56 protein-coding genes (2 of these 56 only partly in view) are annotated in these 57,671 nt (G+C 63.5%); 40 read left to right on the top strand and 16 right to left on the bottom strand.

Annotated features, from left to right (window positions below; translation table 11 throughout):
* The 9 genes from G4D79_RS16570 to holA form a co-directional block, all read left to right on the top strand.
* Window positions 1–30, top strand: partial view of a VWA domain-containing protein gene (locus G4D79_RS16570; RefSeq protein ID WP_064689238.1) — the final stretch only. Its footprint begins 1,434 nt before the window's first position; 30 of the gene's 1,464 nt are visible here — the last part of the coding sequence; the start codon falls outside the window, past its left edge; it ends in the stop codon at window positions 28–30.
* An 18-nt stretch (window positions 31–48) separates the two neighbouring features.
* A complete protein-coding gene (gene nadD, locus G4D79_RS16575) occupies window positions 49–765 on the top strand; it encodes a nicotinate-nucleotide adenylyltransferase (RefSeq protein ID WP_003944462.1) in 717 nt (238 codons plus the stop codon).
* Window positions 766–811: 46 nt separating this feature from the next.
* Window positions 812–1,258 carry a ribosome silencing factor gene (rsfS, locus tag G4D79_RS16580; protein WP_003944502.1) on the top strand — a complete coding sequence of 149 codons (447 nt, stop codon included), beginning with the start codon at window positions 812–814 and terminating at the stop codon, window positions 1,256–1,258.
* On the top strand, window positions 1,255–1,929 hold the full coding sequence (locus tag G4D79_RS16585; protein ID WP_058039398.1) for a histidine phosphatase family protein: 675 nt from the start codon (window positions 1,255–1,257) through the stop codon (window positions 1,927–1,929). Before rsfS ends, G4D79_RS16585 begins: the two co-directional genes overlap by 4 nt.
* Entirely contained in the window at window positions 1,916–2,698 is a 783-nt protein-coding gene (octT, locus tag G4D79_RS16590; RefSeq protein WP_214514248.1) for a diglucosylglycerate octanoyltransferase, read from the top strand. Before G4D79_RS16585 ends, octT begins: the two co-directional genes overlap by 14 nt.
* A gap of 4 nt (window positions 2,699–2,702) precedes the next feature.
* Window positions 2,703–3,545, top strand: coding sequence for a DegV family protein (locus G4D79_RS16595; RefSeq protein ID WP_054826980.1), 843 nt, complete (start codon window positions 2,703–2,705; stop codon window positions 3,543–3,545).
* A gap of 81 nt (window positions 3,546–3,626) precedes the next feature.
* A complete protein-coding gene (locus tag G4D79_RS16600) occupies window positions 3,627–4,508 on the top strand; it encodes a ComEA family DNA-binding protein (protein ID WP_116056537.1) in 882 nt (293 codons plus the stop codon).
* On the top strand, window positions 4,505–6,865 hold the full coding sequence (locus G4D79_RS16605) for a ComEC/Rec2 family competence protein (RefSeq protein ID WP_214514249.1): 2,361 nt from the start codon (window positions 4,505–4,507) through the stop codon (window positions 6,863–6,865). Before G4D79_RS16600 ends, G4D79_RS16605 begins: the two co-directional genes overlap by 4 nt.
* Window positions 6,862–7,839 (top strand): DNA polymerase III subunit delta, encoded by a 978-nt coding sequence (holA, locus tag G4D79_RS16610; RefSeq protein WP_003944476.1) that lies wholly within the window; start codon window positions 6,862–6,864, stop codon window positions 7,837–7,839. Before G4D79_RS16605 ends, holA begins: the two co-directional genes overlap by 4 nt.
* Window positions 7,840–8,511: 672 nt before the next feature.
* Here holA and rpsT read toward each other — a convergent pair.
* Window positions 8,512–8,772, bottom strand: coding sequence for a 30S ribosomal protein S20 (gene rpsT, locus G4D79_RS16615; RefSeq protein WP_003944567.1), 261 nt, complete (start codon window positions 8,770–8,772; stop codon window positions 8,512–8,514).
* Window positions 8,773–8,969: 197 nt separating this feature from the next.
* On the opposite strand from rpsT, the gene G4D79_RS16620 reads away from it, so the two are divergent.
* The 4 genes from G4D79_RS16620 to G4D79_RS16635 are packed head-to-tail and all read left to right on the top strand — an operon-like array spanning window position 8,970 to window position 13,295.
* Complete coding sequence (locus tag G4D79_RS16620; protein WP_003944471.1) at window positions 8,970–10,595, top strand: circularly permuted type 2 ATP-grasp protein; 1,626 nt, start codon at window positions 8,970–8,972, stop codon at window positions 10,593–10,595.
* 56 nt (window positions 10,596–10,651) lie between these two features.
* The gene (locus tag G4D79_RS16625) at window positions 10,652–11,623 is read left to right on the top strand and encodes an alpha-E domain-containing protein (RefSeq protein WP_003944483.1); all 972 of its coding nucleotides are present in this window, start codon (window positions 10,652–10,654) and stop codon (window positions 11,621–11,623) included.
* Window positions 11,624–11,631: 8 nt separating this feature from the next.
* On the top strand, window positions 11,632–12,462 hold the full coding sequence (locus G4D79_RS16630; RefSeq protein WP_007731033.1) for a transglutaminase family protein: 831 nt from the start codon (window positions 11,632–11,634) through the stop codon (window positions 12,460–12,462).
* A gap of 59 nt (window positions 12,463–12,521) precedes the next feature.
* Complete coding sequence (locus G4D79_RS16635; protein WP_003944482.1) at window positions 12,522–13,295, top strand: aquaporin; 774 nt, start codon at window positions 12,522–12,524, stop codon at window positions 13,293–13,295.
* Window positions 13,296–13,325: 30 nt separating this feature from the next.
* Here G4D79_RS16635 and G4D79_RS16640 read toward each other — a convergent pair whose 3' ends face one another.
* Window positions 13,326–13,859 (bottom strand): type II toxin-antitoxin system PemK/MazF family toxin, encoded by a 534-nt coding sequence (locus tag G4D79_RS16640; RefSeq protein WP_007731034.1) that lies wholly within the window; start codon window positions 13,857–13,859, stop codon window positions 13,326–13,328.
* A 72-nt stretch (window positions 13,860–13,931) separates the two neighbouring features.
* On the opposite strand from G4D79_RS16640, the gene lepA reads away from it, so the two are divergent.
* The 3 genes from lepA (at window position 13,932) to G4D79_RS16655 (ending at window position 17,821) form a co-directional block, all read left to right on the top strand.
* Entirely contained in the window at window positions 13,932–15,824 is a 1,893-nt protein-coding gene (lepA, locus tag G4D79_RS16645) for a translation elongation factor 4 (RefSeq protein WP_003944564.1), read from the top strand.
* A 6-nt stretch (window positions 15,825–15,830) separates the two neighbouring features.
* On the top strand, window positions 15,831–16,760 hold the full coding sequence (locus tag G4D79_RS16650) for a nitronate monooxygenase family protein (protein ID WP_030536619.1): 930 nt from the start codon (window positions 15,831–15,833) through the stop codon (window positions 16,758–16,760).
* An 80-nt stretch (window positions 16,761–16,840) separates the two neighbouring features.
* Window positions 16,841–17,821 (top strand): ABC transporter substrate-binding protein, encoded by a 981-nt coding sequence (locus G4D79_RS16655; protein ID WP_250887851.1) that lies wholly within the window; start codon window positions 16,841–16,843, stop codon window positions 17,819–17,821.
* Between the two features lie 57 nt (window positions 17,822–17,878).
* On the opposite strand, the gene G4D79_RS16660 is transcribed toward G4D79_RS16655, so the two are convergent.
* Window positions 17,879–19,837: a glycoside hydrolase family 15 protein gene (locus G4D79_RS16660; protein WP_003944557.1), complete on the bottom strand. Its 1,959-nt coding sequence runs from the start codon at window positions 19,835–19,837 to the stop codon at window positions 17,879–17,881.
* An 82-nt stretch (window positions 19,838–19,919) separates the two neighbouring features.
* Between G4D79_RS16660 and G4D79_RS16665 the strand changes: the two genes are divergently transcribed.
* From G4D79_RS16665 to G4D79_RS16685, 6 genes are all read left to right on the top strand, one after another.
* On the top strand, window positions 19,920–20,126 hold the full coding sequence (locus tag G4D79_RS16665; protein WP_003944489.1) for a hypothetical protein: 207 nt from the start codon (window positions 19,920–19,922) through the stop codon (window positions 20,124–20,126).
* 123 nt (window positions 20,127–20,249) lie between these two features.
* Window positions 20,250–20,339 (top strand): Ms4533A family Cys-rich leader peptide, encoded by a 90-nt coding sequence (locus G4D79_RS35405; protein ID WP_309599318.1) that lies wholly within the window; start codon window positions 20,250–20,252, stop codon window positions 20,337–20,339.
* 196 nt (window positions 20,340–20,535) lie between these two features.
* Entirely contained in the window at window positions 20,536–21,567 is a 1,032-nt protein-coding gene (locus tag G4D79_RS16670; RefSeq protein WP_214514250.1) for a sulfate ABC transporter substrate-binding protein, read from the top strand.
* Between the two features lie 7 nt (window positions 21,568–21,574).
* Window positions 21,575–22,423 (top strand): sulfate ABC transporter permease subunit CysT, encoded by an 849-nt coding sequence (gene cysT / locus G4D79_RS16675; RefSeq protein WP_030536617.1) that lies wholly within the window; start codon window positions 21,575–21,577, stop codon window positions 22,421–22,423.
* Window positions 22,420–23,226 (top strand): sulfate ABC transporter permease subunit CysW, encoded by an 807-nt coding sequence (gene cysW, locus G4D79_RS16680; RefSeq protein ID WP_003944503.1) that lies wholly within the window; start codon window positions 22,420–22,422, stop codon window positions 23,224–23,226. Before cysT ends, cysW begins: the two co-directional genes overlap by 4 nt.
* Window positions 23,223–24,272 carry a sulfate/molybdate ABC transporter ATP-binding protein gene (locus G4D79_RS16685; protein ID WP_007731046.1) on the top strand — a complete coding sequence of 350 codons (1,050 nt, stop codon included), beginning with the start codon at window positions 23,223–23,225 and terminating at the stop codon, window positions 24,270–24,272. Before cysW ends, G4D79_RS16685 begins: the two co-directional genes overlap by 4 nt.
* Window positions 24,273–24,397: 125 nt before the next feature.
* Here G4D79_RS16685 and G4D79_RS16690 read toward each other — a convergent pair whose 3' ends face one another.
* The 7 genes from G4D79_RS16690 to G4D79_RS16720 form a co-directional block, all read right to left on the bottom strand.
* Complete coding sequence (locus G4D79_RS16690; RefSeq protein ID WP_003944544.1) at window positions 24,398–25,294, bottom strand: universal stress protein; 897 nt, start codon at window positions 25,292–25,294, stop codon at window positions 24,398–24,400.
* Between the two features lie 55 nt (window positions 25,295–25,349).
* Window positions 25,350–26,126 (bottom strand): DUF998 domain-containing protein, encoded by a 777-nt coding sequence (locus G4D79_RS16695; protein WP_054801921.1) that lies wholly within the window; start codon window positions 26,124–26,126, stop codon window positions 25,350–25,352.
* 94 nt (window positions 26,127–26,220) lie between these two features.
* The gene (locus G4D79_RS16700; protein ID WP_081558035.1) at window positions 26,221–26,976 is read right to left on the bottom strand and encodes a sirohydrochlorin chelatase; all 756 of its coding nucleotides are present in this window, start codon (window positions 26,974–26,976) and stop codon (window positions 26,221–26,223) included.
* A gap of 4 nt (window positions 26,977–26,980) precedes the next feature.
* Window positions 26,981–28,267 carry a sulfate adenylyltransferase subunit 1 gene (locus G4D79_RS16705; protein ID WP_020969973.1) on the bottom strand — a complete coding sequence of 429 codons (1,287 nt, stop codon included), beginning with the start codon at window positions 28,265–28,267 and terminating at the stop codon, window positions 26,981–26,983.
* Complete coding sequence (gene cysD, locus G4D79_RS16710; RefSeq protein ID WP_007731054.1) at window positions 28,267–29,202, bottom strand: sulfate adenylyltransferase subunit CysD; 936 nt, start codon at window positions 29,200–29,202, stop codon at window positions 28,267–28,269. Before cysD ends, G4D79_RS16705 begins: the two co-directional genes overlap by 1 nt.
* Entirely contained in the window at window positions 29,199–29,942 is a 744-nt protein-coding gene (locus G4D79_RS16715) for a phosphoadenylyl-sulfate reductase (RefSeq protein ID WP_214514251.1), read from the bottom strand. Before G4D79_RS16715 ends, cysD begins: the two co-directional genes overlap by 4 nt.
* Window positions 29,939–31,669: a nitrite/sulfite reductase gene (locus tag G4D79_RS16720; RefSeq protein ID WP_042450188.1), complete on the bottom strand. Its 1,731-nt coding sequence runs from the start codon at window positions 31,667–31,669 to the stop codon at window positions 29,939–29,941. The genes G4D79_RS16715 and G4D79_RS16720 overlap by 4 nt, the downstream gene beginning before the upstream one ends.
* Before the next feature lie 502 nt (window positions 31,670–32,171).
* On the opposite strand from G4D79_RS16720, the gene hemW reads away from it, so the two are divergent.
* The gene (hemW, locus tag G4D79_RS16725) at window positions 32,172–33,398 is read left to right on the top strand and encodes a radical SAM family heme chaperone HemW (RefSeq protein WP_007731057.1); all 1,227 of its coding nucleotides are present in this window, start codon (window positions 32,172–32,174) and stop codon (window positions 33,396–33,398) included.
* A gap of 35 nt (window positions 33,399–33,433) precedes the next feature.
* Entirely contained in the window at window positions 33,434–34,054 is a 621-nt protein-coding gene (locus G4D79_RS16730; protein ID WP_065456327.1) for a hypothetical protein, read from the top strand.
* Between the two features lie 3 nt (window positions 34,055–34,057).
* On the opposite strand, the gene G4D79_RS16735 is transcribed toward G4D79_RS16730, so the two are convergent.
* Window positions 34,058–34,381, bottom strand: coding sequence for a type II toxin-antitoxin system VapB family antitoxin (locus G4D79_RS16735; protein ID WP_003944521.1), 324 nt, complete (start codon window positions 34,379–34,381; stop codon window positions 34,058–34,060).
* 157 nt (window positions 34,382–34,538) lie between these two features.
* On the opposite strand from G4D79_RS16735, the gene hrcA reads away from it, so the two are divergent.
* From hrcA to G4D79_RS16760, 5 genes are all read left to right on the top strand, one after another.
* Window positions 34,539–35,582, top strand: a complete 1,044-nt coding sequence (gene hrcA / locus G4D79_RS16740; RefSeq protein WP_003944583.1) for a heat-inducible transcriptional repressor HrcA — start codon at window positions 34,539–34,541, stop codon at window positions 35,580–35,582.
* A gap of 80 nt (window positions 35,583–35,662) precedes the next feature.
* Window positions 35,663–36,814 (top strand): molecular chaperone DnaJ, encoded by a 1,152-nt coding sequence (gene dnaJ, locus G4D79_RS16745; RefSeq protein WP_003944460.1) that lies wholly within the window; start codon window positions 35,663–35,665, stop codon window positions 36,812–36,814.
* A gap of 2 nt (window positions 36,815–36,816) precedes the next feature.
* Window positions 36,817–37,578, top strand: a complete 762-nt coding sequence (locus G4D79_RS16750) for a 16S rRNA (uracil(1498)-N(3))-methyltransferase (protein WP_003944495.1) — start codon at window positions 36,817–36,819, stop codon at window positions 37,576–37,578.
* A gap of 123 nt (window positions 37,579–37,701) precedes the next feature.
* Complete coding sequence (locus tag G4D79_RS16755; RefSeq protein ID WP_003944568.1) at window positions 37,702–38,940, top strand: Ig-like domain-containing protein; 1,239 nt, start codon at window positions 37,702–37,704, stop codon at window positions 38,938–38,940.
* A gap of 14 nt (window positions 38,941–38,954) precedes the next feature.
* On the top strand, window positions 38,955–39,731 hold the full coding sequence (locus tag G4D79_RS16760; RefSeq protein ID WP_070161082.1) for a S9 family peptidase: 777 nt from the start codon (window positions 38,955–38,957) through the stop codon (window positions 39,729–39,731).
* Here G4D79_RS16760 and G4D79_RS16765 read toward each other — a convergent pair.
* Complete coding sequence (locus G4D79_RS16765; RefSeq protein ID WP_007731066.1) at window positions 39,723–41,327, bottom strand: MFS transporter; 1,605 nt, start codon at window positions 41,325–41,327, stop codon at window positions 39,723–39,725. The two genes, G4D79_RS16760 and G4D79_RS16765, sit on opposite strands and share 9 nt — an antisense overlap.
* Window positions 41,328–41,455: 128 nt before the next feature.
* Between G4D79_RS16765 and G4D79_RS16770 the strand changes: the two genes are divergently transcribed.
* The 5 genes from G4D79_RS16770 (at window position 41,456) to era (ending at window position 46,211) form a co-directional block, all read left to right on the top strand.
* Complete coding sequence (locus G4D79_RS16770; protein ID WP_007731067.1) at window positions 41,456–42,151, top strand: TetR/AcrR family transcriptional regulator; 696 nt, start codon at window positions 41,456–41,458, stop codon at window positions 42,149–42,151.
* A 112-nt stretch (window positions 42,152–42,263) separates the two neighbouring features.
* The gene (locus G4D79_RS16775; protein WP_003944580.1) at window positions 42,264–43,352 is read left to right on the top strand and encodes a PhoH family protein; all 1,089 of its coding nucleotides are present in this window, start codon (window positions 42,264–42,266) and stop codon (window positions 43,350–43,352) included.
* A gap of 48 nt (window positions 43,353–43,400) precedes the next feature.
* On the top strand, window positions 43,401–43,943 hold the full coding sequence (ybeY, locus tag G4D79_RS16780) for an rRNA maturation RNase YbeY (protein ID WP_003944525.1): 543 nt from the start codon (window positions 43,401–43,403) through the stop codon (window positions 43,941–43,943).
* 21 nt (window positions 43,944–43,964) lie between these two features.
* Entirely contained in the window at window positions 43,965–45,269 is a 1,305-nt protein-coding gene (locus tag G4D79_RS16785; RefSeq protein WP_003944509.1) for a hemolysin family protein, read from the top strand.
* A gap of 24 nt (window positions 45,270–45,293) precedes the next feature.
* On the top strand, window positions 45,294–46,211 hold the full coding sequence (gene era / locus G4D79_RS16790; protein WP_003944451.1) for a GTPase Era: 918 nt from the start codon (window positions 45,294–45,296) through the stop codon (window positions 46,209–46,211).
* Window positions 46,212–46,260: 49 nt separating this feature from the next.
* Here the strand turns inward: era and G4D79_RS16795 are convergent, their stop codons facing one another.
* Both G4D79_RS16795 and G4D79_RS16800 read right to left on the bottom strand, forming a co-directional pair.
* Complete coding sequence (locus G4D79_RS16795) at window positions 46,261–46,815, bottom strand: TetR/AcrR family transcriptional regulator (protein ID WP_019749017.1); 555 nt, start codon at window positions 46,813–46,815, stop codon at window positions 46,261–46,263.
* Between the two features lie 4 nt (window positions 46,816–46,819).
* On the bottom strand, window positions 46,820–48,238 hold the full coding sequence (locus tag G4D79_RS16800) for an amidase (RefSeq protein ID WP_162113805.1): 1,419 nt from the start codon (window positions 48,236–48,238) through the stop codon (window positions 46,820–46,822).
* Between the two features lie 329 nt (window positions 48,239–48,567).
* On the opposite strand from G4D79_RS16800, the gene kdpF reads away from it, so the two are divergent.
* The 6 genes from kdpF to G4D79_RS16830 are packed head-to-tail and all read left to right on the top strand — an operon-like array spanning window position 48,568 to window position 56,335.
* Window positions 48,568–48,666: a K(+)-transporting ATPase subunit F gene (gene kdpF / locus G4D79_RS16805; protein WP_007731078.1), complete on the top strand. Its 99-nt coding sequence runs from the start codon at window positions 48,568–48,570 to the stop codon at window positions 48,664–48,666.
* Window positions 48,666–50,351 carry a potassium-transporting ATPase subunit KdpA gene (kdpA, locus tag G4D79_RS16810; protein ID WP_214514252.1) on the top strand — a complete coding sequence of 562 codons (1,686 nt, stop codon included), beginning with the start codon at window positions 48,666–48,668 and terminating at the stop codon, window positions 50,349–50,351. Before kdpF ends, kdpA begins: the two co-directional genes overlap by 1 nt.
* Window positions 50,348–52,453: a potassium-transporting ATPase subunit KdpB gene (gene kdpB, locus G4D79_RS16815; RefSeq protein ID WP_214514253.1), complete on the top strand. Its 2,106-nt coding sequence runs from the start codon at window positions 50,348–50,350 to the stop codon at window positions 52,451–52,453. The genes kdpA and kdpB overlap by 4 nt, the downstream gene beginning before the upstream one ends.
* A 6-nt stretch (window positions 52,454–52,459) precedes the next feature.
* Window positions 52,460–53,110 (top strand): potassium-transporting ATPase subunit C, encoded by a 651-nt coding sequence (locus G4D79_RS16820; RefSeq protein WP_007731080.1) that lies wholly within the window; start codon window positions 52,460–52,462, stop codon window positions 53,108–53,110.
* A gap of 7 nt (window positions 53,111–53,117) precedes the next feature.
* Window positions 53,118–55,658, top strand: coding sequence for a sensor histidine kinase KdpD (locus G4D79_RS16825; protein WP_003944466.1), 2,541 nt, complete (start codon window positions 53,118–53,120; stop codon window positions 55,656–55,658).
* Entirely contained in the window at window positions 55,655–56,335 is a 681-nt protein-coding gene (locus G4D79_RS16830) for a response regulator (RefSeq protein ID WP_003944545.1), read from the top strand. Before G4D79_RS16825 ends, G4D79_RS16830 begins: the two co-directional genes overlap by 4 nt.
* Before the next feature lie 9 nt (window positions 56,336–56,344).
* Here the strand turns inward: G4D79_RS16830 and G4D79_RS16835 are convergent, their stop codons facing one another.
* Entirely contained in the window at window positions 56,345–57,325 is a 981-nt protein-coding gene (locus G4D79_RS16835) for a zinc-binding alcohol dehydrogenase family protein (protein ID WP_030536604.1), read from the bottom strand.
* On the bottom strand, window positions 57,322–57,671 hold the 3' portion of the coding sequence (locus G4D79_RS16840) for a MarR family transcriptional regulator (RefSeq protein ID WP_214514254.1). It continues 112 nt past the right edge of the window; the window shows 350 of its 462 coding nt (coding positions 113–462); its start codon lies off the right edge, out of view; it ends in the stop codon at window positions 57,322–57,324. The genes G4D79_RS16835 and G4D79_RS16840 overlap by 4 nt, the downstream gene beginning before the upstream one ends.

Consider the following 57,671-nt stretch of genomic DNA (forward strand, 5'->3'; position numbering starts at 1 on the left):
GACGTCGTGTCCCGTCTGCTGCCGGTCTGACCCGTAAGCTCGACACTCGTGCAGAAGGGACTATCGGTGGAACGTGCTCGACGCCTAGGAGTGATGGGTGGCACCTTCGACCCCATTCACCATGGCCACCTCGTTGCGGCCAGTGAGGTCGCCGACCGGTTCGGACTCGACGAAGTGATCTTCGTCCCCACCGGGCGGCCCTGGCAGAAGCAGGGGAAGGGCGTCAGTCCTGCCGAGGACCGGTACCTCATGACGGTCATCGCCACCGCCTCCAACCCGCGGTTTTCCGTCTCTCGGGTCGACGTCGACCGTGAAAAAGTGACGTACACCGTGGACACGCTGCGAGACCTCCGGGCCTACCACCCTGACGCCGAACTCTTCTTCATCACCGGTGCCGATGCGCTGGCCAGCATCCTTTCCTGGCAAGATTGGGAAGAGTTGTTCGCATTGGCGAAGTTCGTCGGGGTATCGCGACCGGGTTTCGATCTCAATGCAGAGCACCTGGCCGGTCACCTCGACACCATGCCCGCCGACGCGGTCACGTTGATAGAGATTCCGGCACTTGCCATTTCGTCGACCGAATGTCGGCGTCGGGCAAGTGAAGACCGCCCCGTCTGGTACCTGGTGCCGGACGGAGTGGTGCAGTACATCTCGAAGCGGAACCTGTATCGACCTGTCGACGCGGAGCGCCGCGACGGAGCTACAACGATGTCGGAGCCCGCACCGGGGAAGTCGGAAGCCGTCCCGGGCGCCGAATCGAGCTAGCCGAGCACAACAAGTACTTTCTGAAGACGAAACTGGAGAACATCGAGTGAGCGCAAACACCGAAGCCATCGACATGGCACGCATCGCGGCCTTGGCAGCCGACGAGAAGCTGGCCACCGAAGTGGTGGTGCTCGATGTGTCCGAACAGCTGGTCATCACGGACTGCTTCGTCATCGCATCTGCGACGAACGAGCGTCAGGTCAACTCGATTGTCGAGAACATCGAAGACCGTCTCCGCGAAGCGGGACACAAGCCGGTCCGCCGTGAAGGCACCCGCGAGGGCCGCTGGGCACTGCTCGACTACGCCGACATCGTCGTCCACGTCCAGCATGACGAGGAGCGCAACTTCTACGCTCTCGATCGTCTGTGGAAGGACTGCCCGACGGTCGAGGTCGAAGGCCTCGGACAGAACCGTCCCGGCCCCGCCGACGCCAACACGGTGTTCGAGACCGACACGGTTTCCGAGCCGGACGCGCAGGATCCCTCGCTGTGACTTCGTCGGCGCCCAGTGCGGCGTCGAACCCTGTCCGCCGGCTCATCCTGCTGCGTCACGGACAGACCGAATACAACGCCGACTCTCGGATGCAGGGGCAACTCGACACCGACCTGTCGGAGTTGGGACGCACGCAGGCCAAGAGTGCAGGTCCGGTGATCGCCGATCGCAGGCCGTTGACGATCGTGTCCTCGGATCTGCGTCGGGCGTACTTCACGGCCGTCGCAGTCGGTGATGCCGCCGGACTTCCGGTCCTCACCGACACGCGTCTGCGTGAGACACACCTGGGGGAATGGCAGGGCCTGACTCATCATGACGTCGACGAGCGCACTCCCGGTGTGCGATCTGCGTGGCGAGCGGATGCCACGTTGGCGCCGCCCGGCGGCGAAAGCCGAATCGACGTCGCGAATCGCAGCCTCCCCGTAGTTCACGAATTGCTCGACACGCACCCGGACTGGGCCGAGCGGCCCGTGGTTCTGGTGGCGCACGGAGGCTTGATCGCGGCACTGACAGCGGCATTGCTCGACCTACCCATCGATCGCTGGGCCGTCCTCGGCGGATTGGGAAACACCAGTTGGGTGCAACTCAGTGGACATGGTGACGTCAAGTCGATCGAGTGGCGACTCGACGTATGGAATGCTTCTGCGAGTGTCGCAAATGACGTCCTTTGAAAGTGCCGACGGGCAGCGCCCCGTCCTCCTCGTACTCGCGGATTCGCTGTCGTATTTCGGCCCCAAAGGCGGCCTCGCGGCAGATCATCCACGCATCTGGCCCAACATCGTGGCCGACGAACTCGGCTGGGACGTCGAGTTGGTCGCCCGTATCGGATGGACGTGTCGCGACGCGTGGTGGGCACTGACTCAGGATCCTCGTGTGTGGGCGGCGGTGCCGCGGGCCGGCGCCGTCGTGTTCGCGGTCGGCGGGATGGACTCGCTGCCGTCCCCATTGCCTACCGCGCTCCGCGAGACCATCCGCTACGTTCGGCCACCCGCGCTTCGACGCGTGGTGCGCGAGGGTTATCAGTGGCTGCAGCCGCGGCTTGCACCTCTGGGCCGCCCGGTCGCACTTCCGCCCAAGCTGAGCGTCGAGTATCTGGAAAGCTCGCGAAATGCGTTGGAGTACATGCGGCCGGAACTGCCGATGATCGCGACCTTGCCGTCGGTGCACCGCAGTGATGCCTACGCCAGCGTGCATGCCGGACGACCTGCCGCGGTGTCCGCGATCACCGAGTGGGCTACGGAGAAAGACGTTCCCGTAGTCGATCTCGCGGATGCAGTGCGTGACAACGTCTTTTCCGAGAACGGCAACCCCGACGGTATTCACTGGGGTTGGGACGGTCATGTCGGTGTAGCCCGCGCGATGATCGCTGCGATTCGCGGGGTGGAGTCGCAGAAAGTGGTTTCGCCGGAACTGGTATCACCGCCGAGCGAAGTCGGGTAGCAGAATGCCGGTCGTCGTCGTCACGGATTCCTCCGCCTGCATCCCGCAGGAGTCGGCCGACGCATGTGGCATTCAGGTTGTTCCGCTCCACGTGCTCCGTGACGGCTGCGACTTGCGAGAGGGCGTCGACGCAATGCCGAGCGACCTGTCGGGAGTGACAACGGCCGGAGCGTCGCCCGCCGAGTTGTCCGAAGCGTATGCACGCGCCCTGGACATGAGCGACGGTGACGGCGTTCTCGCCGTTCACATTTCACGCCAACTGTCGGGAACGTGGGAAGCCGGACGAGTCGCGGCCCAGGAGTTCGGTGGCGCCGTCCGCATCGTCGATTCACAGTCCGCCGGTATGGGTTTGGGATATCCCGTCCTCGAAGCTGCACGCTTGGCCGAGAAGGGCGCTTCACTCGAAGAGGCGTACGGCCGGGCGGTCGACGTAGCGAGCCGTGGGCGCTGCTACATCGTCGTCGACAAACTTGATCAATTGCGTAGGGGAGGACGAATCGGAACCGCGGCCGCACTGCTGGGCACTGCATTGGCGATGAAGCCGATCCTGCATCTGGTGGACGGCAAGCTCGTGCTCGGCGAGAAGACACGTACCACCACCAAAGCTCTTGCACGGTTGGTGGATTCGGCAGTCGAACGCGCCGGTCTCGGTCGTGTGGCGATAGCCGTGCATCACATGCGCGCGCGAGAGCGTGCGGACGGGATAGCAGAACAGTTGGCCGAGCGCATTCCCGACGTAGCGGAATCCGTCGTCACCGACTTCAGTGCGGTTATCGGAGCGCACGTCGGTGTCGGCGCGATCGGTGTTGTGGTGTGCCCGTTGCCGGAGATCGACACGAGCGCCTGATCGTTTCTCCACAATCCGCGAGTTCTCCACAGATACAAATTGTTCGTCGTTGGCGGCGAGGTCTCTCGTTAGCGTCCAGTCATGAGGATCAGCGAGGAGCGCGAGCGGGCGCGTGATCGCCTCGCGGCGATGGACGGCAACTACCGGCGGCGACACGAGGACGTCGACGAATTCGAGGATTCAGGGTCTTTCGAGAGGTCCCCCGAGTGGCTTCGGGACTTCGACGAGGACGACTACGACGCTCAGCCCGACTCGTCACGGTTCGACCGATTGCCCGAACACTGGCGCGGTACACGTTGGCGCCCGAGTCGGTCGGCGACCTGGGTGTTGGCGATCGTTGCAGTTCTGGCCACGGGAATCGGCTTGTTCGCCGTGTGGTGGGATTCTCCGAGCATGCAGGCGGTCCCACCGTTGCCCTCGCCCCAGAATGTCACGGCGAAGAATGTGACTGCCGGCGATGGTGAATCAGCCAGTCCTGTACCGACCGGCGTCGTGGCAGAGCAGCCGCCCGAGGCTGTGGTGGTCAGTGTCGTCGGGCTCGTGCGCACGCCTGGGCTTGTCAATCTTCATTCGGGCTCGCGCATCGCCGACGCTCTTGCTGCGGCAGGTGGCGTGCTCGACGGTGCGGAGACGGTGGGCCTGAATCTGGCTCAGAAACTTGTCGACGGCGATCAGATCGTGGTTGGTGCGGCCGATCAGTCCGGTGGTGTTTCTTCGAGTACCACTGCAGGAGGGACCAGCCCCGCAGCTACGGGGGAATCCGGCGGGGCTGGGCTGGTGAACCTCAATATCGCCACCGAGGCCGAACTGGACGAGCTTCCCGGGGTAGGGCCGGTAACGGCTGCGGCGATCATCTCCTGGCGCACATCCAACGGAAAATTCACGGACATAGAACAATTGGGGGAAGTCGACGGGATCGGCCCGGCAAGGTTGGCCAAATTGCGAGTGCTGGTGTCGGTGTGAACGAACCGGAAGCCTCGCCGGTCCTCGACGCTCGACTGCTTCTGTCGGCGGTCGCGGTGTGGGGGAGCAGTGCGGTGGGGATCCTGTTCGGCCCGGTCGCCGCGTGGGTACTGGCGGTGGCGTGTGCGGTTCCAGCGGCACTCCTCATTTACGTGGTTGTGCGCCGGACATCAGCGGGGTGGGTACGAATCATGTTGGTTGCATTGCTGTTCGGTGCCGGGTGTAGTGCCGTCGGCGGGTGGCGGGCGTCCGAGGCGGAGAGGCACCCACTGACCCGAGCTTCTCTCGAGGGAGCTTGGGTGAGTGTCGAAGTGGAACCCTCGGAGGATCCGCACGTGGTCTCCGGCGCGGTGGGTCAAGGGCAGGTCTTCTTCAGGGCAACCGTCAATTCGGTGACTGCCCAGAACCGCAGGTACTCCGGAGGCGGCTTGGTCACCATCCGGGCGCCCAGTTCGTCGTGGCTCGAAGTTGTTCCAGGGCAGAGCCTCACGGTTCGTGGCCGGGCGAGTCAGCCATGGCGTAGCGATTCCACGCTCGCCGTGATCACGTCCGAAGGGCCTCCCGTCGCGGTGGGAGAAGTGCCCTGGTATCAGCGATGGGCGAGTGTGGTGCGCATTCGTTTCGCGGCTGCGTGCTCGGCTGCACTCCCGCCGGATCAGGCGGGTCTGCTGCCTGGCCTCGTCGTCGGAGACACGTCGGCGCTGTCGCCGGTGGTGAAGGACAACTTCACCGTTGCCGGACTTTCCCATCTCACCGCGGTGTCCGGCGCCAACATCAGCATTCTGCTCGGGGCCGTTCTGCTGTTGGTCAGAGCCGCGGCGCTCAGTCCACGGGTCGGCGCCGCTTTGGCGGTGGTAGCCCTCGTTGCCTTTGTTGTCGTCGCGAGGCCGTCGCCGAGTGTTCTACGCGCGTCGGTGATGGGCTTGGTAGGCCTGCTCAGTCTGGTCACTGGTCGGCGCAAACAGGCGCTGCCTGCGCTTGCCGCCGCCGTCATCGTTCTGGTAGTCGTGAGGCCCGAGCTGGCCGTCGACTGGGGATTTGCGCTGTCGACTACTGCGACGGGCGCGCTGGTGATCATTGCTCCGGTGTGGGTGGACGTGCTTCGCCGAAGAGGCTGGCCCCGTTGGTTTTCGGAGATGACAGCTGTCTCGGGTGCTGCGTTTGTCGTGACTGCACCGTTGGTGGGCGCGATGGCGGGAACCTTCAGCGTGGTCACGATTGCCGCGAACATGGCGGTGGCGCCGGTGATCGGAATCATCACGGTGTTCGGCGCGGTGATTGCCTTGTGTGCGCTGATCTGTCCACCGATCGCGGTGTTCGTCGCGCCATTGGTGCGGCCGCCGATGGGGTGGCTGCTGTGCGTGTCCGAGCGGGCGGCGGCGCTTCCCGGAGCGTCGGTGGTAGTGCCGTCAGGACTCATCGGTGCCCTCGTCGTCGTGGGAGTCCTACTGGCGACGGCCCTGACGCTGTGGAATCGGATTTCGAGACGGGTGCTCGGCGTTCTCGTTCTGGGAGTTGTTCTGGCCCTGATCTTTCAGCACGTGTTCGGGGGTGGCCGTATTGCTCCGGGGTGGGCACTGGTGATGTGCGACGTCGGTCAGGGGGACGGTCTTGTGCTCTCGACTGGAGACGGCAGGGTGATCGTGATCGATGTCGGTCCTGATCCCACGTCGATGGATCGTTGCCTGAACATGTTGGACGTCAACGACATCGCGTTGCTGATGATCAGTCATTTTCATGCCGATCACATCGGTGGATTGGAAGCAGTCCTGAGTGGGCGTTCGGTCGCTGCGGTCGGAGTCGGGTCGATGTTGTTGCCGGAGTCAGGTTTTCGAGCGGTGAAGGATGCCGCCGACTCGCAGGCCGTTCCGGTTGTCTCGTTGCTCGCAGGTATGGAGTTGACGCTGGGATCGGTGAACGTGGAGGTTCTCGGACCGTTGCTTCCGGCTCCCCGCGATACGGGGGACGGCGCGGACGCCGCGAACGATCAGTCGCTGGTGGTGATGGCGCACACGGGCGCGGGTCGAATTCTGTTGACGGGCGACGCCGAAGTTGCGGGGGAGGAGGCCATCCTCCGATCGGGTACGGATGTGAAGGCCGATGTGTTGAAGCTGCCCCATCACGGTTCTCGGACCACGTCGTCGGCATTTCTGGAAGCGGTGCGTCCGAGGTTGACGATGATCAGCGTCGGCGTCGGCAACAGTTTCGGGCACCCGAATGCGGAGGTTCTCGATGAACTGGATTCATTGGGCGGGGCGGTGGTTCGGACCGACGTCGACGGCACCGTCGCTGTGTACGGCGGGGGCGGCGGGTCTGTGTCGATCGTGTCGGTTCCTCGTGGGACCATCGTCGGGTGAGTAATCCGTCTGGAGTCGATCCGCTGCATCTTGTTCTCGGGGACGACGAGTTCCTGATCGACCGCACGGTATCGCAGCTCATCAGAGCTGTCCGCGGTGACCGCGGCCAGGGTATTTCGGATCTCCCGGTGACCAAGATGCGTGCGGGCGACACCAATGCTCCCGAGTTGGCCGAGTTGCTCAGCCCTTCTCTTTTTGCCGAAGACCGTGTGATCGTCTTGGAATCGGCTGCAGAAGCAGGCAAAGATGCCGTAGCGCTTGTCCTGGAGGCTGCACGCGAGCCGGCAGAAGGTGTGGTTCTGATCGTCGTGCACTCGGGCGGCGGTCGCGCGAAAGCGTTGGCGCCGGCCCTCGAGAAGCTCGGCGCGACGGTTCACAACTGCGGAAAACTGAACAAGAGTCAGCTTGTCGACTTCGTCCGGGGTGAGTTTCGGACCGCAGACGTCAGGGTTGCGCCAGATGCGATCGCCGCGATGATCGAAAGCGTCGGCTCCAACCTCCGCGAACTCGCGTCGGCCTGCTCGCAATTGGCGGCAGATACGGGCGGCAAGATCGACGTCGATGCGGTCCACAAGTATTACTCGGGCAAGGCCGAGGTTTCCGGATTCGACGTGGCCGACAAAGTCATCGTCGGCGATACCCGGGGTGCGCTCGAGGCGCTCCGATGGGCAGATCAGATCGGAACAGCCCATGTTCTGCTCGCGGATGCCCTCGCCGACGCAGTCCACACCATCGCGAAGGTCGGCCCGTTTGCACGGGGCGGTGACCCGTTCCGGTTGGCGTCGGATCTCGGAATGCCGCCGTGGAAGGTCAAGAAGGCGATCAAGGAGGTCGGCGGGTGGGATCCCACGTCGATCGGCGCTGCGATGCAGATCGTCGCCGCCCTCAATGCCGACGTGAAGGGTGCCGCAGTCGACTCGTCCTTCGCCCTGGAGATGGCAGTGCGGAAAGTGTGCGCGTTGCGGAAGAACTGAGTACAACGTGGCCTACTGCGCGTCCGGCCAGAAGTAGTCCGACGACAGTGGCGGCCGTGGCCTCACCCGCCCGGTAGTCGAGGCGTTTCACGCAGGCTTGCTCCAACTGAGTATGCGGAATGGCCTGAGGCCGTGTCGTTGGTTCACCTGTTCTGATGTCGGTCACCCGTAGTGAGTCGTGCGACACCGGATTCACCACACTGCCGCAGACAATGGTTTCTTGTCCGATGCTGTCCACCGGCACCTTCACGGTGGTGAGTAGCGCTCGTCCAACGGCGAGAAACGCCAGAATCGCAACGAGTGAACACATCACGCCGAAGAAGATCCGGAATTCGCTACGTTGCCTGCGCTTACACCATCCGTAGCTTGCGGCACCTCCGACGACTGCAACCGTCAATGATTCCCACCAACGAGGGATTCCCAGGGCGGCCACTACGCCGAAAGCGACGACCGCCCAGAAGACAGTCGTGAACAACCAGCTTCGAGGGCGCTTCCCGTGCCCGTTGATCGCCATCATCAGATGGTTGCAGCCCGCTCCACATATTCGCTGAAAGACATGGATGGCGGGTCTTCGCACTGACCCGATTGAATACGCAAAATAGCCGCCTGGTCTTTCGACCTGGCGGCTATCGAGACGAACCAGTATGACGGCGAACCGTCACAGTGGAAACGTCAGAGCTTGTTGGCAGCCTGCGAGAGTGCAGACTTCTTGTTGGCAGCCTGGTTGGCGTGAATGACGCCCTTGCTGGCTGCCTTGTCGAGCTTGCGGCTGGTGGAGACGAGGAGCTCGTTGGCCTTGTCCTTGTCACCGGCTGCCGCAGCCTCGCGGAATGAACGGATCGCGGTACGCAGCGAGGACTTCACCGACTGGTTACGGAGTCGGGCCGCCTCGTTGGTACGGATTCGCTTCACCTGGGACTTGATGTTGGCCACGCGTAAAATCCTTGTCGTCTTTAGCTGGTTACGGTCGAGAAAGCTGTGGGCGCACTGATGCACCGACTGGCAAGATTACCAGCCGAGGGCCCAAGAACCCAAACCGTCGCACGTTGCGTCTGTCGAGAAGGGTACACCGAGCGCCCGATTGCTCGCCGCGCTGCCGAATAGCCCCACTTGTAGCAGCATGTTGCCCTATGACGCCGCCGCCTTCGAAAAGTTCGAGTAAAACAGGTTCGACCACCACCCGAGCGCGTCCTGCCGCAGTGTTCGACGGATATTCAGACATCGGTCGCTACGAGTTGGCTTTCGACGAGATGTTCGAGCCCGACGGCTCGGTGCGTGGTCCGTACAAGGGTGTGTACAAAGCCCTGGCGCCGACGAGCAGCGCCGACCTCGCCGCGCGTGCCGACGCACTCGGACGCGCATTCATCGACCAAGGTGTGACGTTCTCGCTGTCCGGGCAGGAACGACCCTTCCCGTTGGATCTGGTGCCACGCGTCATCGCCGCCCAGGAGTGGTCGCGGCTGGAAAAGGGCATCAAACAGCGGGTGAAGGCGCTCGAGTTGTTTCTCGCGGACATTTACGGCGAGCAGCGAATCCTGCGCGATCACGTGTTGCCGCGCCGCCTGGTCACCTCGTGTGAGCACTTCCACCGTGAAGCGGCAGGCATCGTGCCGCCCAACGGTGTGCGAATTCACGTCGCGGGTATCGACCTGGTCCGAGACGAGGCGGGAGAGTTCCGAGTTCTCGAGGACAATCTGCGATCTCCGTCCGGTGTCTCCTACGTGATGGAAAACCGTCGCACCATGACTCGGGTGTTCCCGGATCTGTTCATGTCCCACAAGGTGCGGGCGGTCGGTGATTACGCAACACACCTGCTGAGGGCGCTGCGTGCGGGTGCTGCACTCAACGAAGCGGACCCGACAGTGGTTGTTCTCACACCGGGTATCGCCAATTCCGCCTATTTCGAGCATTCGTTGCTCGCTCGTCAGATGGGTGTGGAACTCGTCGAAGGTCGCGACCTGTTCTGCCGCGACAACATGGTGTATATGCGCACGACGGAAGGCGAGCGCCAGGTCGACGTAATCTATCGCCGCATCGACGACGAGTATCTCGACCCGATGCACTTCCGTCCGGATTCGATTCTCGGCGTCGCAGGCCTACTGAATGCGGCGCGGGCGGGCAACGTGGTGATCTCGAGCGCCGTCGGCAACGGAGTCGGTGACGACAAACTCGTCTATACCTACGTTCCGCAGATCATCGACTACTACCTCGGTGAGAAGCCGCTCTTGCAGAACGTCGACACGTTCCGCTGTTGGTTGGACGAGGAGTGCGAGCAAGTCCTCGACCGCGTCGCCGAACTGGTGATCAAGCCGGTGGAAGGGTCCGGCGGCTACGGAATCGTCTTCGGACCCGACGCGAGCCCCAAGGAACTGGCCGCGATCACCCGCAAGATCAAGGCAGACCCGCGCGGGTGGATTGCGCAGCCACTCGTGCAGTTGTCCACGGTGCCGACCAAGATCGACGATGTTCTCTCGCCGCGCCACGTGGACTTGCGGCCCTTTGCCGTCAACGACGGTGAGGACGTGTGGGTGTTGCCCGGCGGCCTGACCCGGGTGGCACTTCCGGAAGGTTCGCTGGTGGTCAACTCCAGCCAGGGCGGCGGAAGCAAGGACACGTGGGTGCTTGCGAGTCGCACCTCTGACGAAGACCCAGAGTTGTCAGGCGAGGAACTGGTGTCCGAGCCCCCGGAATCCGCGGAGCCGGTGCAGGGTCCCGAACTGAGTACCTCGCAGCAACAACAGCAGCAGCAACAGTGAACACCTCGGAAGTGCCCAGCTACCAAGAACTATCAGTGAACGGAGCGTGGTGACCGATGCTTGCTCGCAACGCAGAGTCCCTCTACTGGATCGGCCGCTACGTCGAGCGCGCCGACGACACTGCTCGGATCCTCGACGTCGCCGTCCATCAATTGCTCGACGACGCCACCGTCGACCCGGACCGCACGTCGCGTCTGCTCCTGCGTGTCCTCGGCATCGAGGCGCCGGAGGGCAAGCTCGACGTGCGCTCGCTCACCGATCTGGTTGCGTTCAGCCGCAACCAGGTTGGTTCGATCGTGGACTCGCTGGCAAGTGCTCGTGAGAATGCTCGCGGGGCGCGTGAGGTCACGTCGAGTGAGATGTGGGAGTGCCTGAACACCACGTACAACGGACTGGCCGAGCGTGAACGTGCCTCACGCAGGCTGGGGCCACACGAGTTCTTCCGCTATGTGGAGGAACGCGCAGCGATGTTCGCGGGCCTGGCGGATTCCACGCTCAGTCGCGACGACGGCTATCGGTTCCTTCTGCTGGGCAGGTCGATCGAACGTGTCGACATGATCGTGCGGATGCTTCTGGCGCGCGCCGGTGACCGCCCGTCGTCGCCGGCATGGGTCAGCGTTCTTCGCTCGGCGGGCGCACATGACACGTATCTGCGTACGTATCGCGGAGCACTCGACGCCAATCGCGTCGTCGAGTTCATCTTGTTGGACAGGCTCTTTCCGCGCTCGGTGTTCCACTCGATCAGGCAGGCCGAGAAGTGCCTGCAGGAGCTCGACCCGCAGCCGGGCAGTCGCGTCGGAATCCGGGCGGAGGCGCCGCGGCTTCTGGGCCGCGCACGCAGCGAACTCGAGTTCCTGCCGCAGGGCGTGTTGCTCGAGGATCTGCAGGGACGGTTGCTCGGTTGGCAGGAGACCTGCCGCGAACTGGGTGAGGCAATTGCATTGCAGTACTTCCACGCTGCGCCGTGGGTCGCGTGGACGGATGCCGGCGCCGCGTATGCGGAGTCGACGGTGGAGGGAGAGCTGTGAGCTGGCGGATGAGGGTCGTGCACACCACGGGATATGCGTACGACGCCCCGGTGACGTCGTCGTACAACGAAGCGCGATTGACACCTCGCGGCGACACCAGGCAGACGGTGATACTCACGCGCGTCGAAACCCAGCCGGCAACGCGTTCCTACCGATACACCGATTACTGGGGCACCGCGGTGACCGCCTTCGACTTGCACGCCCCGCATACGGAACTCGAAGTGACCGGACTGTCGGTGGTGGAGACCGAACCGTTCGTTCAGCCCGAGGAAACCGTCGACTGGGATGAATTGTCGGGAAACGCGATTAAAGATCGATTCAACGAACAACTGAGTTTCACGAGATATGTTCCGCGTGATCGTAAGCTGGCGACAATTGCCAAGGAATTGCGCAAAGATAAATCACCTGAAGATGCAGTAGTGGCTGCGTCGCAATGGGTTTACGGCGAAATGTCATATGTGCCGGGTACGACCGGAGTGCATACGTCGGCGGTCGAGGCGTGGTCGGCACGGAAAGGCGTCTGCCAGGACTATGCGCATCTGACCTTGGTATTGCTTCGAACGATGGGGATACCGTGTCGATACGTTTCCGGCTATCTCCACCCCAAACGTGATGCGGCAGTCGGGGACACGGTGGTCGGCGAATCGCACGCGTGGATCGAGGCGTGGACCGGCGCGTGGTGGGGATACGACCCGACCAATGCGATAGCTGTGAATGAACAGCATGTCTCGGTCGGAATAGGAAGGGACTATTCGGATGTGCCGCCATTGAAGGGAATCTTTTCCGGTGGACGCTCCACAGATCTCGAAGTTGTTGTGGAGATCACCAGGCTTGCGTAAAGTCCGGCAAATCTAGGCGCGTGAGCATTACTACCGTTCGATGAGAAGAAGGTGGGAATATGTCTCCAACTGCACAGGAATTGACTGAGATCGAACCGATCTCGGATGTGAAGAAGTATGCGGCCGAAGCGGTGGGAACATTCGTGCTCGTGTTCTCCGCAGTCGGAACTGCCGTCTTTGCAGGTGCGAAAGTCGGCAACCTCGGAGTTGCCTTCGCATTCGGCCTGACCCTGCTGTTCCTCGTATATGCGATCGGCCCGATTTCCGGTTGCCACGTCAACCCAGCCGTGACTCTCGGCCAATTCGTGATCGGGCGAATCTCAGCCGTCAATGCGGCGATTTACGTTGTCGCGCAAGTGATCGGCGGCTTGGTCGCAGGCGTCGTGATCTACACGGTGGCCAACAGTCTCCCGGCGTACAACCGTGCTGCTGACGGTTTGGGTGCAAACGGTTGGGGCGCACACAGTCCGTCTGCCGAGAAGAATCTTCTCGGAAACGTGGTTTCCGACGGCTACGGCATCGGTGCCGCCATGATCATCGAGATCCTGCTGACAGCACTGCTGGTATTCGTCGTTCTCGCGTCGACCGACCAGATCTCCGACGTGCCTCTCGCCGGGGTGTCCATCGGCTTCACCCTGGCCGTCATTCACCTGATCTCGATCCCGATCGACAACACCTCCGTCAACCCCGCTCGAAGCCTCGCTGTCGCGCCGTTCCAGGACGGTGCACTCGGCCAGGTGTGGTTGTTCATCGTGTTCCCGCTCATCGGCGGTGCGCTCGGTGCACTCATCTATCGAGCACTCTTCGGACGGTTCAACCGTATGGACAGCTGATCGACACTGTTTCCATCGTCCGGGTCGGCTTCAGCTCCAGCTGAAGTCGGCCCGAAGTTTTGCCGCGACCGCGTCGAACTTCTTGTGATCCATGACGGCGCCCTCGCGCCGGATCCCGCTCTCGGGAACGTCGAGCACCCGGTCGAGCCGGACCCAGCTGGGCCTTCCCTCGCCGTCCCATGGACCCGAACCGATTGCGAGCCAATCGCGCTCACCCTCGCGTTTACTCTGCGAAGACAACATCAGGCCGAGCAGCGTGTCGCCGTCGCGGCCGACAACCAGCACCGGGCGGTCTTTGCCCTGGGTCGGATCCTCCTCGTAGGCAACCCAGGTCCAGACGATTTCGCCCGGATCGGCCTTGCCGTCGAGGTCGGGGGAGTACTCGACCTTGCGGGCGCGATGTGCGGTCGGAGACGTTCGCGCGGCGATCGGGCGGCCGGTCGGACCCGGCTTCGAGGCAGACGACTGAGACGTGGACGACTGCAGCTGGCGCAGCAACGCAGGGCCCTTCTCCACCGCGAGGGCGCCGAGGGTTCTGCCGATCTGCTTCCACATGCTTGCCATAGCGTTCGAGCATAATCACCCACCCGTGGGAACCCCTGGTACGGCGGCGCCGAGACTTGGATATCCTGAGGGTTGACAGTGGCCCGGATCCGGGCCGGTGCCGGTCCGACTAAGGGGTCTCCCATCAGCAGCTTCGCCGACAAGACGTTCACGGATCCTGCGCAGATCCGGAACTTCTGCATCATCGCGCACATCGACCACGGTAAGTCGACGCTGGCAGATCGCATGCTTCAGCTCACCGGTGTGGTCGAAGAGCGGGCGATGCGTGCGCAGTACCTGGACCGCATGGACATCGAGCGTGAACGCGGCATCACCATCAAGGCTCAGAACGTTCGTCTGCCCTGGACCGTCGACGGCGAAGAGTTCGTCCTCCACCTCATCGACACTCCCGGCCACGTCGACTTCACGTACGAGGTCTCCCGTGCGCTCGAAGCATGCGAGGGCGCAATTCTGCTGGTCGACGCTGCTCAGGGCATCGAAGCTCAGACGCTGGCGAACCTCTACCTGGCGATGGAGAAGGATCTCAAGATCATTCCCGTCCTCAACAAGATCGACCTCCCGGCCGCGGATCCCGACCGCTATGCCGAAGAGATCGCGCACATCACGGGCTGCGAGCCCGGTGATGTCCTGCGCGTCTCGGGTAAGACCGGCATGGGCGTCAAGGAACTGCTCGACGAGGTCATCAAGCAGGTACCTGCGCCTGTCGGCGATGCTGACGGTCCCGCCCGCGCGATGATCTTCGACTCCGTCTACGACGCCTACCGCGGCGTGGTCACCTACGTGCGTGTGGTCGACGGTCGGATCCGTCCCCGCGAGAAGATCACGATGATGTCCACGGGCACCACACACGAACTGCTCGAGGTCGGCATCATCTCGCCCGAGCCGAAGGCCAGTATCGGTCTGGGCGTCGGCGAGGTGGGCTACCTTATCACCGGAGTGAAGGACGTCCGCCAGTCGCGCGTCGGTGACACCGTCACCACCACCCGCAATGGCGCGACCGAACCGCTGGTCGGCTACCGCGATCCCAAGCCGATGGTCTACTCGGGCCTCTACCCGATGGACGGCTCGGACTACCCCGTGCTGCGCGATGCCCTCGACAAGCTCCGTCTCAACGACGCGGCCCTGGCGTATGAACCCGAGACGTCGGTTGCCCTCGGATTCGGCTTCCGCTGCGGCTTCCTCGGCCTGCTCCACATGGAGATCACCCGCGACCGCCTCGAGCGTGAGTTCGGCCTCGAACTGATTTCCACCGCGCCCAACGTCGTCTACCGCGTCGTGATGGAGGACGGGGCCGAGGTCATCGTCACCAACCCGTCGTACTGGCCGGAAGGCAAGGTTCGCGAGGTCTACGAGCCCGTCGCCAAATGCACCGTCATCGCCCCGAGTGAGTACGTCGGCGCCATCATGGAGCTGTGCCAGTCCCGTCGCGGTGAGCTCGGCGGCATGGACTACCTCTCCGAGACTCGCGTCGAACTGCGCTACGAACTGCCCATGGGCGAGATCATGTTCGACTTCTTCGACGCCCTCAAGTCCCGCACCAAGGGTTATGCCAGCCTCGATTACGAGGAGGCCGGTGAGCAGCAGGCCGATCTGGTGAAGGTCGACATCCTGCTGCAGGGCGAGGCCGTCGACGCGTTCTCCTCGATCGTGCACCGTTCCAACGCCGGCGCTTACGGCGGACGCATGACGTCGAAGCTTCGTGAGCTGATTCCTCGCCAGCAGTTCGAGGTTCCGATCCAGGCCGCGATCGGCGCGAAGATCATCTCGCGCGAGAACATTCGCGCAATCCGCAAGGACGTTCTCGCCAAGTGCTACGGCGGCGACATCAGCCGTAAGCGCAAGCTGCTCGAGAAGCAGAAGGAAGGCAAGAAGCGCATGAAGACCATCGGTCGCGTCGAGGTGCCGCAGGAAGCATTCGTGGCGGCCCTGACGTCGGAATCGGTCGGCGAGAAGCCCAAGAAGTAGGAGCGCATGGTCACCACCTGGTTGTCCCGAGAGTTCGGAATCGAAATCCCGGTTCTCGGGGCGCCCATGGGTGGCCGCGCGGGCGGCGCGCTCGCCGGAGCTGTATCGGCGGCCGGCGGGTTGGGTCTGCTCGGCGCGGCTCGGTACAACACACCGGAGTGGATCGAGGCCGAAGCTGAAGTGGCCCGCTCGATCGGCGGAAAGTTCGGCGTCGGCCTGATGACGTGGTCGCTGCCCGAGAACGAGTTGATGCTCGACGCCGCGATTGCCGTCGAGCCGACCATGATCACCTTGTCGTTCGGTGATCCCGCCTCGTATGTCGGACGAATCCACGATGCGGGCATTCCCGTTGTGTCACAGATCAATACGCTCGAAGACCTTCGCATTGTCGAGGCCGCGGGTGTCGACGGCGTGATCGCGCAAGGCGGTGAGGCAGGCGGTCACACGGGCCGAATCGGAACCTTGCCGCTGCTGCAGGAGATCCTCGAAACGACATCACTTCCAGTACTGGCGGCCGGCGGAATCGGGACCGGCCGCGGTTTGGCCGCAGTCCTGGCAGCCGGCGGGGAAGGCGTGATGATCGGAACGGCGCTGCTCGCCAGCCCGGAGACGGTCGGGCCGGACTATGCCCGCGACCGCGTCGTCGAAGCCGGAAGTGCCGACACGATTTACACCTCGGTGTTCGACCGAGCGCGCAGTCAACCGTGGCCGCAGCGGTGGGGTGGCCGCGCGGTGGCCAACGAGTTCACTGCCGCCTGGCACGGAGTCGACGCCGATGAGGAAATGCTGGCAAAGGCGTACGACCCGTCGGATCCCCACAGCGGAGTCGTCTACGCCGGAGAAGCTGTCGGACTCGTACACGGAACCCATCCGGCCGGCGACGTGGTTCGACGCATCGGCGCCGATGCGGAGCGTCTGCTCTCTCGTTTCGCCTGAAAGCAAGGTCGGACACAACCGGGTCCCATATGAGAAGGTAAGCCTCTGCTAACTAGTGGAGGAGTATTTTCGTGCGTGCGATGAAGTTTTCGGCGGTGGCTCTCTTGGGAGCGCTGGTCGTAGGTATCAGCGGATGTTCGTCCTCGGACGCCGACGAGATCGCGGGCGGTCGGGTCACCACGATCGACCACAAGTTCGGCGCCACCACGATCACCGGGACGCCGACGCGCATCGTCGCGGCCGACACCCAGTGGCTCGACGCTCTGCTCGAACTCGGAATCCAGCCGGTGGGGTACCTGGCTGCCGGCCCGATGGGCGACGAGCGTGGTCTGTTCCCGTGGGAGAGTGGCGTGGACGCGTCGGCGAAGGAACTCGATCGCTCGGCGATCCAGCAGTTCGGTGTCCCGCTCAAAGCTGAAGAAATTGCAGCCTTGGATCCCGATCTGATTCTCGGCGGGTTCTCCGTCGCCGATCAGGACGATTTCGACCAGTTGAGCAAGATCGCTCCGACAATTGCCGGTCTGTCCGACGTCCAGGTCGATCCGTGGCAGGACCAGGTGGAGATTCTCGGCCGGGTTCTCGACAAGGAGTCGCGAGCCGACGAGATCGTCGAGGCGACAAACGGGCAGATCGATGCGCTCGCACAGCGGTTGCCGGGGCTGAAGGGTAAGACCGCTCTTTTGTCGCAGTACGTCTTCCCGACGTCGCAGTTGGTGATCGTCGCTGATCCCAAGGACGGTGCTTCGGGACTGTTCACGCGTCTGGGAATGTCGTTGCCGCCCAAGCTGGTCGACGAGGCCGGTGTGACCGGTGGCCGGCTGATACTCAGCCCGGAACGGATAGACGCTCTCAGCGCCGACGTCGTGGTGCTGCTGCCCAACGGCGGGTCGCTCGACGACATGATGAAGCTGCCGGGGTTTGCCGACCTGCCTGCAGTCAAGGGTGGCGGATTGGCCATCGTCGACTATCCGACTGTTGCCGGCCTGAACACTCCGTCGTCGCTGTCGCTGAAGTACTCGCTCGAATCGATCACGCCGCAGCTCGAAGCGGTGGCCGGCTAGACCTGCTGTGCGCCTTTATTAACCGCGGGCGGTTAATAAAGGCGCACAGCAGGGGGTCTAGGTCGCGTTGTGCGCGGGCTGGAAAGCTCCGGCTTCGGCAGCTTCCTCGGCGCGGATCACGTGGACCACGGCGTTGATCAGCGCCAGGTGTGTGAACGCCTGCGGGAAGTTACCCAGATGGCGACCGGTGTGCGCGTCGATCTCCTCCGCGTACAGCTTGAGCGGGCTCGCGAACCCGAGCAGGCGCTCACAGAGATGCTTTGCGCGATCCAGTTCGCCGATCTCGACGAGGGCGGACACCAACCAGAAGGAACAGATGGTGAACGTGCCCTCCTCTCCGCTCAATCCGTCGTCGGTGGTGTCGACGCGATAGCGCAGGACCAACCCCTCTTCGGTGAGCTCGTCGGCGATCGCCAGCACCGTCGCCCGGATGCGCGGATCGTCGGCCGGCAGGAAGCGCAGCAGCGGTGCCAACAAGAGCGACGCGTCGAGTGAATCGTGGCCGTACCGCTGCGTCAGAACTCCGCGCGAGTCGACACCGTGCGCGAGGATGTCGGCCTTGATCTCGTCCGCGATGGCTGTCCATTGCTGTGCAAAGCTCTTCTCGCCCTGCATCTCTGCCAGCTTGGCGCCGCGATCGAGAGCGACCCAGCACATGATCTTCGACGACGTGAAGTGCTGCGGTTCACCGCGCACCTCCCAGATCCCGCGGTCGGGTTGACGCCAGTGCTTGATCGCTTCCTCGACCTGCTTCTTGAGTAGCGGCCACAACGCCTCGGGGACGCGCTCGCGGGTACGGATGTGGAGGTACACCGAGTCGAGCATGGTGCCCCAGATGTCGTGCTGCTGTTGATCGAACGCCCCGTTGCCGATACGCACCGGACGGGCGCCGTCGTAGCCGGACAGATGGTTGAGTTCGGATTCCTCGAGCGTGCGCTCGCCGCCGATGCCGTACATCACCTGCAAGGGATGTGGCTGACCGTTGTCCGAACTCGACACGTCGTAGATGAAGTTGAAGAAGTCGTTGGCCTCACGGTCCAACCCGAGCGTGTAGAGGCCCCACAGTGCGAAGGTGGAATCGCGAACCCACGCGTAGCGATAGTCCCAGTTGCGTTCTCCGCCTGGTGTTTCCGGTAGCGAGGTCGTCGAAGCCGCGAGTAGGGCTCCGGTCGGTGCGTAGGTGAGCCCCTTGAGTGTGAGCGCACTGCGCTGTAGGTATCCGCGCCACGGGTGATCGGGGAACTTGCCGATCGTCACCCACTCACGCCAGGACTTGGACGTCTGCCACATCTTGTCGGCGGCCTCGTCGAACGTCTGCGGCGCGGGAAGATCCGACCACGAGAGCGCGACGTACACGTTGTCGCCTTCGACCAGTCGCGTCCGCGCTCGTGCTTCACGACCTTCCAGACCCAGTCGTAGGTCGGTGGTCAAGCGCAGAGTGGGATGGTCTCCGGGCTTGGCGGAGCGACACGTTGCCGTTGCTTCCTCGTAGACCTTTCCGGTGTACTCCCAATTCGCCGTGCCACGGTGATAGTCGAACGCGGGCTCACAGCTCATCTCGAGTTCGACGGTGCCGCTGACACATTTGACCGTACGGAGAAGGGTGTGTTCGGCATCCCAGTCGGTCGGTGTGCGCTTGTGCGTGTTCGATCGCTTGTCGACGTTGTGCCAGGGACCGAGAACCAGGGCGTCGCGGACGACGAGCCAGCCGGTCTCGGTCTGCCAGGTGGTCTCGAGAATGAGTCCACCCGGCAGATAGCGCCGAGCGGCCGGCACGTTCTGGCCGTAGGGGCCGATACGGAAATGGCCTGCGCTGCGGTCGAGGATGGCACCGAACACGCTGGGGGAGTCCGGGCGGGGAACGCACATCCACTCGACAGATCCGTTACGGGCAATCAGGCACGAGGTTTCGCAATCGGAAAGAAACGCATAGTCGTCGATCGGGGGAAAGTTGCTTCGATGGTGACCCGTGGAGGCGGGAGGAATCGTCTGCACCACTTCGTCGTCAGCACTCATTCGGCCATCATCCGGCCAGAATCGGCACACGTCCAATCCACACGCTGTCGGGACCGTATCGTCCGAAGGATAGGGTGTTGGCGTGGATCGGATTGCGGATTGGTGGGACAGCTTCGAGCTGTGGATGGCGGGGCTCCCGTTCATCCCGCAGGTCGCGTTGGTCCTGATCGTCGTCGTTCCGCTGTGCCGCCTGGTGGCCATCGGTCTGGATCGCGCGTTGGCCGCCGTTCTCGCTCTGCCGCTCTTCGGCTGGTTGCGTAGGAATTCTCGAGAAGTAGAGGAAAGCTGATGCCCCGCTCACGGGTCACTCTCGCCCTGATAGCCCTGATTCTCCTCGTGATCGTCGCGTGGCTTCTCACCCGTTAGTTCTCCCGATTAGAGCGGGCGCCGGTGCTCTGCTAAAGTCCACCGCGTGTCCGAAGCAACAGCTCCCGTAATCCGCCACCAGTTGGCGTTGATTGCTGTCGGCATGCTCGACGTCGCTGACGTCGCCTGTTGTTGATTTCCTGAGTTCGACCTCTCCGGTGGTGCTGCGCACCCCACTCGAACTTCTCTGCGCGTAACTCGCGCCCCCGATTCAGGGCTCATCGCCCGTCGGCTCTCCATGTCTGAACATCCCGATGGAATCAGCCCCAGAGGTCTCGGACTTGTCGTTTGACCAACCCTCGTTTGTCAGTCCTTTCAGGAAGGTATCTGCAATGAAACGCCGTTCCCGCACACTTCTCACTGCTATCGCGACCATGGGGGCCGTGGTACTCACAGCGTGCAGTGGTGGCTCGAGCGACACCGTGGGTGGTGACAGCGCCGCCAGCGACGGTAGCGCCGGCACGATCAACCTGTTCGCCTACGCCGTGCCGAAGCCTGGCTTCGACAAGCTCACCGCAGCCTTCCAGGCGACCGACGAGGGCAAGAACGTCAACTTCAATCCTTCCTACGGCGCCTCGGGCGACCAGTCGCGCAAGGTGAAGGACGGCGCCGAGGCAGACTTCGTCAACTTCTCCGTCGAGCCCGACATCACCCGCCTGGTCGATGCCGGTCTGGTCGATCAGAACTGGAACCAGGACGCCTACAACGGAATTCCGTTCGGATCGGTAGTCACCATCGTGACGCGTCCGGGGAACCCGAAGGGCATCAAAGACTGGGACGACCTGCTTCAGCCCGGCCTCGAGGTCGTCACGCCGAACCCGTTCAGCTCCGGCTCGGCCAAATGGAACCTCTTGGCGCCGTACGCCGCGAAGAGCGACGGTGGCAAGAACCCGCAGGCGGGTCTCGACTACGTCACCGCCTTGGTCAACGACCACGTCAAGATCCAGCCCAAGTCGGGACGCGAGGCTTCGGAAGCCTTCCTGCAGGGTAGCGGTGACGTTCTGATCAGTTACGAGAACGAGGCACTGTTCATCGAAGGCAACGGCGACCCGGTCGAGCACGTCACCCCGCCCACGACCTTCAAGATCGAGAACCCCGTTGCCGTGATCTCGAACAGCAAGGTCCTCGACAAGGCGACCGCGTTCAAGGACTACCTGTACACGACCGAGGGTCAGACGCTCTGGGCCGAAGCAGGATTCCGTCCCGTGGATCCCGCCGTCGCTGCCAAGTTCACCGACAAGTTCCCCGAGCCGGCCAAGCTGTGGACCATTGCAGACCTCGGCGGCTGGAAGGCCGTGGACAGTGCTCTGTTCACCAAGGACACCGGTTCGATCGCAGTGATCTACGACAACGCGACCAAGTAAGACTGACGTGACTGACACTATTGACCCCACCCCCGTGGCTCGTCGGCGAAAACTCGCGCGGGTCACGGGGAGTGTGGGGCCGCTCGGAATCGGAGTGGCCACCCTGTGGCTCTCCGTCATCGTTCTGCTTCCGCTCGCCGCGTTGACCGCCACCGCGTTCGACGAGGGGATCTCCGGATTCTGGGACGCCGTCACCGCACCCGTCGCCTTGGCGTCGTTGCGCGTGACGTTGTTGGTCTCGGTGATCGTGGCATTGATCAACGTCGTGATGGGCACGATCATCGCGTGGGTGCTGGTCCGGGACGACTTCCCGGGCAAGCGCATCGTCAACTCGATGATCGATCTGCCGTTCGCGCTACCGACCATCGTGGCATCGATCGTGCTGCTGTCCCTCTACGGCCCGCAGTCACCGATCGACATCCATCTCAATGCAACTCAGCCCGGACTGATCGTGGCATTGGCCTTCGTGACCTTGCCGTTCGTCGTCCGTTCCGTGCAGCCGGTGCTGATGGAGGTCGACCGCGAAGTCGAGGAAGCCGCTGCGTCGTTGGGAGCTTCCAACTGGACGATCTTTCGCTCGGTTGTTCTCCCGACGTTGGCGCCTGCCGTCATCTCCGGTGCGGGCCTCGCGTTCGCCAGAGCGATCGGTGAATACGGCTCGGTCGTTCTGATCGGCGGCAACATCCCACGCGTGACACAGATGACGTCGCAGTACATTCAGCAGCAGATCGAGATCGATCGTCCGACCAACGCCGCTGCCGTCTCGGTAGCGTTGCTGGCCATCGCATTCGTGACGCTGTTCGTCCTGCGAATCTTCGCCTCGCGGGGACAGCGACGTGAGGAGAGTTCCCGATGAACGTGTCCAGAGGATCGAAGATCGGTCTGCGGACCATCGCTCTCGTCTACCTGTTCGTGTTGCTGGTCGTGCCGATCGGTGTGATCCTGACGCGAACGTTCGAGAACGGAATCGGCCCGTTTCTCGAATCGATCACGACACCGGCAGCGATCTCCGCGTTGAATCTTTCGCTGATCATCGTGGCGATCGTGGTTCCGATCAACGTGGTGTTCGGTGTCGTCACGGCTCTGGCACTCGTGCGTGGGCGTTTCCCGGGCCGCGGAGTTCTGCAGTCGGTGGTCGACCTGCCCTTCGCGGTCTCGCCCGTCGTCGTCGGTGTGTCGTTGATTCTCCTGTGGGGTGCCAACGGTTGGTTCGGCGGCATCGAATCGTTGGGGTTCAAAGTCATCTTCGGGTTGCCAGGCATGGTGATCGCGACGATTTTCGTGACGCTGCCCTTCGTCGTCCGGGAAGTCGAACCCGTACTTCACGAGATCGGCGACGAGCAGGAACAAGCAGCCGCGACGCTCGGTGCCTCGGGCTGGCAGACGTTCTGGCGGATCACCTTGCCCGCGATCCGTTGGGGCTTGACATACGGAATCGTGTTGACGGTGGCGCGTTCGCTCGGTGAATTCGGCGCAGTCATCATGGTCTCTTCCGGCTTCCCGGGGGTATCCCAGACACTGACGTTGCTGGTGCACTCGCGATACATCGACGACCACAACACCTTTGGTGCGTATTCGGCGGCAACGCTGCTGATGGGCATCGCCATCATTGTCCTGTTGCTGATGACGCTGCTGGACCGTAAGAGGAGCACCACATGATCACAGTGACCGGGGCCCGCAAGAACTACGGTGATTTCGCGGCGCTCGACGACGTGACGGTCAACATTCCCTCGGGTTCGTTGACGGCATTGCTCGGGCCCAGTGGCTCGGGAAAGTCGACGTTGCTGCGTTCGATCGCAGGGCTCGAAGAACTCGATTCGGGAACCATCACCATCGCAGGCAAGGACGTCACCGGCGTGTCGCCGCAGAAGCGTGACATCGGTTTCGTGTTCCAGCACTACGCGGCGTTCAAGCACATGACGGTGCGGGACAACGTGGCGTTCGGCCTCAAGATCCGCAAGCGCCCGAAGCCGGAGATCGAGAAGAAGGTCAACGAACTACTGGGGATCGTCGGCCTCGACGGCTTTCAGCATCGGTACCCCGCGCAGCTGTCCGGTGGTCAACGCCAGCGCATGGCGTTGGCGCGCGCTCTGGCGGTGGATCCGCAGGTGCTCCTGCTCGACGAGCCCTTCGGCGCCCTCGACGCGAAGGTCCGTGCCGACCTGCGCACGTGGTTGCGTCGCCTGCATGACGAGGTGCACGTCACCACCGTCCTGGTCACACACGACCAGGAAGAGGCTCTCGACGTCGCCGACCGCATCGCGGTGCTGAACAAGGGGCGGATCGAGCAGATCGGTGAACCTGCCGACCTGTACGACCGCCCGTCCAACGACTTCGTGATGTCCTTCCTCGGATCCGTCGCGAAGCTCAACGGGCAGTTGGTCCGTCCGCATGACATCCGTCTCGGCCGCGATCCGAGCATGGCTCTCGCTCAGGAGTCCGGAACGGCCGAGTCCCTCGGCGTCACACGCGCAACCGTCGAGCGCGTCGTGTATCTCGGCTTCGAGGTTCGAGTCGACCTGCGCAACGAGGCAACCGGTGAGTTGTTCTCGGCTCAGGTCACCCGCGGTGACAGTGCAGCGCTGCACCTCGAGGCGGGGGAGACGGTCTACGCCCGGGCTACCCGGGTGCCGGATCTGCCGGAGACCCCGGTGTCGACGCCGGTGCAGGAGCCGGTCACGGTGAGCGTGGTCGGCCAGGTATGACCCGCTCGCCCTGTTCGACCTGTTGTACCCCCACTCCTGTTTGAGCGAACGGCACTTTCGGCCTCCTGATGGCGCCGAAAGTGCCGTTCGCTCAGAGTTGGGGGCCGGGCAACAGCGAGACGAGTTCAGCCCTCTCGGCAGACGAGGACCGGGCACTGGGCGTGGTGGATGAGGCTCTGACTGGTCGATCCGACTATCGACGCCATGAAGGGGCTGCGGCCGTGGCTACCGACGACTACGAGCTGCGCCTCCGCTGAATGCTCGAGCAGTGCTTTCATCGGTCCGCTGCGCTGGACACTGCGGGTGACTTCGACGTCGGGGTACTTCTCCGTCCAGCCGGCGAGGCACTCGGACAGCAGAGCATGCTCATGCTGCTCGTACGGACCCCAGTCGACGAAGCGCCTGGCTTCGGAGTACCCACCCAGCGAGGCGTGCTCGTTCCACGTGTGGACCGCAACCAAAGGTGCGCCGAGGAACGCGGCAAATTCGAAGGCATGCGCGACGGCGAGTTCGCTGAGCTTGCTCCCGTCGACGCCGACGACGATGGGCCTGGTGTCGGCCATCGCGTGATCACCCGTACCGCGGAATACGGCCACGGGACAGTGCGCGCGGTTGACCACCCGAATGGTGTCGGATCCGAGAAACACGGACTGCATTTCGCTGGTGCCGGCCTGACCCAGTGCAACGATGCGAGCCGACTTCGAGAGTTCGACGAGTGTGGTTGCGGGAGTACCGGTCACGAGGCCACGTTCGACGGTGACGTCGGTGTGATCATCGCGGATGGCGTCCTCGGCCTCGTCGAGCAGTTTTGCACCCTCGACGCGAAGGTGGTGGTCGAACATCTCTTCGTCGGTGACGTTTGTACCGCCACCGGACTCGGGTTGTCCTGGCAGCACGTGGGTCAGGCGAAGTGGTTCGTCGAATCTCTTTGCAGCCGAAGCTGCCCACCTCGCGGCGTTGACCGCGCTTGCCGAGCCGTCGATACCGGCCACGATTCCGTGTCGAACAGATGCACTGGTCATGGAAGTCTCCTCGCGTCGCCTCCTTACCAGTGTGTCCCTGCTCACCCCCGGTTCGCTACAAACCGGTCAGCTCCCGTGGTGCGAGAACGTCGGTGGGCACTGCCGCGCGAGATCGACGCGGGCGCAACGACAACAGAGCGGTGATGAATCCGTTACCAGGCAGTGTCAGTTCCACGTTCTTCAACACGGTTCGGCGCATCAACGCGAGCAGGGCCGCGACGCCGGTGACGGCCATCCACATAGGCAGCGGGTACAGCGTCAGGCGTTCACCAAGGCCGAAAGTGAGGGTTCGTCCGAGAAGCAGTACGGCACCGACGATTCCGGTAGCCGCGCACAGCCCTGACCACACTGCGATCCATTTGCTGTGCTTCCAGAATTGAATTGCCATGAGGACGAGAACGGCATGACGTGCGACGAAGCCGGGAAGTACGGCGGTCCAATGAACGAAGGTCCCGTCGTTCGCCGGGAAGAGGCCGGTGGCCGCGGTGCTCAATGCAACGACGACGGCAAGACCGAGAATCCACTTCTTCGCACGACCGTCCGGAATGTACTTGTGCAGCAAGGCCGCCCCGAGGATGGTGAGCGCACCGAGGATCATGAAGGCCGCGTTCATCACGTCGTGCATCGGCGAACATGAATCCACGCTGCATGTCGTCACGCCCAGCGAACTGATGGAGTCGCGCGCGAAGCTGTACGGCGTCTTCCATGCTCCGGCTGTGAAGATTTCGACAAGCAGGTAGAGCACCGACAGGACCCATGCGATGCCGGCTGTGCCGAGGCGAAGATTGTGAGTGATGGTGTTCCCTCTCGCGGCGCTCTGAGGGGATTGCACCCAAAGATCTGTTTCGCAGGCGAAGGAGGTACCTTCGCGAGCTGGACAGATCCAACACTACGGTAACAATCTGATAACGGCCTGTGAAACCGGATCAGGCGGAGCGGACCAGACGGCCGGGTAGTGCATCAGCGACTTGTCGGTAACGGTCGATCATCGTTTCGATCAGTAGAGAGTGCCCACCGATCGTGTCGGCGAAACGCGCGCGCGGACATGCAGTTGCTGCGGCAGCGCTGAGTCGATCGGTCAGTAGGCCGGGAGCCAAGAACCACGGCGCGACGACAACACGTTCGGCGCCGTCCTGCTCGAGTGCGGAGATCGCCTGGGCAACTGTCGGTTCCGCGGATGTCGCGAAACAGATTCGAACGCCCGACCAGTTGGTTCCGCCGAGGAGAGTGGACGCCAATTCTGCGGTCGCGGCATTGGCGCGCGCATCGGACGAGCCGACTGCCGCAAGAGCGACACCGACCGACGGATCGTCCGGCCGGGCACCCGCTTCGAGAATTCGCTCGCGTACTGCCTCGATCAGCCGAGCATCGCGACCCAGTACGTCTGCTTGGAACACGGTCAACTGGGGGTGGCGTGTCGCGGCAGCGGCCAAGAGTCCGGGCAGATCTACCCGGGCGTGGAAGGCATTGCCCAGCAGCATCGGAACAACAACGGCGTGAGTGTGGCCGTCGTGTGCAACCCCGTCCAGGACCTGATCGATGGACGGTGCATTGAGGTCGAGAAACGCCAGCCGGACATCGAGGTCTGGCCGGACTTCACGAAGAGCTGCCACAGCAGCCGCGATCACCCGAGCAGAACGGGGATCACGGCTACCGTGCGCAACAGCGATGAGCGGAACCATCGACTTAGACGCGCTCGCCCAATTCGACAGCGGAAATGACGTCGCCCACCAGGCCGGCTGCGAGAGTGTTTCCACCAGCGGGATCGATCAGCAGGAAGCTGCCGGTGTGGCGATTGACGGCGTAGTCGTCAGCCACGATCGGCTCGGCCACCCGGATGGAGATCTTGCCGATCTCGTTGAGCTCGAGAGTGTCCGGGCCCTGATCCGTGGTGAGGTCCTGCTCGTTGAAGCGTTCCACCAAACTGCCCACGATGGCCTGCGTCGTTCGCGTGCCGTGCTTGAGCAGCAGACGTGCACCGGGGCGCAGCGACTTCTCGGCCAGCCAGCAGACAGTGGCGTCGAATTCGCCGATCGGCTCGGGTGCGTCGGACGGCGATGCGATGGTGTCGCCGCGAGAGACGTCGACGTCGTCGGCCAGGATCAGCGTGACGCTGCGTCCGGCGTGGGCGACGTCCAGTTCGCCGTCGGCCGTGTCGATACGTGTGACGGTGGTGCGCGTACCCGAGGGCAGGATCACCACTTCGTCGCCGGGCACGACGGAACCTGCAGCGACCTGACCGGCGTAGCCGCGGTAGTCGAGGAACTCTGCGGTGCGGGGGCGGATCACGTACTGCACCGGGAAACGCAGACCGACGCGATGTGGCTCGGCGTCGACCGGAATCGACTCGAGGTGCTCGATCAGCGTGGGGCCGGTGTAGTACGGGGTCTTGTCGGAGCGGATGGCGACGTTGTCACCGTGCAGTGCCGACACCGGGATCTCGACGACGTCTTCGCTTGCCCAGCCAAGTGAGCTGGTGAGTTCGTTGAACTCGGCGGAGATCGAGGTGAAGACCTCTTCGGGGTTCTCGACGAGGTCGATCTTGTTCACGGCGAGAACGAGCTTCGGGACACCGAGCAACGCGAGAACCGCTGCGTGCCTGCGAGTCTGCGCGATGACGCCCTTGCGAGCATCGACCAGCAGGATCACGAGCTGAGCCGTCGAGGCACCGGAGACAGTGTTGCGGGTGTACTGCACGTGGCCCGGTGTATCGGCGAGCACGAAGGTGCGCTTGGGGGTCGCGAAGTAGCGGTACGCCACGTCGATGGTGATGCCCTGCTCACGCTCGGCGCGCAGTCCGTCCACCAGGAGCGAGAGGTCAGGGGTGTCGAGACCGCGGTCCACCGACGCACGGGTCACGGCGTCGATCTGGTCGGCGAGAACGGATTTCGTGTCGTACAACAGGCGGCCCACGAGGGTGGACTTTCCGTCGTCGACGCTGCCGGCAGTTGCCAGTCTGAGCAGATCGCTCATCAGAAGTAGCCCTCTCGCTTGCGGTCTTCCATGGCCGCTTCGGAAACTCGGTCGTCGCCACGGGTCGCGCCGCGCTCGGTCAAACGTGATGCCGCAACCTCGGCGAGGATCGCTTCGTTGTCGGCCGCATCGGAGAGAACAGCACCGGTGGTCGAACCGTCGCCGACGGTGCGGTATCGCACCGAAAGGGTCTGCAGCTCTTCGCCGTCAGCCGGCCCACCCCAGACTCCGGGGGTCATCCACATGCCGTCGCGCTGGTACACCGGACGCTGGTGGGCGTAGTAGATGCTGGCGAGCTCGACGTTGTCGCGGGCGATGTAACGCCAGATGTCCAGCTCGGTGAAGTTGCTGAGCGGGAAGACGCGTACCTGCTCGCCGGGGGAGTGGCGACCGTTGTACAGGTTCCACAGCTCCGGGCGCTGCTTCTTGGGATCCCACTGTCCGAAAGCGTTGCGCAGCGAGAAGATCCGCTCCTTGGCGCGGGCCCGCTCCTCGTCGCGGCGAGCGCCGCCGAAGACGGCGTCGAAACGGTTCTCCGAGATCGCGTCCAGCAACGGCACGGTCTGCAGCGGGTTGCGGATACCGTCGGGGCGCTCGGTGAGGCGACCGTCCGCGATGTACTCCTCGACGCTGGCCACGTGCAGGCGCAGGTTGTACTTGGCTACCACGTGGTCGCGGAAGTCGAGGACTTCCTGCAGGTTGTGGCCGGTGTCGACGTGCAGCAGGGTGAACGGCAGCGGCGCAGGCCAGAAGGCCTTGATCGCCAGATGCAGCAGCACCGTGGAATCCTTACCGCCCGAGAAGAGAATGACCGGGCGTTCGAATTCGCCGGCTACCTCTCGGAAGATGTGGATCGCTTCGGACTCGAGGGCGTCGAGAGTATCGAACTGTGTGCCGTCGAGCTGAGGCCGTGAAGGTGTCAAGTCAACTGTCATGATGCGTGCAACCCGCATTCTGTCTTGGAGGCACCGGCCCAACGACCGCTACGCGGATCGCTGCCGGGGGCTGGCTTGCTGGTGCAGGGTGCGCAGCCGATGGACGGATAGCCCTCGTCGACAAGAGGATTGACGAGGATGGAATTGGTGTCGATGTAGTTCTGCATCTCCTCGTCCGACCACGGAGCGATCGGGTTGATCTTCACGAGTCCGAAGGCTTCGTCGAAGGAGATCAGGGGAGCGTTGGCGCGGGTGGGCGCTTCGACGCGGCGGATGCCGGTCACCCACGCGCTGTAGCCGGACAGTGTCTGCTTGAGCGGCGCGACTTTGCGTAGTGCGCAGCAGCGGTTGGGATCACGGGCGAACAGATCCTTGCCCTCGGCGACATCCTGCTCGGCGACGCTTGCCAGCGCACGAGCGTTGATGACGTTGACGCCGTACACCTGCTCGACCGCGTCACGCGTGCCGATGGTTTCGGGGAAGTGGTAGCCGGTGTCGAGGAAGAGTACGTCGACGCCCGGATGCACCTGTGCGGCAAGGTGAACCAATACCCCGTCCTGCATGTTCGACGCCACGATGTAACCGCTACGATCCCCCGTCGCTGCGCTCGCCCCGTCACCGAACGTGTCCTCGGTCCACTGCAACAGTTCCTGCGCGCTGGCTCCGTCGAGTTCTACGGCACCGCGCTCGGCGATGGACCGAAGCTCGTCGGCAGTTGCTCGCGAAATGTCCACTGTCATCGCAAATCTCCTTCGTCTGCGCGCACTGCCCATTCGGCGAACCGTTCACCTTCGTTGCGGTTCTTGACGAACTGACGTACGACGCGGTCGATGTAGTCACCCATCTCGACGCTGGTGACCTTGTGCTGGCGCAGCTTGCGTCCGAAGGCGCTGTCGAATCCGAGGCTGCCTCCCAGATGAACCTGGAAACCCTCGACTTGATTCCCCTCACCGTCGTCGACGAGTTGGCCCTTGAAGCCGATGTCGGCGATCTGCGAGCGAGCGCAGGAGTTGGGGCAACCGTTGATGTTGATGGTGATCGGCACGTCGAGCTGGCTGTTGATGTCGGCAAGACGCTGTTCGAGTTCGGGCACGAGCACCTGCGAACGCTTGCGGGTCTCGGCGAACGAGAGCTTGCAGAACTCGATGCCGGAGCAGGCCATCAGGTTCTTGCGCCAGTGCGACGGACGGGCGGGAAGACCCAGCGCGTCGAGATCGGCGATGAGCGGCTCGAGCGTCTCGTCGGCGACGTCGAGGATGATCAGCTTCTGGTACGGAGTGAAGCGGATCCGGTCGCTGCCGGCCTTCTCGGCGGCGTCGGCGACCTGAGCCAGGATGTCTCCCGAGACGCGGCCGGCGATCGGAGCGAAACCGACTGCGTTGTGGCCGTTGCGGGTCTTCTGGATACCGACGTGATCGATCGGGCGCTTGGGCTTCTCGGGCGCGGGGCCGTCGATGAGCGGACGCTTCAGGTACTCGGTCTCGAGAACCTCGCGGAACTTCTCGATACCCCAGTCCTTGACGAGGAACTTGAGCCTGGCCTTCGCGCGCAGACGGCGGTAGCCGTAGTCACGGAAGATCGAGACGACGCCCTCCCAGACATCGGGGACCTCGTCGAGCGGAATCCAGGCGCCGACGCGCTGCGCCAGCATCGGGTTGGTGGACAGTCCGCCGCCGACCCAGAGGTCGAGGCCCGGGCCGTGCTCGGGGTGGTTCACGCCGATGAAGGCGATGTCGTTGATCTCGTGAACAACATCCTGCTGACCGGAGATAGCGGTCTTGAACTTGCGCGGCAGGTTGGAGTACTTGGGGTCGCCGATGTAGCGGCGCACGATCTCGTCGATCGCCGGGGTGGGATCGAGGACCTCGTCGAGCGATTCGCCGGCCAGGGGAGAACCGAGGACGACGCGAGGGCAGTCACCGCACGCTTCGGTGGTCTTGAGCCCGACGGCTTCGAGGCGCTTCCAGATCTCCGGGACGTTCTCGACCTCGATCCAGTGGAACTGAACGTTCTCACGGTCCGACAGGTCGGCGGTGTTCCGGCCGAATTCCTTCGAGATACCGGCGATGGTGCGCAGCTGCTCGACGTTCAGAGCGCCGGCGTCGCAACGCACGCGCATCATGAAGTACTTGGCCTCGAGCAGGTCGATGTTCTCGTCGCCAGTGAAGGTGCCGTCGTAGCCTTCTTCGCGCTGGGTGTAGAGACCCCACCAGCGGAAGCGGCCGCGAAGGTCGCCCTTGTCGATGCTGTCGAAGCCCTGCTTGGAGTAGATGTTCTCGATGCGGGCCCGAACGTTGAGCGGGTTGTCGTCCTTCTTGGCCTGCTCGTTGGCGTTGAGAGGCTCGCGGTAACCGAGGGCCCACTGACCTTCGGCGCGACGCTTGGCGGGACGCGCAGCGCGTGCAGGCCGGGCTTCGGCAGCTGCTGCCGAATCGGCGGGTGTGGCGGCGTCGGTGGTCGACGTCATCGATGAACTCCTGGATCTGGGCGGTTGATCGGCACGCGGCACGCACTATCGATGAACTGTGGCGGTGTCTGATCGGGACGCACCGGTCCGTGTCGGAAATCGAGGGGGCTGTCCTCGGTCTCGGAAAGCTCGCGGCCGGCAGGTGTGCTCACGAAAACGAACAGCTGGAGAAGCTGCGTCCCTGAAAAGGCATGTCTCTGCAGAGAGTGTTTCGGTGAAGCAGATGGAGATGAGCGGGAAAGGCTGGAAGATCAGTGAAAGATCAACAGCTACACAGGTGCAGACACGACGAGCTGCACACACGCTTGAAGTCGACATGGCGACGCGCCACAAGTCGCACTCCGAGTCCGGTCATGCGGACCATTGTGCCACGTCAACTCGATAATTCCGACTCGGGCGCATATTTCCACGAAAAACGGGGGAAATATCGAGTTCAAGCCGTACGCCGACCTGCATCGCAGGCTGAATAGGTGTGCGTTCCGGATGCTGGGACACTGGAGGTGTGAATGCCACCAGCACGACTCCCACTCGACAGAGCGAGGCGACGCCCTTCGCCTTGCCCGCGCGATCGCTCGAGGGTGTCGGGAAACGGCCGTTCGGGATCTACATCCACGTCCCGTTCTGTGCCACCAGGTGTGGGTACTGCGATTTCAACACCTACACGGCCGGAGAGCTCGGAACTTCCGCCTCGCCGCAATCGTGGTTGGAAGGTCTGCGGCGCGAACTCGATCTCGCGGCCGAGATGACGGGCGCCCCGGCGGCGGACACCGTGTTCGTGGGCGGTGGAACGCCGTCGCTGCTCGGTGGTGACGGATTGTCCGACGTGCTGTCGGCGGTGCGGAGCAGCTTCGGCCTGGCGTCCGGCGCCGAAGTGACCACGGAATCGAACCCCGAATCGACGTCGCCGGAGTTCTTCGGTGCTCTCCGCAGCGCTGGATTCACCCGGATTTCCCTCGGCATGCAGTCGGCCGCCCAGCACGTTCTGAAGATCCTCGACCGCACGCACACCCCCGGTCGCGCCGTCGCTGCCGCGAAAGAGGCTCGCGCAGCTGGTTTTTCGCACGTGAATCTCGATTTGATCTATGGAACCCCGGGGGAGCGCGATCAAGACCTGGACGCCTCACTCGATGCGGTCCTCTCCGCCGATGTCGATCACGTCTCGGCCTACGCGTTGATCGTCGAGGACGGCACCGCCATGGCTCGCAAGGTCAGGCGCGGCGAGCTGCCCGCCCCGGACGACGACGTGCTGGCCTCGCGGTACGAACGAATCGATTCACGCCTGTCCGAGGCAGGCTTGCGGTGGTACGAGGTCTCCAACTGGGCAAAGGCGGAAACCGCGGACTCCGGTGACACCCGGTGTCGTCACAACCTCGGCTACTGGGACGGCGGTGACTGGTGGGGTGCCGGTCCGGGCGCGCACAGCCACGTCGGCGGAGTGCGGTGGTGGAACGTCAAGCACCCGGCGCGGTACGCGGAACAGTTGGCGCTCGGCGAACTTCCCGTCGGCGGCAGCGAAGAACTGACCGCCGAGGACGAACACATGGAGCGAGTCATGCTGACCGCACGGTTGCGTACGGGACTTCCGTTGTCGGAACTGTCTGCATCCGAACGTCTTTCGGCCGAACAGGTGGTAGTCGACGGGTTGGCCGTGATCGAGAACGATCACGTGGTTCTCACCGACCGTGGTCGCCTGCTCGCCGATGCGGTGATTCGCACGATCCTGACCTGACGCGCAACCATCCTTCGCCGCGTAATGTGGCCGTGGTGGCCATCATTCATCGTGCGCAGCTGAATCCGTCCAAGAACGACCTGCTCCGAGCGTGGGTGCCCAAGCAGCCGTGGCTCGGGTCGGTCGACTGTTCGACGCTCGAACGCGTCGACGCCTATCGTTTCGACGACCCGGACGGTGAGGTCGGAATCGAGACGCACCTGATGCGCTCTGCCGACGGTCGAATTCTTCAGGTCCCGCTCACTTATCGTGGTGCTCCGCTGGACGGGGCGGACGCCGCACTGATCGCGACCATGGATCATTCGGTACTCGGCGAACGGTGGGTGTACGACGCATGCTGTGATCCGGTCTACGTCAGCGCGGTGGCGACCGCGATTCTGACCGGTGGGGCCGGAGTCGAACTGGTCTTCGCGGACACCGCCGATCGCATCCCCGTGACGGCTCACGTAGTAGGCAGCGGTACGGCCGGCGCTTCCGTACCGGCAGTCGAATCCGTGACCTGCTCGACAGTCGGCACCGACACGATCATCCGCGCGGGAGATCTGGAATTGACTGTGGTGAGAGTGATCGACGCAGATCGAGTCTCGGGCTCGGCGACGCTCACCGGAACCTGGCCGGGGCAAACGACACCTGCGTTGCTCGTGACTATCGCCTGAGCGTCAGCGGACTCCCTCGATGACACCGGGCATCGCGTCGAAGTCGAAGACACGCGCGTGCAGCACGACGCGGTTTCGCAGGGCCGAACGAACCGCTCGGTGCAGACCGTCCTCGAGGTAGAGAGTGCCGCGCCACTGCACTGCATGCGGGAACAGATCGCCGTAGAAGGTCGAGTCCTCCGACAGCAGGCGATCGAGTTCGAGGACCTTCGTGGTGGTCACGATCTCGTCGAGTCGAACCTGACGTGGAGGGAACTTCGACCAGTCGCGTAGAGACAGTCCGTGATCGGGATACGGTTTGCCGTCCATCACGCCTTTGAAGATCATGTGCCGCCTTGTCCATGGTTGTGCGATCGACCTTTCGCCGATCTCACTCCACAGTAAGGGCAACAGCCGTCTCTGGCGCTCGGGCGATTAGACTGCCAGTGGAAACCGATGTGTAAATGTCGGTGTTCGTTCTTTTCAGGAAACGGAGGTGGCAACGATGTCGAGTACCGACGACAGGCGTTTCGAGGTCTTACGTGCAATCGTGGCCGATTACGTCTCCACCCAGGACCCGGTGGGATCCAAGGCACTGGTCGAGCGTCACAACCTCGGAGTGTCGAGCGCCACTGTGCGCAACGACATGGCATTCCTCGAGGCCGAGGGCTACATTGCCCAACCGCACACCAGTTCCGGCCGCGTCCCCACCGACAAGGGATACCGCGAATTCGTCGATCGCATCGCCGACGTCAAGCCCATGTCCGGGCCCGAGCGTCGAGCGATCCTCGAGTTCTTGGAGTCGGGTGTCGATCTCGACGACGTTCTGCGTCGTGGTGTGCGACTGCTCGCGCAACTGACCCGTCAGGTCGCGGTTGTCCAGTACCCGTCGCTGTCCGCGTCGTCGGTTCGCCACCTCGAGGTGGTCGCTTTGACGCCGGCGCGCCTGCTTCTCGTTCTCATCACCGATTCCGGCCGCGTCGATCAGCGAATCGTCGAACTCGGAGACGTCCTCGAAGACGAAGACCTTTCCCGGTTGCGCACGCTTCTCGGCGGAGCACTGGAAGGCAAGCGCCTGGCCGCCGCGTCGATTGCCGTGGCGGAACTGGCCGACGAGTCTCCGGCCGACCTTCGCGACGCCGTGATCCGCTCGGCAACGGTGCTGGTCGAGACCCTGGTCGAACATCCGGAAGATCGCCTCGTTCTGGGCGGAACCTCGAATCTCACGCGCAACGCCGCCGATTTCTCCGGTCTGGCCGGCTTCCCCGGTTCGCTGCGCGCAGTGCTCGAAGCACTGGAAGAGCAGGTAGTGGTCCTCAAACTGCTCGCTGCGACGCAGAACTCCGGCACGGTCACCGTTCAGATCGGTGAAGAGACGCAGGTCGAACAGATGCGCGGAACCTCCGTGATTTCGACTGGCTACGGCGCGGCCGGTACCGTTTTCGGTGGTGTCGGTGTGCTCGGACCCACTCGGATGGACTATCCGGGAACAATTGCATCGGTTGCCGCCGTTGCCAGATACATCGGCGAAGTTCTCTCCGAGCGATGACGGACGTCGACATTCGTCGGCACGCCTCCTCGCGAGGACTGAGGAAAACCTAGAAGTAAGAGAAGGACGAGAGACTCAACGTGGCACGGGATTACTACGGATTGCTCGGCGTCGACAAGAACGCGACAGACCAGGAGCTCAAGCGCGCTTACCGCAAGCTGGCACGCGAACTGCACCCGGACGTCAACCCTGACGAGGCGGCGCAGGCCAAGTTCAAGGAGATCTCGACGGCCTACGAGGTCCTGACCGACCCGGAGAAGCGTCGCATCGTCGATCTCGGCGGAGACCCGCTCGAGTCCGGTGGTGGCGGCGGTGGTGGCTTCGGCGGCGGATTCGGTGGCGGCGGCCTCGGCGACGTCTTCGAAGCATTCTTCGGCGGCGGTGGCGGCGCAGGTCGTGGGCCGCGCGGTCGCGTTCAGCCCGGAGCCGACTCGTTGCTTCGCACCAAGCTGACCCTCGCAGAATGTGCGACGGGAGTCAGCAAGCACGTGACCGTCGAGACGGCCATTCTGTGCGACAGCTGCACCGGAGCCGGAACCAACGGCGACTCCAAGCCTGTCCGCTGTGAGACCTGCAACGGTGCCGGCGAAGTTCAGTCCATCCAGCGCTCGTTCCTCGGTCAGGTCATGACCTCGCGTCCCTGCCCGACGTGCCGCGGTGCCGGTGAGACCATCCCGGATCCCTGCCACAAGTGTGGCGGCGACGGCCGAGTTCGGGCCAAGCGTGACATCACCGTGAAGGTTCCGGCGGGCGTCGCCGGTGGCATGCGCATCCGTTTGACCGCGCAGGGTGAAGTGGGCCCGGGCGGCGGACACCCCGGCGACCTCTACGTCGAGATCGTCGAGCAGCAGCACGACGTCTTCGTTCGAGACGGTGAAGACCTGCACTGCACGATCCGCGTTCCGATGGTCGACGCAGCGCTCGGTACGACTGTCACCGTCGACACCATCATCGACGGCCCCAAGGAAATCACCATCGAGCCAGGCACCCAGCCCGGACACGTTGCTGTTCTTCGCGGTCATGGCATGCCGAAACTGCGGTCGGGAGTGCGCGGCGACGTGCACGCTCACCTCGAGGTGGTCATCCCGAGCCGTCTCGATCACAAGCAGTCCAAGCTGCTCAAGGAATTCAAGCTGCTCCGCGATCGTGACGAGGCCGAGGTTGTCTCGACGGCCTCGCAGAACAGCGGTGGATTGTTCTCGCGTCTTCGCGAAGCATTCAGCGGCCGCTGACGGTGGCCGCGACGGTCTTCTTTCTCGACCCGGTTCCCGGCGTCGGTGAAATCGCAGTTCTGGACGGACAGGAGGGTCGCCACGCGGCCACTGTCCGCCGGATCGGCGTCGGTGAGCGATTGGTGTTGGCCGACGGCCGTGGCCGGGTGGCCGACGCCGAGGTGACGAGCGTCGGCAAGGACCGCCTGGAACTGTTGGTCAGTGACGTTCAGGTTCTCGAGCAGCCCAAGCCGTTGGTGACCCTCGTTCAGGCACTTCCCAAGGCCGAGCGTTCCGAGTTGGCCGTCGAACTGGCGACCGAGGCGGGGATCGACGCGGTGATCCCGTGGCAGTCCTTGCGTTGTGTCGCCAAGTGGGAGGGCCCCAAGCTCGCCAAGGGCGTCGCACGCTGGCGAAGTGCGGCAGTGTCTGCGGCAAAGCAGTCCAGACGCGCGTTCGTCCCGGAAATTGCGGAACTGCACAAGACGCCGGCGGTGATCGCGTTGGTTCGTGACGCCGTTGCCCGTGGCGCTGTGGTTGCGGTGCTTCACGAATCGGCGACGACGCCGTTGGCCGGTTTGCCGCTGGCGAGCGCGGACGAGGTATTTCTGGTTGTCGGTCCCGAAGGTGGGCTGGACGATTCGGAGATCAGCGCGTTGTCGGAGGCCGGGGCCACTCCGGTGCTTCTCGGCCCGACGGTCCTGCGCACGTCGACCGCCGGGGCTGTTGCTCTGGGCGCGATCGGAGTGCTGACCGATCGCTGGGGACCACGGCCACTGCACTGATCTTGTTGTGATCCCGAGCTGAATCGGATCCGGCGCTCAGCGAAGTGTCAGATTTGCGCACTATCGTAAGGACGTCGGGGGTCGCCTTCGGCGTGAGTTGGTTCGGGGATTTCAGGAGGCCAGATGTTGTCACGTGCGCATATGCGAATCGTTGGAGCGGTGTGTGCCGCGGCGGCGTTGATGCTCGTCGCGGGGTGCACGGTCTCCACCGGAGACAACACGGGTTCCTCCAGCAGCGCCGTCACCACTACCCCGACCAGCGAGGCTCTCGTCACCGTCACCCCGGCGGACGGCGGAACTCCGGTGAGTCCACTCGACCCCATCGAGGTCCAGGTCGCGAAGGGAACACTGACGACCGTCGCGCTGACCAACCCCGAGGGTAAGGAAGTCGCCGGTATCACCACGCCGGACAAGACGTCCTGGAAACCGAGCGAACCACTCGGATACGGCAAGACCTACAAGCTGGTCGTCGACGCCGTCGACGCGAATGGTGTTGCCACGACCAAGAACACGACGCTGACCACCGTCGCGCCGAGTAACCAGACCCGGGCGTACATCAACACCACCGGTGGCGCCTCGATATCGGACGGTGGCACGTACGGTGTCGGCACCGTCGTCGCCGTTCATTTCGACGAGTTGATCGGTGACAAGGCCGCGGCCGAGAAGTCTCTGCTGGTCACAACCAATCCGCCCGTACAGGGGTCGTGGTACTGGGTCGACGGTCAGAACGTTCACTGGCGACCGCAGAACTACTACGCACCAGGCACGACGGTCTCGGTGAACGCGAACATCTACGGCAAGCAGCTCGGCAACGGACTGTACGGCCAGCAGGACGACACCGTGTCCTTCAAGATCGGCGACTCCCACGTCTCGGTCGCCGACGACAACACCAAGATGGTGACCGTCTACGAAAACGGTCAGGTGATCAAGGAAATGCCGACCTCGATGGGAATGGGCGGCACCGAGACGATCGGCGGCACGACGCTCTCGTTCTGGACCCAGCCCGGCACGTACACCGTGATGGACAAGGCCAATCCCGTCATCATGGATTCGTCGACCTACGGTCTGCCGATCAACTCGCGCCTGGGCTACAAGGAATCCATCAACTGGGCCACCCGCATCAGCACGGACGGTATCTATCTTCACGAGTTGGAGAGCACCGTCTGGGCGCAGGGAAACACCGACACCTCGCACGGTTGCCTCAATCTCAGTGCGGCCAATGCCAAATGGTTCTTCGATTTCTCGCAGCCGGGAGATGTCGTCGAGATCAAGAACACCGGCGGCGCTCCGCTGGAGGTGTGGCAGAACGGCGACTGGACCCTTTCCTGGGCAGACTGGGCCGCAGGCAGCGCCCTCGCCTGAGATAGATTTCCTCGGTGCCTCGATTCAAGATTCCGTACGGCCGACACGAGCAGCAGTTCGGGCATCTCTACGTTCCCGACGGAGTCGCTGACGGCCCGATCCCGGTCGTCATGCAGATCCACGGCGGCTTCTGGAGCGGGCAGTACGGATTGACTCTGGGCACCGCATTTGCCGTCGAACTCGCGCGGCACGGCGTCGCGGTGTGGAACATCGAATACCGCCGTCTCGGGGCGGGCGGTCGTTGGCCGGAGATGTCCGCCGACGTGAAAGCCGCGTACGACGAAATCCCCGGACTGGTTGCCGGGAAGTCCTCGGCCGAATTGGATCTGAATCAGATTCGCTTGCTCGGGCATTCGGCCGGAGGACATCTTGCAGTGTGGCTGGCGGGGGAGAAGGACACGTTCACCCGGCCTGAACGGGTCATCGCACAGGCGGCCGCACTCGATCTGGCGTCGGCAGGCGAGCGTGGACGACGGATCAGCTTCATCGAGGATCTGTTCGGCGTTCCGTTCGACGCGGACCCGGATCTGTATCGCAGTGCGTCGCCGCAGCATCGATTGCCGATCGGCGTCCCCGTTGTGTGCGTCACGGGTGCGGAGGACCTGCAGGTGCCGGCCAAGGTGAGCTCCCGGTACGCGAAAGCCGCGGAAGCGGCTGGTGATCCCGTGGCACTGCGTGTGATCGAGGGCGAAGGACACGACGCATTTCTCTCACCCTCGTCCGAGTCGTGGCGGGTCTCCCGCGAGTTGGTTCTCGCCGAAGACCCGCTGGCTCCGAGCACGTCAGACTGACGCGGGGTCGACTTCCACAGGGGCCTTCTTGCCCGGCAGGATGAACGCCACGACAACTGCCCCCACGAACAGTGCAAGACCGCCCGCCCAACTGGCCGCCGAAATCGCGTCGGCGTAGGCACTGCCTGCGGCGTCGAGCAACGGCCCTGCCTGAGCTGCAGCCAACGGGTTGCCTGCCATCTCTTCGGCGACCAACGAAGCGCCGCCGACGGATTCGCCCGACACCTCCATCGCGTACGCGGCCTGTTGTGCAAGTTCGCCCGTCAACTGCGGAACCTGCATTCCATTGATGAATCCGGCAATCGAATCCTTGTAGCTCGCAGCGAGGATCGAGCCGAGGATCGCGATACCCAGCGAGCCGCCGAGTTCGATGGCGGTGTCGTTGAGGCCACCCGCAGCACCGAGATCGTCCTCGGAGAAGTTGTCCATGATGGCGTCGGTGGCCGGCGGTTCGCTGAGACCGATGCCCAGGCCGAGCAGGATCAGTGGGACTGCGAACATCCAGTAGCCCGAATCGCCGTCGACCTGCGTGAGAATCAGAACGCCGATCGCGGCGACCACCATGCCGCCGACGATGGATGCCCGGACGCCGATCAGCGGAGTGATCCGCCCACTGACAACGGCGCCGATCGAAACGGCAATTGCCAAGGGCAGCAGACGAACACCGGTTTCGAGTGCGCCGTAGCCGAGGATGAACTGGAACTGCTGTGAGATGAAGTAGATGGCGCCGAAGGCGGCCAGGAACAGCAGAAGTACGGCGAGCGTCGCGCCGCCGACCATGCGCTGGCCGAGCTTACGGACGTCGAGCAGTGGCTGCGGGTGACGCAGTTCCCAGACGACGAACGAGACGAGGCCGATCGCAGCGAGTACGGCGGCACCGATGGGTCCGCCGGTCCACCCGAAGTGGAATCCGTTGATGATCGAGTACACGAGCGAGCCGATGGTGACCACCGAGAGTGCGCCGCCGATCCAGTCGATCCGGCCCAGGTGCTCGGCCTTGCTCGGCGGCACCAGAATTACGGCGGCGACGGCAGCGACTGCGGCGATCGGGACGTTGATCAGGAAAGTGATGCTCCAGGAATGACTGTCGAGAATCCATCCGGCCAACAGCGGACCGAGTGCAATCGCGAGACCCGATGTCGCCGCCCACGCCGCGATGGCGCGTGATCGCTCCGCTTTGGGAAAGGTAGCGACCAGAAGCGAAAGCGTCGCGGGCATGATGATCGCGGCGCCGACGCCCATGATCATTCGTGCCGCGATGACGGCGTTGGTGGTGTCCGCGATGCTGCCGAAGACGGCGCCGCCGGCGAACACGGCGAGTCCGGCGAGAAGTGCGCCGCGGCGACTGTACTTGTCTCCGATCACGCCGAACAGCAGCATCAATGCGGCGTAGGGAACGGTGTAGCCGTCGATGACCCATTGAAGTTGCGTGCTGGTGAGGCCGAGGTCTCTGGTCATGTCCGGCGCCGCGACGATCAGCGCGGTATTCGCCATCACGACGATCAGCAGACTCAGGCACAACACCCCGAGCGCGGCCCACCGCCGTGAGTACGGCTGGTCCATCTCCGAGACAGGTTTGCTCATGAGTGTCGTCATGACGCGACTCCGTTCCTGATGATCGAAGACACTCCTCGATCTATTTGCACACTGATGTGTAAGTTAATAACTTGCACACCGATGTGCAACTATGATTGACCTAGATCACAGTTGGGCAGTCGAAAGAGGTGGAACGCGCGTTGACGCATTCGGGCACAGTCGTTTCGGGAACTGCCGAATCGGGCGGACGGCAGCGTCGTAGTCAGGCCGCGGCCAATCGCAATCGCATCATCGAGGCGGCGATCACGGCGTTCGCTGCTGATCCGGATGCGAGCATGGACGATGTCGCAAAGGCTGCCGGTGTGGTCAGGCGAACCGTGTACGCGCATTTCGACAGCCGAGAGGCGCTGATCAACGGCATCGTGGACGAGGCGTCGACCGATCTCGTAGCTGCGCTGAGCCAAGCCGGCGAGCCGCCCGAGCGCCCGGATCTGGCGACTGCCGTACTGGCATTGCTGTCATGGCCGGTCGGTGATCGCTTCCGGATGCTGCTCAGCTTTGCTCGCAAAGAGTTGGGGGAGCAGCGGATTCTCGATCTGATGGAGCCCGCGCGTGCCGTGAGTATCAGCGTCGTCGAGCGCGGTCAGCGTGACGGAACCTTCTCGAAATACCTGCCGGCCGAGACTCTGGTAGCGATGACCGAGGCGATCACGATCACTTTGTTCGATCAGGCCAACAGTGGGCTCATCACGGACTCGGGCGAATCATTTGCCGCCGTGTGCCTGGTCATCGCGGGTATCAGTCCGGACAGAAGCTCCGAGATCGTCGCCGAAGCGTCGGAGTGGATCCGCGAATCGCTGCCGTCCGGTCGCCGCGAGGATTAGGCCGGGACGATTAACAAGTGGGCCGTGTCCGACTCTGGCGCTAGACTTCGAAGTATCGAGGCTCACGAGTCGAGTGGGCTGATCGGACCAGAAAGCAGGCCATATTCACCACGTGAGTGAACACAGTGAACTCGACGGGAACCGTGTAACCACCATCACCGAGCGCGCTCTGCCCGCAGAGCGTACCGTCCGTTCGAGTATGGATCTGGCGCCGGAGACCGTGCGTCAAATCCTGGGGGCGACGGACGAGAATCTCACCGCGATAGAACGTGAGCTTCGTGCCGACATTCATGTACGTGGCGGAACCATCTCCTTGTCGGGGACGGCTGCAGACGTGGCGCTGGCAGAACGTGTGTTCAGTGAATTGGCGTCGCTGGCCGGTCGGGGGCAGCCCATTGCCCCGGACGCTGTTCGACGAACCATCGGCATGCTCACCAACGAGGTCGGCGAGTCTCCGGCCGAGGTGCTCTCCCTGGACATTCTTTCGCGTCGGGGCAAGACGATTCGGCCGAAGACCCTCAACCAGAAACGCTACGTCGACGCCATCGACGAGAACACCATCGTGTTCGGAGTCGGCCCGGCCGGTACCGGCAAGACCTACCTCGCCATGGCCAAGGCCGTTCAGGCGTTGCAGGCCAAGCAGGTCTCTCGGATCATCTTGACCAGGCCGGCAGTCGAGGCCGGGGAGCGACTGGGCTTTCTGCCCGGCACGCTGCACGAGAAGATCGATCCGTATCTCCGCCCGCTGCACGACGCATTGCACGACATGATGGATCCCGAGGCGATTCCGAAGTTGATGCAGGCCGGAGTCATCGAGGTAGCTCCGCTCGCCTACATGCGTGGCCGGACGCTCAACGACGCCTTCATCATCTTGGACGAAGCGCAGAACACCACGGCCGAGCAGATGAAGATGTTCCTGACCCGCCTCGGGTTCGGTTCCAAAATCGTGGTCACCGGAGACGTGACCCAGGTCGATCTGCCGGGCGGGGCCCGTTCGGGTCTGCGCGCGGCATCCGAAATCCTCACCGGGATCGACGATATTCATTTCGCCACTCTCGACAGCAGCGACGTCGTACGTCATCGGCTGGTCTCTCACATCGTCGACGCTTACGAGCGTCACGAATCGGATCGGTCCGGCGAGTTGGCGGTCGGAAACCGGGCGCAGCGCCGCGCTGCACATGCTCATTCACCGCGACGGTAGGCTGAGCGACGCATCAACCCCTACTTTTCCCAGGAAAGAGCGTCGCACATGAGCATCGAGGTCTCGAACGAATCGGGCATGGACATCTCCGAACCGGAGTTGATCAGCGTTGCCCGTTTCGTGATCGCTCGGATGGATGTCCATCCGGCGGCCGAGCTGTCGATGGTTCTCGTCGACTCCGCGACGATGGCGGATCTGCACGTTCGCTGGATGGACCTGCCGGGTCCGACCGACGTCATGTCGTTCCCGATGGACGAACTCGAGCCGGGTGGCCGTCCCGATTCCCCCGAGCCGGGGCCGTCGATGCTCGGCGACATCGTGCTGTGTCCGTCTTTTGCCGCGGATCAGGCTGACAAGGCCGGGCATTCACTGGCTCACGAACTTGCCCTCCTGACCGTCCACGGTGTGTTGCACCTTCTCGGCTACGACCATGCGGAGCCGGAAGAGGAGAAGGAGATGTTCGGCTTGCAGAACAGCCTCCTCGAAGAGTGGTACGAAGACCTTCGCCGTATCGACCGCGAAGCAGCACTGGCCGAACGCGATCAGAAGCTGCTCGGCAAGACCGGTTTCGTCGACGGAGTGGACCGATAACAGTTATCCGGGGGTTCTGTAGTGAGTAGCGCCATAGCGCTCTTTGTTCTGGCGATTGCTCTTGTCCCGGTCGGTGGTGTGTTCGCGGCCGTCGACTCGGCGCTCAACACCATTTCGTCGGCGCGGATCGACGAGATGGCAAAGGAAGAGCGAGCCGGCGCCGCGCGAGTGCAACGCATCCTGACCGATCGTCCGCGATACGTGAATCTGATGGTCCTGCTTCGCATTTTGTGCGAGATCACGGCCACCGTCGTACTCGTGGGCGGCCTGATCGACGTCCTCTCGCTGGGCTGGGCACTGACCGTCACCGCGGTGATCATGGTTCTCGTCTCGTACGTGGTCATCGGCGTCGGACCGAGAACGCTTGGGCGCCAACATGCGTACTCCATCGCGATGGCCGCGTCGCTGCCACTGCTGTGGATCGGGGTTCTGCTCGGGCCGATCAGTCGCGTCCTGATCCTCGTGGGTAACGCATTGACCCCGGGTAAGGGCTTCCGCAACGGCCCGTTCGCGTCGGAAATCGAGTTGCGTGAACTCGTGGACATGGCGCAGGAACGCGGCGTCGTGGCCGACGAAGAACGCCGAATGATCCAGTCCGTCTTCGAACTCGGAGACACGTCGGCGCGCGAGGTGATGGTGCCCCGCACCGACATGGTGTGGATCGAGAACGACAAGAATGCCGGGCAGGCAACGTCGTTGGCCGTCCGCAGTGGTCACTCGCGCCTGCCGGTCATCGGGGAGAACGTCGACGACGTGCTCGGTGTCGTCTACCTCAAGGATCTGGTCAAGCAGACCTACCACCTGCCCGACGGCGGCCGGAACGTCAACGTCTGCGACGTCATGCGGCCCGCCGTCTTCGTTCCCGACTCGAAGCCGCTCGACAGCTTGCTGGCCGAGATGCAGCGCGACCGCAACCACATGGCGATACTCGTCGACGAGTACGGCGGAATCGCCGGGCTCGTCACGATCGAGGACGTCATCGAAGAGATCGTCGGTGAGATCGCCGACGAGTACGACGAGGACGAGACGCCGCCCATCGAGGATCTCGGTGACGGAATGTTCCGCGTATCCGCGAGACTTCCCATCGAAGACCTCGGTGAATTGTTCGATCTCGAACTCGAACTCGACGAGGTGGAGACCGTCGGCGGGCTGATCGGATACGTACTCGGCCGAGTGCCACTTCCCGGTTCCGAAGTGGAGTACGACGGTTTGATCCTGCGCGGCGAGGGAACCAATACGGGCCGAGGCCGGGTACGCATCAGCACGGTGTTCGTGCAGCGCATCCCGCCGTCCGAAGACGAAGAGACAGAAGACACCGATGACTGAGCGAGAGTTCAGCGAGGAGCAGTTATGAGCAAGAACGAATTCCGGTCAGGCTTCGTGTGTTTCGTGGGTCGACCCAATACGGGCAAGTCCACGCTGACCAACGCGTTGGTCGGCAGCAAGATCGCGATCACGTCCTCGCGCCCGCAGACGACGCGCCACACGATTCGCGGCATCGTTCACCGCGAGCATGCGCAGCTGATCCTGGTCGACACCCCTGGACTGCACAAGCCCCGCACTTTGCTCGGGCAGCGCCTCAATGACCTGGTTCGCGACACGTACTCCGAGGTCGACGTCATCTGCCTGTGCATCCCGGCTGACGAGGCCATCGGGCCCGGAGACCGCTGGATCGTGCAGCAGGTCCGTCAGATGGCGCCCAAGACCAAGCTTGTCGGCATCGTGACCAAGATCGACAAGGTCAGCCGCGACGCCGTCGGAAAGCAGTTGCTCGCGCTGTCCACCCTGCTCGGCCCCGAATCCGAGGTCGTTCCGGTGTCCGCGAAGTCGGGTGAACAGGTCGAGATCCTGGTCGACGTCCTCGCCGGTCTGATGGACGAGGGCCCGGCCTTCTACCCGGACGGCGAATTGACGGACGAGCCCGAAGAGGTGCTCATGGCCGAACTGATCCGTGAGGCTGCGCTCGAGGGACTCGGCGAAGAATTGCCGCACTCTCTGGCTGTGGTGATCGAGGAGGTCATCCCGCGTGAGGGTCGCACCGAGAAGCAGGGCGAGATGCTCGACGTGCATGCGTTGCTCTACGTCGAGCGGCCCAGTCAGAAGGGCATCGTCATCGGTAAGGGCGGAGCGCGTCTGCGGGAAGTCGGTACCAGTGCGCGCCTGCAGATCGAGAAGCTGCTCGGTGTGCGGATCTTCCTGGAGCTGCACGTCAAGGTCGCCAAGGACTGGCAGCGCGACCCGAAGCAGCTCGGCCGGCTGGGCTTCTAGGTCCTCCGGCCCCGTGAGCGGTTAAGCAGTCCAGGGACTGCCTAACCGCTCACAGGGGCCGGAGGACCCTGAGGATTGCCGCGCCGATGTCCTGCTCGTCGACGCCGGTGGCCAGGCGTCGGAGTTGGAGGCCGGTGATGACGGCGACGAGCGTCGATGCAATCGACTCCGGATCAGGTACACCGAGTGCCGTCAGAATCGTGACGGTCAAATCGTCGTAGGCGGCGAAGCATTCGACGGCGACTTCGTGGAGTTCGTGGTCGCGCCCGGCGGCGATGTACATCTCGAACGGCGCGATCCGCTCGGCCGAGAACGAAAGATCTCGCGTCACCTTTTCGGCTATTGCCGCGGCGTCCTCGACGCTCAGACCTTTGTCGCGGTACTCCTCGGCCAAGGCGCGCAGGCGCGTCGTCTCGTCGGTCACGAAACGAGACAGAGCAGCGCGGAGCATGTCCGACTGGCTGGCGAAGTGATACGTGATCGATCCGAGTGAGACGCCGGCCTGCGCGGCGATGCGCCGGTTGCTCACACCCGGGATGCCGTCGGTACCGACGACGTGCAGAACGGCGTCGAGTATTCGCTCGCGGACGTCCCGGTTACTCATCGGGTCACCACCACGGCTCGGGTCGGATCTGATCCCAACGCAGGACCGATTCCAATTGTGAAGCGAGGGAGACCAACAGAGGTTCGGTGTTCTCGTTGCCCATCAACTGCGCACCGATGGGAAGGCCGGTGTTGCTGAATCCGGCCGGCACGTTGACCGAGGGCCAGCCGAGGACGTTCCACGGCCACGCGTAGGGGCAGGCGCCGGTCATGACCTTGTCGGTGTCCCAGCCACCGATGCCGTCGATCGCGGTCGCCATGATCGGTGGAGTTGCCGTCGTGGGTGCCAGGACGACGTCGTAGGTGTCGAAGATCGCTCCGATCCGCTTTCGCATCCGCGGCTCGGCCGCGCGGGCCGCGCGCAGAGGTGCGCCGCGAAGTAGCTTGCCGTTCTGGGCATTTCCGCGTGTTCTGGCATCGACCAGTTTCGGGTCGGGAACGCGTCCGAGCCAGTCGTGGACCCCGACGAGTGAGCGGGGCAGAAAGTTCAGGCCGAAGATCAGGCCGTATGCGGGATCGTCGACGACGACGTGGTGTCCGAGTTCCCGCAGCGTGTCGGCGATCGAATGCACGGCCAGGCGCACTTCCGGGTCCAGCTTCACGGGAGTGGCGGTGAACGGATTGCGAAGGGAAAGCGCGATTTTCAGTTTTCCGGGGTCGCGTCCCACCGCGTCGCTGACCGTTACCGGTGTCGGCTTGTGGAGATCGCCGTCATGGTTGCCGGCAGCGACGTCGAGCAGCAGTGCCGCGTCGGCGACGGTGCGAGCGAGCGGGCCGTTGACCGTCAGGCCGTAGAACGCTTCGGCGTCGGGCCAGGTGGAGATGCGCCCGCGCTGCGGTTTGATTCCGACGAGGTTGGTCCAGGCCGCAGGGATTCGGATGGAACCGGCACCGTCGGAACCGATTCCGGCGCTGACCAATCCGGCGGCGACGGCCGCGGCGGTGCCGCCCGACGATCCGCCTGGAGTGTGGTGACGCGACCACGGATTGCGCGTGTAACCGAAGGCTGAACCGCTCGTGAGGGGCCACTGGCCCAATTCCGGGCTGTTAGTCTTGCCCACGATCACTGCGCCGGCGTCGCGAAGGCGTCGAATCATCTCCGAGTCCTCGGTCTTGGCCGGGAAATCGCCAGGGCAACCGAAGGCCGTGGGTTCGCCAGTGATGTCGACGTCGTCCTTCACTGCGATCGGCACACCGAGCAGCGGCAGACGCTCGCCGCGTGCGAGACGTCTGTCGGCCTCGGCAGCTTCCTCGAGTGCCTTCTCTCGCCGCACGATCTTGAACGCATTGAGGTGAGGCTGAGTGGCCTCGATCCGGCTCAGCGTTGCCTCCGTGGCCGCGACGGACGAGGTGGCGCCCGAGGCCAGACTCGCAACCTGGTCGACAAGACCGGGGGCGAGATCGTGGTCGGTTCGAGAAGTCATCAGGTTCCCTTCGCAAAACTGTTCGTTCGAACGAACAGTAACTTGTTTCAGTATTAGTGAACTTCGGTTTCGCGTCAAGATCGCGTCAAGACGCCAGGTCAGTGCGTAAGCGGATCGTCAGAGACGCGGAATCGGCCTTTCCGGAGGTCGAAGCTGAGAGAGCGCATCCGGTCGAGGGCGACCGCGCGTCATGGCTGCGATGCACAGCAGCACGGCAAAAGATTTCGAAGAGGGAAGCTCATGGCCGATCTGGCCTACGTTGCTCTGATTCTCGGCGGTTTTCTCGTGTGCGCGCTGGTACTGCGCGCCCTACAGGCGAGCGCTCCCAAATGACGGTTGCCGGTGTGGTCAGCGTGGTTCTGATCGCCGTCGCCGCGGCATTGGTCATTTACCTGCTCGTTGCACTCGTAGATCCTGAGAGGTTCTGATGTCGCCCGCTCTTGCAGCCGGCCTGCAGATCGCTTTTGTCCTCGTCGTTCTGGCAATCGCCTACGTCCCGGTGGGCGACTACATGGCGCGTGTTTACTCGTCGACGCGAGATCTTCGGGTCGAGAGTGTGATCTACCGCGTCGGTCGGATCGACTCCAGGGCCGAGCAGACGTGGTACGGCTACGCCGCAAGCATTCTCGGATTCTCGCTGGCCAGCGCATTGTTCCTGTACTTCCTGCAACGGATTCAGGGAGTACTGCCGCTGAGTGACGGTCTGTCCGGGGTCAGTCCCGCCGTAGCGTTCAACACCGCGATTTCGTTTGTGGCGAACACCAACTGGCAGTCGTACACGCCGGAAACGACGATGAGCAACTTCGTTCAGCCCGTCGGTCTGGCGGTGCAGAACTTCGTCTCGGCAGCGGTCGGCATGGCGGTGGCCATCGCATTGGTTCGCGGCTTCATTCGGGTGGCCAGGGGCGGCGAGATCGGCAACTTCTGGGTCGATCTGACGCGTGGTTCTCTGCGCATCCTCCTCCCGTTCTCCTTCGTGATCGCCCTGATCCTGTTGAGCCAGGGTGTGATCCAGTCGTTCCACAGCGGTTTCGCCTCCACCGGCCTCGACGGCAATGCGGTGACCAATGCACTGGCCCCCGTCGCGTCCCAGGAAGCGATCAAGGAACTCGGCACCAACGGTGGCGGGATCTTGGCTGCCAACTCGGCGCACCCGTTCGAGAACCCCACCCCGTTGAGCAATATCGTCGAGATCCTGGCGATCCTGTTGATTCCGGTCTGCCTCACCCGAACGTTCGGAACTCTCGTCGGGGATCGTAGGCAAGGCCTCACCTTGCTGGCAGTGATGGGAATCCTGTGGAGCGGACTGCTCGCAGTCACGCTCGCTGCCGAATCCGGCGCACGCGGTGTTGCCGCCACAGCAGCTGGTTCGATGATGGAGGGCAAGGAAGTTCGCTTCGGAATCCCCGGATCGGCGTTGTTCGCGGTGGCGACCACGGGAACGTCGACGGGCGCGGTGAACTCGGCCCACGACAGCATGTCACCCCTCGGCGGCGGCGCGGTCCTGCTCAACATGTTGCTCGGCGAAATTGCGCCAGGTGGAGTCGGAACCGGCCTCTACGGGATTCTTGTGCTGGCATTGATCGCAGTGTTCGTCGGCGGACTGCTGGTCGGTCGCACGCCCGAATATCTCGGCAAGAAGTTGGGTCGACGCGAGATCACCCTTGCGGCGCTGTCGATTCTGGTCATGCCCGCGCTGGTCTTGATCGGTACCGCCATCACCGTCATCCTCGGTTCGACCACCGGTTATCAAGGCAATGGGGGAGATCCGGGCGCGCCGGGATCGATCCACGGGTTCAGTGAGGTGCTTTACGCCTTCGCCTCCGCCTCCAACAACAACGGCAGCGCCTTCGGCGGTCTGACGGTCACCAGCGACTGGTTCCAGTCGTCTCTCGGAATCTGCATGCTTCTCGGCCGATTCCTGCCGATCATCTTCGTTCTCGCTTTGGCCGGTGCTCTTGCCTCGCAGAAGAAGGTGGCGCCGACGGCCGGCACCCTCCCGACGTCCGGACCGATGTTCACCGGTTTGTTGACCGGCACCGTCGTTCTTGTTGCTGCACTTACATTCTTCCCGGCCCTCGCGCTGGGCCCGCTAGCGGAGGCTCTTCAATGACCGTGCGTATCAGTGAGAAACCCGTGGTAGCGCAAGACGCCGCCGACAAGGCTGATCCAGGGCAGTCCCGTCAAGTACACGCAGGCGTTTTCAACCCGCGGCAGATGATCACCGCGTTGCCGGGGGCCGTGCGCAAACTCGACCCACGCCACCTCGCCCGCAACCCGGTCATGTTCGTGGTGTTCGTCGGTTCCGTCATCACCACTGTCATGGCGATCGCCGATCCCTCGGTGTTCTCCTGGGTGATCACCCTGTGGCTCTGGTTCACGGTGATCTTCGCGAACCTCGCCGAATCCGTGGCCGAAGGGCGCGGCAAGGCGCAGGCGGCGAGCCTGCGAAAGGTGAAGCAGGACACCACAGCACATCGGATCACGATGAGCGGTGCGATCGAATCGGTTTCCGGCACCGAACTGGTGGTCGGCGATCGGGTGATGGTGGTTGCCGGCGAGGTCATCCCCGGCGACGGCGACGTGGTCGAAGGTATTGCCTCCGTAGACGAATCGGCGATCACCGGTGAATCCGCGCCGGTGGTCCGTGAATCCGGTGGTGACCGGTGCGCCGTCACCGGTGGTACGACGGTTCTCTCGGACCGCATCGTCGTGGAAATCACCGCAGCACCGGGCAGTTCGTTCGTGGACCGGATGATCGCGCTCGTCGAGGGTGCTTCACGTCAGAAGACACCCAACGAGATTGCGCTCAACATCCTGCTCGCGTCGTTGACCGTCATCTTCCTCCTCGCCGTCGTAGCCATCGGCCCGATGGGCTTGTACGCGGGGCACGAGCAGGATCCGATCAAGCTGATCGCACTTCTCGTCTGCCTGATCCCGACGACCATCGGAGCGCTGCTCTCGGCGATCGGTATCGCGGGCATGGACCGCCTCGTCCAGCGCAACGTTCTCGCGATGTCGGGGCGCGCGGTGGAAGCTGCGGGCGACATCGACACCCTGTTGATGGACAAGACCGGAACCATCACTTTCGGTAACCGCCGGGCCACCGCACTCCATCCGGCGCCCGGTGTATCCGCCGACGATCTTGCTGCGGCAGCTCGCTTGTCGAGCCTGGCCGACGGAACTCCCGAGGGACGGAGCATCGTCGAGCTGTGCGCAGCGGATTTCGGTCTCGCTGCCGAGCCGACGTTGGACGAAGAACGCGCCGAGTTCGTTCCGTTCACGGCACAAACCCGGATGAGCGGACTCGACCACTCCGGACGCCAAATCCGAAAGGGTGCAGCAGATGCGGTGATGAACTGGGTCGTCAGTGGCGGTGGACACGCGGAGAGCGCGGTGACCGACACCGTGAACGACATCGCCCAAGCGGGCGGAACGCCGCTGGTAGTTGCCGTCAAGCATGGTGAGAGTACCTCGATCCTCGGCGTGATCGCGTTGTCCGACGTCGTAAAGCCGGGAATGGCTGACAGGTTCGCCGAACTCCGGGCGATGGGTATTCGCACGATCATGATCACCGGCGACAATCCGTTGACCGCGAGGGCGATTGCCGACGAGGCGGGCGTCGACGACTTCATGGCGGAGGCCACCCCGGAAGACAAACTGGCCCTGATCCGGAAGGAACAGGAAGGCGGACGTCTCGTCGCGATGACCGGTGACGGGACCAATGATGCTCCCGCCCTTGCCCAGGCCGATGTCGGGGTCGCGATGAACACGGGAACCTCGGCAGCCAAAGAGGCCGGGAACATGGTCGATCTCGACTCCGATCCCACCAAGCTGATCGAGGTGGTGGAAATCGGCAAGCAATTGCTGATCACCCGCGGCGCGTTGACCACATTCTCGTTGGCGAACGACCTGGCGAAGTATTTCGCAATCCTGCCGGCCTTGTTCAGCGGCATCTACCCGCAGCTGGACGCGTTGAACATCATGCGTCTCGCCACCCCCGAATCGGCGATCGTGTCGGCCGTGATCTTCAACGCCTTGGTGATCATCGGTTTGATTCCGTTGGCACTCAAGGGCGTTCGATACCGACCGTCGACGGCATCGCAGTTGCTCGGACGTAACCTGCTCGTCTACGGTCTCGGCGGTGTGATCACACCGTTCGTCGGTATCTGGTTGATCGATCTCGTCGTACGTTTGATTCCTGGAATTGGGTGACCTGACATGCGTTTCACTATCGGTTTTGCCAAACAGGTGTGGGCGGGTTTGCTCGTATTGCTCGCGCTCACCGTCGTTCTCGGTGTGGTCTATCCCGCCGCGGTGTGGGGTGTCAGCCGGATCAGCTCCGGATCTGCCGAAGGCTCACCGGTCACCGATGCCGCCGGTTGCGTGGTCGGCAGTGCCTGGGTGGGTGTCGATCCGCAGGTCGCCGAAGGGCAGCAGGACCCGTTCTTCCACAATCGTGTTGTCGGATCCGTTTCGGACGAGGATCCGTTTGCCACCGGTGATCCCGCTGCGGCACTGCCGTCCAACCAGGGGCCGAGCAGCGAGATTCTGGCCGGATTCGTCATCGAGCGCCGGGCAGCCATCGCGGCACGCGAGGGTGTCGACCCTGCATCGGTTCCCGTCGACGCAGTCACCGGTTCGGGCTCGGGTATCGATCCCCACATCAGTCCGGCGTACGCCGAACTGCAGGTCGCGAGGGTGGCGGCCAACAACGGCATCTCGGAAGACCAGGTGCGGGACTTGGTGGCCGAGCACACCGACGGTCGGCAACTCGGATTTCTCGGAGCCGAGCGAGTCAACGTCCTGGAATTGAACCTGGCACTCGGATTGACGGCACCTACGTGTGCTGCACCGACGACTGGTGGATGATTGTCACGTGAGTTCTTCGGAGAAGGTCGGTCAATCTTTCGGTAGGGCACGCAAACGTGGTGAATTGCGTATCTACCTCGGCGCTGCGCCTGGCGTCGGAAAGACCTTCGCGATGCTCGGTGAGGCTCATCGGCGTCGAGATCGTGGCTGTGACGTGGTCGCGGCCGTCGTGGAGACACACGGCCGCGCCCGCACCGCGGCGCAGATCGGAGACCTCGAAACAGTGCCGCCCAAGCTGGTGGATTATCGCGGAACACGGATGCCGGAACTGGACGTCGAGGCCGTGTTGGCTCGGCGTCCGGCCCTTGTCCTGGTGGACGAGTTGGCACATACCAACACGCCAGGGAGCAAGAATCACAAGCGCTGGCAGGACGTACAGGAACTGCTCGAAGCCGGGATCGACGTTCTGTCCACGGTCAACGTGCAACACCTCGAAAGCCTCAACGACGTTGTCGCGCACATCACCGGCGTGGTTCAGCAGGAGACGGTTCCGGACGCGGTAGTGCGTAGTGCGGCGCAGGTCGAGCTGGTCGACATCACCCCGGAGGCGCTGCGCCGCAGACTTTCTCACGGAAACGTGTATTCACCGGAACGGGTCGATGCGGCCTTGGGCAATTACTTCAGACGCGGAAACCTCACGGCGCTACGCGAACTGGCTCTGCTGTGGGTGGCCGATCAGGTGGACGCCGCACTGGCGAAATACCGGGCCGAGAACAAGATCACCGATACCTGGGAAGCGCGCGAGCGTGTCGTCGTTGCCGTGACCGGGGGACCGGAGTCGGAAACCCTGGTACGACGCGCATCTCGAATCGCGTCGAAGTCGAGCGCCGAGCTGATGGTGGTCCACGTCGTACGCGGTGACGGACTCACCGGAGTCTCGGCGCCCGAGATGGGCAAGGTGCGCGCGTTGGCTGTCGGAGTCGGCGCCACGCTTCACACTGTTGTCGGTGACGACGTACCGTCGACGCTCCTCGAGTTCGCGCGTGAGGAGAACGCCACACAGTTGGTGCTGGGAACGTCGCGGCGTTCCCGCCTGGCTCGCATCCTCGACGAGGGGATCGGCGCTGCGGTGGTTCAGCAGTCCGGTGGTATCGACGTTCACATGGTCACGCACGAGGAAGCGACGGCGCGACGACGCATTTCGGTGCTGGGGCGCTCGGAGCGCCGGGTCCTGTCGTGGATTGCGGCGATCGTCGTGCCTTCGCTCGCGGCCGCGATCATGGGTCTCGTCGACCGAATCTCCGGGGTCAACGGCGAGAACGCGCTGTTCTTCGTCGTGGTCGTTCTGGTCGCCCTCCTCGGCGGCGTCGGCCCGGCGATATTGTCGGCCCTGATCTCGGGACTGCTGCTCAATTACTTCTTCACCGATCCGCGGTACAGCTTCACCATCGCCGAACCTGACAACTTCATCACCACTGTCGTGCTGTTGATCGTGGCTGTGGCAGTTGCCGTTCTGGTCGACGCCGCAGCAAAGCGCGCCCGCGAGGCGAAGCGCGCATCCGAGGAAGCCGAACTGCTCACACTGTTCGCGGGATCAGTTCTCCGCGGAGCGGATCTGTCGACACTTCTGGCGAAGGCACTCGAAATCTATCGCCAGCGAGGGGTTTCCGTCATTCATCACGACGACGGAGTCATCGCCGCCGTGGGTACGCAGCCGCCGACCACGGACGACGAAGCGGATACGGTCTGTGAGGTCAACGACGGGGAATACGCGCTGTTGTTGGCTGGGCCCGACCTGAGTGCGCGGGATCGACGAGTGCTGACGGTGGTGGCTCACCAAGCAGTTGGGATGATCCGCCAGGAGAAACTGACAGTCGAGGCGAGCAAGGCTGCCGCGCTCACCGAGGCTGATCAACTGCGTCGAGCCCTGCTGTCAGCGGTAAGCCATGACCTGCGAACGCCTCTCGCCGGAGTGAAGGCGGCGGTGTCGAGTCTGCGCAGCGACGACATCGAGTTCTCGCCCGAAGACACCGCTGAATTGTTGGCAACCATCGAGGAGTCGGCGGATCAGTTGACGGCGCTGGTCGGGAACTTGCTCGACTCGTCCCGACTTGCCGCCGGGGTGGTGAAACCCACGCTGCGGCCGGTGTATCTGGACGAGGTGGTTCACCGCGCGTTGCTGGGCCTCGGCATCGGTGGACGCTCGGATTCGCGGGCTCGAAGTGTAGTCGTCGACGTGGGTACCGTTGCAGTGCAAGCAGATCAAGGTCTGCTCGAGCGGGTGATTGCGAACATCGTCGACAACGCTCTGCGCTACGGGGGAGAAACCCCGGTGCGCGTCGGGGCGGCGCAACTCGGTGATCGTGTGGTGATCAGTGTTGCCGATACGGGCCCAGGTGTTCCGCGAGGTGAGGCCGAAACGATGTTCCAGCCGTTCCAACGGATGGGAGATCGCGACAACACCGGCGGAGTGGGCCTCGGACTTTCCGTGGTGCGCGGATTTGTCGATGCGATGGGCGGAACGGTCAGCGCCACAGACACACCTGGTGGGGGATTGACGATGATCGTGGAGTTGGCTGCGGCCGGTACGAATGGGAATGGATCATGAGTCGAATCCTGGTAGTGGACGACGAACCGCAGATTCTGCGAGCTCTGCGTATCAATCTTTCGGTGCGCGGGTACGAGGTGGTGACCGCGTCGACGGGCGCCGGTGCCTTGCGGGCTGCTGCCGAGCGTCCACCGGACGTCGTGGTACTCGATCTCGGACTGCCCGACATGGACGGCACCGAAGTGCTTGCCGGCCTGCGTGGCTGGTGCACGGCGCCGGTCATCGTGCTGTCGGCGCGCACGGATTCCGCGGACAAGGTCGAGGCTCTCGACGCCGGTGCGGACGACTACGTCACCAAGCCCTTCGGGATGGACGAGTTTCTGGCCCGCGTGCGCGCTGCGGCGAGGCGGGGAACCTCCGCGGCGGACACTTCGGAACCGTCGGTCGAGACCGCGTCCTTCACGGTGGACTTGGCTGCGAAAACAGTGAGTCGGCGCGGTGAACAGGTGCACCTGACTCCGACCGAGTGGGGCATGCTCGAGATGCTTGTGCGCAACCGCGGAAAGCTGGTCGGGCAGAAGGAGTTGCTTCGGGAAGTGTGGGGACCGGCGTACGACACCGAGACCCACTATCTACGTGTCTACCTGGCTCAACTTCGTCGGAAGCTCGAGGATGACCCGGCGAACCCCAAGCATCTGATCACCGAGGCAGGAATGGGTTATCGATTCGTGGTGTGAGAAGCCAGGTCAGAGCACAACTACCAATTTGCCACGTGCCGTACCGGCTTCCATCTTGGCATGGGCTCGCGCGATGTCCTCGAACGCGAACACCTCGTCGATCGGTACCACCGCCTCGCCTGACGCCACAGCGGAGAGGAAGTCTTGCAGTACGTCGGCAGGCAGGTCGGACGCGTCCCCACCGTACGAGGTCAATCGCACTCCGCGTGGAATGTAGTCGATCGGATAAAAGTCTTTGACTGTCCACTCGTTGGACAGCATTCCCGTGAAACACACGGTGCCGTGAACGCGGGTCGCGCGCAACGTGTCGGGAAGTGTTGGTGTTCCGACCAATTCGAGGGCCAGATCAACACCGCCCGGGAGGATGTCTCGAACCTGGCCGGCCACAGCACCGTCGTCGACGATAACGTGGTCAACCCCGATCGCGGTCAACGACGACGCTTTGTTCGCATCTCGGGTGGTCGCAAGGACAGTGAGTCCCCACTGCTTCGCCAGGACTGCGGTTGCCATGCCGACCGAGGAGGTTCCTCCCCGGATCAACAGGGATTGACCGGATTTCGCGTCCAGTCCTACCGTCAGCGAGCCGTAGGACGTTTGCAGCATCTCGGGAACAGCTCCCACTGTCGACCAGTCCAGTTCGCTCGAGAAGGGAACGACCTGACTGACGGGAACGCACGTGTACTCGGCATAACCGCCGTCGAACGTCCTCCCCATCCCACCCATCATGGCGGCGACTTGCCGGCCTTCGGTGAGCTCCCCGCCGGGGCAGTTCACCACTTCGCCGACGGCCTCGATGCCCAGCACCCTCGGGAATGTCACGCCTTCGGCGAGGCCGAGGCGGGTGTGAAGTTCGGATCGATTGAGGCCGAATGCCTTCACCCGGACCAGTACCCAGCCCGCAATCGGCACGGGTATCGGAATCACTTTGATAGTCAATGCTTCTGGCGGGCCGGGGGCGTCGAGCACGATTGCGCGCATTGTGTCGGTCATGCTTTTTCCTTCGTGGTCGGTGTCAGGTTTCGATTGGCTTCACGCAGCGTGGCCAGTGTGGCGCCGAATCGATCGAGAGCGTCGGGCGTCAGCACGGAACCGAGACGGCGCTCCAATTCGCCGTCGAACGTTGCCTTCGCCCGCCGCAACAGCTCATTGCCCTCGGGAGTCAACTCGATGAGTGAGGATCGTTTGTCGGTGGGATTGGATTTTCGATGGCAGTGTCCAGCCGCTTCGATTCGATCCACCAGCTTGCTCGTGCCACCGACGGTGATCGCGAGGGCCTCGGCGATGTCGAAGACCCGACAGGAGCCGAGCCTGTCGATGATCTGCATCGGCTCGAATC

This window comes from Rhodococcus sp. WY5 (assembly GCF_018588185.1).
In the GTDB taxonomy this organism is placed as follows: domain Bacteria; phylum Actinomycetota; class Actinomycetes; order Mycobacteriales; family Mycobacteriaceae; genus Rhodococcus_F; species Rhodococcus_F qingshengii.

Coding starts and splice junctions, on each gene's coding strand:
- octT (WP_214514248.1), top strand. CDS start 1,916: ATGACGTCCTTTGAAAGTGCCGACGGGCAGCGCCCCGTCCTCCTCGTA.
- G4D79_RS16595 (WP_054826980.1), top strand. CDS start 2,703: ATGCCGGTCGTCGTCGTCACGGATTCCTCCGCCTGCATCCCGCAGGAG.
- G4D79_RS16600 (WP_116056537.1), top strand. CDS start 3,627: ATGAGGATCAGCGAGGAGCGCGAGCGGGCGCGTGATCGCCTCGCGGCG.
- G4D79_RS16620 (WP_003944471.1), top strand. CDS start 8,970: ATGACGCCGCCGCCTTCGAAAAGTTCGAGTAAAACAGGTTCGACCACC.
- G4D79_RS16625 (WP_003944483.1), top strand. CDS start 10,652: ATGCTTGCTCGCAACGCAGAGTCCCTCTACTGGATCGGCCGCTACGTC.
- G4D79_RS16630 (WP_007731033.1), top strand. CDS start 11,632: ATGAGGGTCGTGCACACCACGGGATATGCGTACGACGCCCCGGTGACG.
- G4D79_RS16635 (WP_003944482.1), top strand. CDS start 12,522: ATGTCTCCAACTGCACAGGAATTGACTGAGATCGAACCGATCTCGGAT.
- G4D79_RS16640 (WP_007731034.1), bottom strand. CDS start 13,859: ATGGCAAGCATGTGGAAGCAGATCGGCAGAACCCTCGGCGCCCTCGCG.
- G4D79_RS16650 (WP_030536619.1), top strand. CDS start 15,831: ATGGTCACCACCTGGTTGTCCCGAGAGTTCGGAATCGAAATCCCGGTT.
- G4D79_RS16655 (WP_250887851.1), top strand. CDS start 16,841: ATGAAGTTTTCGGCGGTGGCTCTCTTGGGAGCGCTGGTCGTAGGTATC.
- G4D79_RS16660 (WP_003944557.1), bottom strand. CDS start 19,837: ATGAGTGCTGACGACGAAGTGGTGCAGACGATTCCTCCCGCCTCCACG.
- G4D79_RS16670 (WP_214514250.1), top strand. CDS start 20,536: ATGAAACGCCGTTCCCGCACACTTCTCACTGCTATCGCGACCATGGGG.
- cysW (WP_003944503.1), top strand. CDS start 22,420: ATGAACGTGTCCAGAGGATCGAAGATCGGTCTGCGGACCATCGCTCTC.
- G4D79_RS16685 (WP_007731046.1), top strand. CDS start 23,223: ATGATCACAGTGACCGGGGCCCGCAAGAACTACGGTGATTTCGCGGCG.
- G4D79_RS16690 (WP_003944544.1), bottom strand. CDS start 25,294: ATGACCAGTGCATCTGTTCGACACGGAATCGTGGCCGGTATCGACGGC.
- G4D79_RS16700 (WP_081558035.1), bottom strand. CDS start 26,976: ATGGTTCCGCTCATCGCTGTTGCGCACGGTAGCCGTGATCCCCGTTCT.
- G4D79_RS16705 (WP_020969973.1), bottom strand. CDS start 28,267: ATGAGCGATCTGCTCAGACTGGCAACTGCCGGCAGCGTCGACGACGGA.
- cysD (WP_007731054.1), bottom strand. CDS start 29,202: ATGACAGTTGACTTGACACCTTCACGGCCTCAGCTCGACGGCACACAG.
- G4D79_RS16715 (WP_214514251.1), bottom strand. CDS start 29,942: ATGACAGTGGACATTTCGCGAGCAACTGCCGACGAGCTTCGGTCCATC.
- G4D79_RS16720 (WP_042450188.1), bottom strand. CDS start 31,669: ATGACGTCGACCACCGACGCCGCCACACCCGCCGATTCGGCAGCAGCT.
- G4D79_RS16735 (WP_003944521.1), bottom strand. CDS start 34,381: ATGATCTTCAAAGGCGTGATGGACGGCAAACCGTATCCCGATCACGGA.
- hrcA (WP_003944583.1), top strand. CDS start 34,539: ATGTCGAGTACCGACGACAGGCGTTTCGAGGTCTTACGTGCAATCGTG.
- G4D79_RS16755 (WP_003944568.1), top strand. CDS start 37,702: ATGTTGTCACGTGCGCATATGCGAATCGTTGGAGCGGTGTGTGCCGCG.
- G4D79_RS16765 (WP_007731066.1), bottom strand. CDS start 41,327: ATGACGACACTCATGAGCAAACCTGTCTCGGAGATGGACCAGCCGTAC.
- ybeY (WP_003944525.1), top strand. CDS start 43,401: ATGAGCATCGAGGTCTCGAACGAATCGGGCATGGACATCTCCGAACCG.
- era (WP_003944451.1), top strand. CDS start 45,294: ATGAGCAAGAACGAATTCCGGTCAGGCTTCGTGTGTTTCGTGGGTCGA.
- G4D79_RS16795 (WP_019749017.1), bottom strand. CDS start 46,815: ATGAGTAACCGGGACGTCCGCGAGCGAATACTCGACGCCGTTCTGCAC.
- G4D79_RS16800 (WP_162113805.1), bottom strand. CDS start 48,238: ATGACTTCTCGAACCGACCACGATCTCGCCCCCGGTCTTGTCGACCAG.
- kdpF (WP_007731078.1), top strand. CDS start 48,568: ATGACGGTTGCCGGTGTGGTCAGCGTGGTTCTGATCGCCGTCGCCGCG.
- kdpA (WP_214514252.1), top strand. CDS start 48,666: ATGTCGCCCGCTCTTGCAGCCGGCCTGCAGATCGCTTTTGTCCTCGTC.
- kdpB (WP_214514253.1), top strand. CDS start 50,348: ATGACCGTGCGTATCAGTGAGAAACCCGTGGTAGCGCAAGACGCCGCC.
- G4D79_RS16820 (WP_007731080.1), top strand. CDS start 52,460: ATGCGTTTCACTATCGGTTTTGCCAAACAGGTGTGGGCGGGTTTGCTC.
- G4D79_RS16830 (WP_003944545.1), top strand. CDS start 55,655: ATGAGTCGAATCCTGGTAGTGGACGACGAACCGCAGATTCTGCGAGCT.
- G4D79_RS16835 (WP_030536604.1), bottom strand. CDS start 57,325: ATGACCGACACAATGCGCGCAATCGTGCTCGACGCCCCCGGCCCGCCA.